Below are 57,671 nucleotides of genomic sequence, written 5' to 3'. Positions count from 1 at the left end.
GAGATCGTGGCCGTGCTGCGGTGGATGCTGGACGGCTTCAGAGCCGTCGGGGCCGTGGTCCGCAGAACCGGCCAGCCGGCCGCCGAGGACAGCTTCGAGCTGACCCCGCTCGGCCACTGGGCGGTCCGGGCCAAGCTGGAGGAGATCTGCACCGTCGCGCAGACCGCCGCCGGGCACATCGAGCAGTCCGCCTACGAGCTGCTGGCCGCCTGCGCCGGCTACTCGCCGGGGCCGGCCCGCGCCGAGTACCGGGCCTGGCTGGCGGCGCGTCAGGTGGACCGCGCCGTGGCCGACCTGCTGGACGTGGCCCGCGGGGAGGACGCCCTGCTGCGCGGCCTCGCCTTCGAGGCGCTGCGCGTCGCGGGACAGCCGGCCGAGCCGTCCGTGCGGCACGCCGTGGACGAGCCGATGCTGCGCCCGTACGCGCTGCTGTGGCTGGCCGAGCACAGCGACGAGGGCGTGCTGCCGGCGGACGTGCTGGACAAGCAGGACGCGGCCTGGCTCTGGGTCGACACGGGCGCGGCGGTGCTGGAGCACGGCGACACCGGGATGCTGGTGCGTCACGTGCAGGGGGCGGCCGACGGCGATCCCGGGCGCCTCTTCGCTCTCGCGCGCCAGGTGGGTCACCCGCGCGCCGGGCATGTCCTGGCGGCCGTGGCGTCCGCGCACCCCGATCCTGGAGTGGCGAGGGCTGCCCGGCGCAGCGCGTTCAGCGTCCACGACGGCGGCGCCTGACGACTCGCCTGACGATGATCGGGTCGCGACTCGGGAGCGGCCGGGAGCGATCCGGAGAGGGGCCGACGGTGGACCAGGGCGGAGCGTCGCGCGTGCCGGAGACGCCGCGAGCGTCCGAGGCGCAGGACCAGTCGCCAGAGGAGGCCCGCGCCGAGGCGCGGCTGACGGCCGCGCGGCTCAGCGACGAGGGGGTCGTCGCGCTCGCGTTCACCTGGGTGGACAACGCGGGCGTCGCCCGAGTCAAGGGCGTCCCGCTGCGGCGGCTGCCCGAGGCCGCGGTGGAGGGCGTCGGCATGTCGCCGGTCTTCGACGTCTTCCTGTTCGACGACGCGACCACCACCAGCCGCTATCTCGGCGGCCCGGACGGCGATCTGCGGCTCTTCCCGGCGCTGGACCGCGCCGTGCCGCTGGCGGCCCAGCCCGGCTGGGCCTTCGTGCCCGCCGACCGGTACCAGCAGGACGGCCTGCCGCACCCCGCCTGCCAGCGCCGCTTCGCCGCGCGGGCGGTCGAGCGCGCCGCCGAGCGCGGGATCGCCCTCCGGGCCGCGTTCGAGACGGAGTGGATCGTCCAGCGCGCCGAGGACGGCGGCTACCCGACCGACGGCCCCGCCTACGGCCTGCACCGGATCACCGACTGCTCCGACTACCTGCGCGACGTGCTGCTGGCGCTGGAGGCGGCGGGGCTGACCGTGCAGCAGCTCCACCCCGAGTACTCGCCAGGGCAGTTCGAGGTCTCGGTGGCGGCGAAGGACCCGCTCGGCGCGGCGGACGACGCGGTGCTGGTGCGGACCACGATCCGCGGGGTCTCCGCGCAGCACGGACTGCGCGCCTCGTTCGCCCCGGCGTTCCAGCCCGGCGGCGTGGGCAACGGCGGCCATCTGCATCTCAGTGCCTGGCGTGACGGCCGCAACCTGCTCAGCGGCGGGGAGCAGCCGTCCGGTGACGGCGCGGCGTTCCTGGCCGGCGTGCTGCGGGAGCTGCCCGCGCTGCTGGCGCTCGGCGCGCCCAGCCCCGCGAGCTACCTGCGGCTGGTTCCCTCGCGCTGGGCCGGCTGCTTCCAGTGCTGGGGTGTGGAGAACCGCGAGGCCGCGCTGCGGCTGGTCCAGGGCGGGGACGAGCAGGCCAACGTCGAGGTCAAGTGCTTCGACCTGGCCGCCAACCCGTACCTCGCGGTGGGCGGCGTCATCGCGGCGGGCCTGGCGGGCCTGACCGCGGGGGCGACGCTGCCCGAGCCGGTCCAGGGCGACCCGGCCCTGCTGCCGCCGGAGCGCAGGCCCGCCCGCCTGCCCACGACCCTCGACGAGACCCTGACGGCCTTCCGCGCCTCCGCGGTCCTGCGCGACGCCCTCGGTGACGTCCTGTTCGAGGCCGTCGCCGCCGTCCGCGCCGCCGAGAGCGCGGCCTACGGCGAAATGCCCCCGGAGGCTGTCGTCGCCGCGACGAAGTGGCGCTACTGATGGGCGAGCCGACGGTGGCGGCTGACCCACCCGTCTCGCCGACCCCGGGCGCTCCCGTCCCGGCGGAGGGTGCGGGTCAGCGGGCCTCGTCGGGTGTCGCGGGCGGGGCCGAGTCGAACGGGGCTGAGTCGGGCGGGGCGCGTTCCGGTGCGGCGGCCGTCCCGCATCGGGACCGGCCGGAGCTGCCGGGACTGCCGGGGCAGCCGCGGCTGGTCGATCAGCACTGCCACAGCGTCGTCGGGAGCGAGCTCGCCGCCGGCAGGTTCGCCTCGCTGCTGACCGAGTCGGACCGGCCGCCCGCCCTGGGAGCGTCGCCGTGGGACTCCGCCGTGGGGCTGGCGGTGCGCCGGTGGTGCGCGCCGGAGCTCGGACTGCCGCCGTTCGCGCCCGCCGAGGCGTATCTGGAGCGCAGGCGGGAGCTCGGGGTCGCCGAGGCGACGCGGGTGCTGCTGCGGGCGGCGGGGCTCGGCGCCTGCCTGGTGGACACCGGACTCACGCAGGCCGCCGGGGTGCCGCTGCTGTCCCCCGAGGAGCTCGGCGGCGTGGCGCAGGCGGACGTGCACGAGGTCGTGCGGATCGAGTACGTCGCCGAGCAGGCGGTGTCGCCCGGCACGGGTGCGCACGAGTGGGCCGCGATCGTCGGCGACGCGCTGCGGAGCGCGGCCGCGCGGGCGGTCGGGCTCAAGTCGGTCGTGGCGTACCGGTGCGGGCTGGACTTCGAGCCGAGACGGCCCGCTCCCGCCGAGGTCGCCAACGCTGCCGCGCTCCATCTGGCGTCCGGCAGCGACCGGTTGGCGCACCCCGTGCTGCTGCGGCATCTGCTGTGGGAGGCGCTGGAGCTGGGCCTGCCGCTGCAACTGCACACCGGTTTCGGCGATCCGGACCTGGTGCTGCACCGCAGCGACCCGTCGCTGCTGACCGGCTTCATCCGGGCCGCCGAGCCGTACGGAACGCCCTTGGTGCTGCTGCACGGCTGGCCCTACCACCGCCAGGCCGCCTGGCTCGCCCAGGCGTTCCCGCACGTCTACTGCGACCTCGGCCTGACGCTCACCCATGTCGGCGCCGGGGCCCGGCGCGTCCTCGCCGAGACGCTCGAACTCGCGCCGTTCCACAAGCTGTTGTTCTCCACCGACGCCTACGGGCTGCCGGAGCTCTACCTGGTGGGCGTCGCGGCCTTCGCCGACGCGCTCGACGCCTGGCTCGGCGAGGCGGTGCCGGCGGAGGCGGAGGCGGCCCGGATCGCGGCGCTCGTCGCCGGCGGGAACGCCCGTCGGCTCTACAGGCTCCCCTGAAACCCCCTGAAACCCCGATACGCATCAGAATTGACTCTGAATCACTTCCGCCTCGATAACGGTTGGATAACCCGTCGTTCCTCCCCGTAGCTGCCACCCCCCTCAGTGTGGTCGAGTCGCTGCGGCCTGTATCGCTGGGCCGTGCACAGCGCAACGAACCGGTGGACACCCACACTTCCGGGGAGGACCCGTTGAGGATCCCGCACCACGGCCGCAGGCACCTCGCCCTGCTCGCCACCGCCACCGCCGCAGCAGGCGCCTTGGCGGCGGCCACGACTCCGGCGATCGGCATGCCGGTGCACCACGTCCACCCCCTGAGCGGCGGTGTGCACGCCCAGGTGAGCACCGGCGGCGACGGCGACGGCGGGGAGGAGTCGGACGAGATCTCCGAGGGCGCCGACCAGCGCGCCGAGGAGCGCAACTCCCCCGGCGTCGTCCAACCGGGCGCCTACGGCGCCGCCTGGGCGGCGATGCAGAACCTGCCGCGCACCGGCGGCGACTGGAGCCAGGTCACCAAGCTCCCGTACAACTCGGACGACCCGCGCTACCGCGACTACAACTCCAACTCCACGGCCGGCATGGGCCTGGTGACCGGCCGGGCCGCGGCGGTCGTCGCCGACTCCCACGGCGACGTGTACGCGGGCTCGGCGGGCGGCGGCGTGTGGCGCTCCACGACCGGCGGCGGCCACTGGCAGTCCATCAGCGACCAGCTGCCCGCCCAGGCCACCGGCGCCCTGACCCTCGACGGCAAGGGCCGCCTCTGGCTCGGCACCGGCGAGGCGACGACCAACGCGGACGCCTACCTCGGCAGCGGCGTCTACCTGCTGACCGACCCCTCCCACGGGCGCTTCTCCCCGCGTGACCGCGTCGGCGGCGACGAGCTCCAGAGCACCAGCATCCACGAGCTGCGCATCTCGGGCGACACGATCTGGGCCGCCACCACCGAGGGCCTGTGGTCGCACTCGGTCACGAACCTGCGCGGGCCGTGGAAGCTCCAGTTCGCGCCGAACCCCGACTACCTGCCGGGCCACCCGCTGGCGGCCGACCCCAACGCCGCCTACGAGAACATCGTCAGCGACGTCGCGTTCGACCCGGCCGACCCCGGCCATGTGCTGGCGGCGGTCGGCTGGCGTTCGGGCGCGCTCCCCAACGGCTCCGACTCCAACGGCTACTACAGCAACACCGGCGGCACCTGGCAGCTCGTCACCTCCGGGCTCGGGGACCTGCCGACGGGCGCGGGCGACGTCGGCGCGGTCACCTTCGCGGCCTCCGCGGACCACCAGCGCTACTACGCGATCACTCAGTCCCCGGACTCGCTGAACGCGGGCGCCGGGTTCGGCGGCATCTACGTCTCCAAGTCCGGCTCGCCGTTCGGGCAGTGGACCAAGATCGCCGACGCGTCCTCGCTGGCGGGGTCCGGCTCGGTGCTGGGCAGCCCCGGCAACCAGTCCTGGTACGACGAGTCGCTGATCGTGGACCCGAAGGACCACGACCACGTCTACGCGGGCCTGGAGGAGGTCTTCGAGACCAAGGACGGCGGGACGACCTGGACCACGCCCGGCCCGTACTGGAACTTCCCGCTGGCCTGCTGGAGCCTGGACCCGAACGCGCAGAGCGGCACCTGCCCGCAGACCACCCACCCGGACCAGCACGGTCTGGCCATCGGCAGCATGAACGGCCAGAGCTACGTCGTCGCCGCCAACGACGGCGGCCTGTACCGGCGTCCGGTGGACGGCCAGGCCGACTCCCTCGGTCACGCCACCGACTGGACCTCGCTGAACGACGGCACGATCGACACCCTGCAGTTCTACTCGGTCGGCGTCGGCGCCGACCCGGCGGGCAAGGGCGTGGTCGTCACCGGCGGTCTGCAGGACAACGGCCAGTCGGTGCTGCGGGGTTACGGCTCCCGGGCCGTCGACACGGTGATGGGCTCCAACTTCGGCGGCGACGGCGGCATGACGCTGGTCGACCCGACGAACGGCTGTAACGAGGCCCAGGAGTACGTGTACCTGGAGATCAACGTCACCCAGGACTGCGCGGCCAACAACGGCCTGGGCGCGCCGACCACGTACGACGTCCCGCCGCCGGACAACGCCACCTCCGCGGCGCGCTTCATCGCGCCGTTCAGCGCGGACTTGAAGAACCCCGACCTGTGGGTCGCCGGCGGCCAGCACGTCTGGGTGCAGAACCAGGGCTTCGCGATCCGCTCCTCCTCGGCCTGGACCAGCGCGTTCGACCTGGGCGCCGGTCACGTCGCGACAGCGGTCGCCTCCTCCGGCGGCAAGGTCTACGCGGCGTGGTGCGGCCCGTGCAACAGCCAGGGCTTCACCCACGGCGTGGCGGTCGGCAACGCGGACGGCACGGGCTGGCAGCAGCTCTCCCTGCCGGCGAACCTGCCGAACCGCTACATCAGCGACATCGCCGTCGACCCGGCGGACAGCTCGCACGCCTACCTGACCTTCAGCGGGTTCTCCCGTGACTGGAACGAGGGCCCGGGCGCCGGGATCGGGCACGTCTTCGAGACCCACGACTCGGGCGCGACCTGGACGGACGTCTCCGCGAACCTGCCGGACGTCCCGGTCGACTCCATCGCGCTGACCCCGGCCGGCGGCCTGCTCGTGGGCACCGACCTCGGCGCGGTCTACCGCGCCCCGGGTCGCACCCAGTGGCGCGCGATCGCCCAACTCCCGGCGGTCTCGGTCGACCAGATCCTGCTCGGCCCCGACGGCCGCGTCTACGCGGCCACCCACGGGCGCGGCGTCTACGCGATCGACCTGCGCGACCTCGGGCGCGGCTGAGGCTCCCGCCCCCGGCGCACTCCGGTGCGCCTCCGTACGGCGCCCCCGTCCGCTGTTCGCGGACGGGGGCGCCGTCGTTTCCGGTAGCGTCGAAGCACCCTGTCGCCTGCCCCGGGAGGCCCCCCGTGCCGCAGATCCTCGTCGACCACTCCGCCGAACTCGCCTTCGACCGCCGGGCTTTCGCCAAGGAACTGCACCCGCTGATCGCCGAGGTGATCGACGCCAGGATCTCCGAGTGCAAGACCGTGTTCCGCCCGGCTCCGGAATCCTTCGTCGGCGACGGCTCCGACGGGCACCTCGTGGTCCTGCTGGAGATCAAGCTCCTCTCCGGCCGCAGCGCCGACCTCCGCGCCGACCTGTCCGCCCGCGTCCTCGCCCTGCTCCAGGCCCATGTGACCGTGCCCGCCTCACTGGCGGTCGAGATCACCGAACTCGACCGAGCCACGTACCGCTCCGTCCACCCGGCCCGCGGGTAGCGGTCCGCAGGCACCCCGAGGGCCGCACACGGAAGGAGAAGCCGACCCTTGACCGCATACGAGCTGCGCCCGGTCGGGCATGTCGAGTCCGTCCTGACCGACCGTTCGGGGGCGCCCCGGCAGCCCGATGAGGGGGCGCCCGACGCCTGGCTGGTCTTCGACGACGCGTACGCCGCCGCCGTGGACGGGCTGGCGCCGGGCATGGACGTGCTGCTGCTGACCTGGCTCGACCGCGCGGACCGCGACACGCTGACCGTGCGCCCGCGCGGGGACGCCGCGAGGCCGCTCACCGGTGTCTTCGCCACTCGGGCGCCCGACCGGCCCAACCCGATCGGTCTGCACGACGTCCACATCCTCGCCGTCGACGGCACGCGGGTCCATGTCCGCAACCTCGAGGCGATCGACAGGACGCCGATCCTGGACGTCAAGCCGCTGCTCACCAGGGACCGCTGAGGGTGTCGGTCGAGCTCGGAATTTATCTGAGTAGTCAGATGTTGTGAGAGGCGGAAGCGCGGAGAATCCGCCGCTCATGACATGGAGGCGCAGCTCATGGCCAAGATCGCCGTTCTCGGAGCCAAGGGTGCCATCGGGTCCCGGGTCGTCGCCGAGGCCCTTTCCCGGGGTCACGAAGTCACCGCCGTCGTACGTGATCCCGCCGCCTACAGTGCGGTGGACGGCGTGGCCGCCGTCCTCGCCGGTGACGCGCTCGACCCCGCGTCCGTGGCGGAGATCGCAGCCGGGCAGGACGTGCTCGTCAGCGCCGTCGGCGGCGGTGACGGCCCCGGGCACGCCGCGCTCATCGAGCCCGCCGCGCAGTCGCTGGTCCAGGGCCTGCGCGGGCTGGGCGCGGGCGCTCCGCGTCTGATCGCGGTCGGCGGGGCCGGGAGCCTCGAGACCGCGCCGGGCGTGAGGGTCTGGGACGCGCCCGGCCTGCCGGACTGGCTGCTGCAGATCATGCACGCCCACGGCGACGCGCAGGCGTACTACAACACCGTCGACGACGTCACCTGGACCGTGCTCAGCCCGGCCGCGCTCATCCAGCACGGCGAGCGCACCGGCGCGTACCGGACGGGAACCGAGCAGCTCGTCGTCGACGCCGACGGTGAGAGCCGCATCAGCACCGAGGACTACGCCGTCGCCCTCGTCGACGAGATCGAGCGGCCCGCGCACCTCGGCCGCCGGTTCACCGTCGGCCGGTAGTCGACTGCCGGAGTCGAGCCCGGGTCGGCTCGGAGTCGCCCCGGAGGGTAGTCGGCGGCGAACGGGCGGTAACGTTTGCACGATCCCCTGGGGAAGGAGCCGCATGATGACCGCTGCCAGCATCAGCATCCATACCGCCGCCGACGCCGTCGCCGACGAACGCGTCCAGGCGTTCGGGGTTCTGCTGACGGCAGCCGCACGGTTGGAGCGCTTGCTCGGGGCGGCGATGGAACGCGAGAGCGGCATCTCCCACGCGATGTTCGAGGTGCTGCTCCGGCTCGCGGCCGCTCCCGAGGGCGCGACCATGGGGGACCTGTCCCGCGACGCCGTGCTCACCAGCGGCGGGGCGACCCGCCTGGTGGACCGGATGGTCGAGGCCGGGCTGGTGCTGCGCGAGCGCTCCAGGACGGACCGCCGCATCCAGGTCGTCACCGTCACGCCGCTCGGCGAGCGCAAGCTCGCCGAGGCGGCGCGGCGGCACGCCGCCGCGATCGACGAGCACGTCTTCCAGGTGCTGAAGCCGGAGCAGCTCGCCGCGACCATCGCTGGCCTCGACGAGCTCGGCAGGCACGCCCAGGAGGCGCTGCCCCCGCTGGGCTGAGCCGTGCGATGTGGTCGGCCCCAGTGGTGTGGTCAGCCCCGGCCGTCGGTCAGACGCGGCCGTCGGCCGGGAGCGGTGCGTCGAGGGTGACCGGCTGGGCCGCGGGCTCGGCCGCATGCTGGGCCGCGTGCTCGGCCGTGGGCTCCGCCGCCGTGGGCGGCGCCAGGCGCTGCTCGCGGCGGGTGACCAGGTACAGGGCGCTGACGGCGAGCAGGCCGGCGGCGGCGTAGGCGATGTCGCGGTAGAAGACCGCGGTGATCAGCGCCGATCCGGCCGCCATCCCCAGGGCCTGGCCGGTGGTGGTCAGGAAGATGTCCGCGCCGGACACGCGGCCCAGCAGCTCCTTGGGGGTGGCGAGCTGAACCGCCGTCATGGAGCCGACGATGATGCACGGCAGTGCGAAGCCCATGCACAGCGCGCCGACCAGCACGACCGCCGTCACCGGCGCCGCGAAGGCGAGCGCTCCGGCGCCGCAGAGCGCGAGGCCGAGGGCGGTCAGCCGGCCGGGCCCGAGAGGCTTGATCAGCGAGCCGATCAGCAGCCCGCCGAGGATGCCGGAGACGCCCATCACGGTCACCAGCACGCCCATCCACGCCGGGGTGTGGTGCAGGCCGACGGTCGCCACCGCGAAGCCCAGGGTCTCGAACATGCCCGCCACGAACAGTCCGACGAAGAGCGTCGTGCTGAGCTGCCGAAGCGACGGGGTCCGCAGCAGGAAGCGGAAGCCGGCGGTGGTCTCCTGCCAGGGGCTGACGCCGCTGGGCTCCGGGCGCGGGTCGTCGACCTTGACGAACGCCCAGCAGAGCATCCCCGCCGCGAAGGAGGCGGCGTCGATCGCCGCGACCGCGCCGCCGCCGAAGGCGGACAGCAGACCGATCCCGAGCGCGGGCGTGATCAGCCGCTGGCCCTGCGTCAGCGCCTGGGACAGCCCGTTGGCGGCGCCGAGTTGCTCCGGCTCCACCATGGTCGGCAGCAGGGCCGTCATCGCGGAGTCGGTGAGCGAGACGGCCAGACCGTTGACGAACATGACGGCGTATATCAGCCACACGTCGCCGGGACCGTGCACCTGGGTGAGGGCGAGCACGAGCAGGCCGGTGACGGCGTTGGTCGCCAGCAGCAGCGGCTTGCGGCGCGTCCTGTCCACGACGTAGCCGGTGACGGGGGAGAGCAGGGTGCCCAGGATCAGGCTGAGCATGCACAGGCCCGCCTGGGCGGTCGACCCGGTGAGCTCCTTCACCCAGACGCCGGAGGCGAGCCAGAGGGCGTAGTCGCCGATGGTGCTGAGGGTGTTGCCGAGGAAGTACAGGCGCATGCGGGGTTGCGCGAGCAGGGTGCGCACGGGTGGTCCTCTCGGGTAGATCATCATGGGCATGACAGGTAGCCCCTCGGCGCAGAGCGGGGCTGGTGCTCGACGTGCGACGGTGCTCAGTCCTCCGGGGCGCGCTTCGGGGCGGGCTCCGGGGCGGGCTCGGGCTCGAGGGCGAACGGGACGTTCGAGACCACGACCTCGAACGGCACCGTGCCCTCCGGCCTGGCGGCCGGATCCTCGACCCGGTCCTGGTAGCGCAGCAGGATGGCGACGATCTCGTCCTTGACCTGCGTCATCTCCTCGGGGGTGACGAAGAGCAGCGCCTGCCCCTCGCCGGCCGCCCGGCGGACAGCCTCGGGGTACTGGTCGCGCGCCACGTGGTACCGGCGGCGCCGTTCGGCCCAGCGCTCGCTGAACACGTCGGAGAGGGCGCGCGCCGCCTCGGCGACGTTCGGGTCCTCGTCGTTCTCGTCGATGCTCATCCCGGCTGCGCCCAGCCGCCAGGGCCGTTCGCGGCCCACGCCGCCCTCGGCCTGGGCGACGTAGCCGTGCGAGCCGAGCGTCCGCAGGTGGTACGAGGCGTTCGAGGCGTTTCCGCCGATGATCTCGGCGGCCTCCGTCGCGGTGAGTGTCCCGTGCAGCGCGAGCGCCTCCAGCAGCGCGATCCGCGCGGGGTGCGCCAGGGCCCGCAGGCTCCGCGGATCGCGGACGGACCGGAGGGGAGGGTTCGGCTCGGAGCGGCTCATGGGATGAGCGTAGCGAGTCGGCGCAGCTATGGAAAGACTTCTTTCGAAAGAAGTCTTTCGATACCTCCCGCCCGGTCTCAGCCCAGGACGAAGCAGCCCCGCGCCTCAAGGCCGGTCAGCAGCTCGGGAGCGGGCTGCGCCCCGGTCCAGCGCAGGTCGAGCTTCTCCAGGGCGGGCAGCTCGGCGATCCACCCCGGCAGGGCGGTGAGGCGGCTGCCCCGCAGGTCGAGATGGCGCAGGCGCGGAAGCCCCCGCAGTGCCTCCGGCACTTCCGTCAGGCGGTTGTCCCGCAGCTCCAGCACCCGCAGCTCGTGCAGCGCGCGGAAGGAGTCCGGCAGCGTGGTCAGCGCGTTGCCGCGCAGGTGCAGCTCCCGCAGCCGCGCCAACCTGCCGACCGCGTCCGGGAGCGCCGTCAGCCCGCAGCCCTGCGCCCGCAGCTCCACCAGCCCGGCCATCGTGCCGACCGAGGCCGGCAGCGCGCCGAGCGGGTTCCCGCCGACGTTGAGGTACCGCAGCGCGGTGAGCCGGCCCAGCGACTCCGGCAGCGCGGTCAGCCGGTTGTCGTGCAGGTAGAGGCAGTCGGACAGCCCGGTGAGCTCCCCCAGCTCCTCGGGCACGGAGGCCAGGTCGTTGTGCCCCAGGTCCAGCACCTGCAGCCGCCGCAGCGCCCCGAGGCGCGGCGACACCCGGCTGATCCCGGTCTCGGCCAGGATCAGCACCTCCACCTCGGGGTCCGCCCACACCTCCTCCGGGACCTCGCCGAGCGGCTGCCGCCACAGGCTGATCACGCGTTCCATCCCGTCCTCCCGACCCGCCCCACACAAGACGCCCCACACAAGACGCCCCACACAAGACAAGGAGGGCGCCCGACCGCGGTACGGTCGGGCGCCCTCCTTGGACGAAACGCTGGACGAAACGCTCAGTGCGTCGCGCTGCGCGCCTCCGCGCGCTTGGCGCGGACGTCGCCGACCTTGCGGCGGATGACCATGAGCGGGGCCATCAGCGCCAGGGTGACCTGGAGCGAGGCGCCGATCTGCAGCAGGGTCGCGCCGCCCGGCAGGCCCGTCGCCCAGGCCGCGAGGCAGCCCATGGAGACGACGATCCACACCAGCGTGGCCGTGGCCAGCTTGCCCTGCGGCTTCGGGTACTCGACCTGGCTGACCATCAGCGCCGAGACGGCGACGATGCCGACCGCGCCCAGCACGAACTGCGGGTTCAGCAGCACGATCGAGATCACCGTCAGCGCGCCCATCGGCGAGGGCATGCCCTGGAAGACGCCCGGACGGGCGGCCGTGCAGGAGAAGCGGGCCAGCCGCAGCACGACGGCCAGCAGCACCATGATGGCGATGCCCGCGCTGACGCGCTGGTGCGCGCCGCCGGCGGTCATGCCCCAGACCACGACGAAGTAGGCCGGCGCGATGCCGAAGCTGATCAGGTCCGCCAGGTTGTCCAGCTCGGCGCCCAGCGCGGACGAGCGCAGCTTGCGCGCCACCAGCCCGTCGAACAGGTCGCACATGGAGCCGATCAGCAGCAGCGTGACGGCGGCCGCCGCGCTGCGGCGGTCGCCGCTCGTCGCCACACCGGTGAGGTGCGGGATGAGGACGCCCGTCGTGGTGCAGTAGATCGCCAGGAAGCCGCAGACGGCGTTGCCCAGCGTGAACAGGTCGGCCGTGGAGAGGTGCTGCGGCGACAGCGGGCGGCGCAGCTCGCGGTCGCGGGCCCAGCGCAGCCGGCGCGCGACGCGCTCCTGCTCCTCGTCGTCCTGGTCGTCCTGCTCGGCGTACGCCTGCTCGTACCGCTCAGGGTCAGTCACGGTCAAGGCGAGTCACCCCTGCCGTCGTCTTCTGTCCCACCTCGACGCCGGGCTCGACGCCCGCGGGGAGGTAGGTGTCCACGCGCGAGCCGAAGCGGATCAGGCCGACCCGCTCACCCCGCCCGACCTTGGTGCCGCTGGTGACGTAGGGGACGATGCGGCGGGCCACCGCGCCCGCGATCTGCACCATCTCGATGTCGCCGAGCTCGGTGTCGAAGTGCCAGACGACGCGCTCGTTGCGGTCGCTGTCCTTGTTGAACGCAGGCACGTAGCCGCCGGGGACGTGCTCGACGGAGCGCACCACGCCGTCCAGCGGGGCGCGGTTGACATGCACGTTGAGCGGGCTCATGAAGATCGCCACGCGGGTGCGGCCGTCCGGCCAGGCGTCGATGCTCTGGACCACGCCGTCGGCCGGGGAGATCACCCGGCCGGCGCCGAGCTCGCGCTCGGGGTCGCGGAAGAACCAGAGCATGCCCGCGCTCAGCGCGGAGGCCGGTACCGCCGCCAGAGCCCATCTGCCGTTGCGCCGGGTGAGGGCGGTGCACGCGGCGGCCGTGAGCACGGTCGGGACGAGCCAGGGGGACGCTCCGCGGGCCAGGGTCACGCGCGGCCGGGGGGCGTCGGTCGGAAGGGACGGACGAAGGGGCATCGAAGACCTTTGTCGCGACCGACAAGGTCGCGGTGTCGAGGGGTTCGGGGACGGCTTTGGCCTGGATGGCAGTTGGCCGTCCGAGGGGATGCTATCGGCAGCGGGTGGTGCCGAAGCAAGCTCCGGGAACCCTAGTGGGGTGCTCCCGCGTTTCTCTCGGCTTTCTCTTTGCTACGCCACGGTAAGCCGCTTGAGTGGCCAGGTCCAAGGGTTGTAGGCGAACGGTGACAAACCCCTCAGATCCGGGATCCCCGGGCGCGGCGGCCCGGGCAGGGAAATAAAAGGAAAACGGGGGCGTGGACCATTCGATCCACGCCCCCGGGGTGCCGAAGTGCGCCATGCTCCCCAGCCTGCGCTCCCGGCAAGTCCGGTCGCCGCCCCGGCCGCCGCCCGGATGTCGGGCGGCTGTGGAGCGGCTGTTTACGGAGTCGACTACTCCGCGAGCTTGTACTCCTCGAGCAGGCGGCGACCCACGATCATCTTCTGGATCTCCGCAGTACCTTCACCGATCAGCAGCATCGGGGCCTCGCGGTAGAGGCGCTCGATCTCGTACTCCTTGGAGAAGCCGTAGCCGCCGTGGATCCGGAAGGAGTCCTCGACGACCTCCTTGCAGTACTCGGAGGCCAGGTACTTGGCCATGCCGGCCTCGAGATCGTTGCGCTGGCCGGAATCCTTCTTGCGCGCGGCCATCACCATCATCTGGTGCGCGGCCTCGACCTTGGTCGCCATCTCGGCCAGCTTGAACTGGATGGCCTGGTGCTCGGCGATCTTCTTGCCGAAGGTCTGCCGCTGCTGCGCGTAGCGGATGCCCAGCTCGAACGCGCGGTGCGCGACGCCGCAGCCGCGCGCGGCGACGTTGACGCGGCCGACCTCGACGCCGTCCATCATCTGGTAGAAGCCGCGGCCCGGAACGCCGCCCAGGATCCGGTCGGCGGGCATCTTGACGTCCTGGAGCACCAGTTCGGTGGTGTCGACGCCCTTGTAACCCATCTTCTCGATCTTGCCGGGGACGGTCAGGCCCGGGACGGTCTCGTTCGGACCGAAGCCCGGCGTCTTCTCGATCAGGAAGGTGGTGAGGTTCTTGTACGGCGAGGCGTGGCCTTCGTCCGTCTTGACCAGGCAGGCGATGACGGTGGACGAGCCGCCGTTGGTCAGCCACATCTTCTGGCCGTTGATGACGTAGAACTCGCCGCTCTCGTCCTTGACCGCCTTGGTGGAGATGGCGGAGACGTCCGAGCCGAGACCGGGCTCGGACATGGAGAAGGCGCCGCGGATCTCGCCGGTGGCCATGCGCGGCAGGAAGTAGTCCTTCTGCTCCTGCGTGCCGTGGGCGTTGATCATGTAGGCCACGATGAAGTGCGTGTTCACGATGCCGGAGACGGACATCCAGCCACGCGCGATCTCCTCGACCACCAGCGCGTAGGTGAGCAGCGACTCGCCGAGACCGCCGTACTCCTCCGGGATCATGAGCCCGAACAGGCCCATCTCCTTCATGCCCTCGACGATGTCGGTGGGGTACTCGTCGCGGTGCTCCAGCTCGGTGGCGACCGGGATGATCTCCTTGTCGACAAAGCTCCGAACGGTGCTGAGGATGTCCTGCTGGATCTCGGTGAGACCTTCGGTCTGGGCGAGGCGTCCCATGGGTCGTGTCCTTCTCTTCTGTCCGGGCGCCCCACGGGCGTGGCATACACCGTGGAGCGCCCGAGCACTGTGGGGGAGGGTCAGTCCTGGAGTTCCGGGCGGCCGGGCTGCTCGCCCCCGCGCTCCTTGATGTACGTCTCGGTCGGGACCATGACCTTGCGGCGGAAGACGCAGACCAGGGTGCCGTCCTGCTTGTAGCCCTTGGTCTCGACGTAGACGATGCCGCGGTCGGGCTTCGAGGTCATGTTCTTGTCGAGGACCGTCGTCTCGCCGTAGATCGTGTCGCCGTGGAAGGTCGGCGCCACGTGCTTGAGCGACTCGATCTCCAGGTTGGCGATCGCCTTGCCGGAGACGTCCGGGACGGACATGCCGAGCAGCAGCGAGTAGATGTAGTTGCCGACCACGACGTTCTTGCCCTGCACGGTGGTGGTCGCGTAGTTCGCGTCCATGTGCAGCGGGTGGTGGTTCATGGTCAGCAGGCAGAAGAGGTGGTCGTCGTACTCGGTGACGGTCTTTCCGGGCCAGTGCTTGTAGACCGCGCCGACCTCGAACTCCTCGTAGGTGCGTCCGAACTGCATCTCGCGGGCCTCAGCTCTCAGGGATCTCGAACTTGGTGGTGCGCTGCATGCCGGCGGCCCGGCCCTTGCCCGCGATGACCAGGGCCATCTTGCGGCTGGCCTCGTCGATCATCTCGTCGCCGAGCATCGCGGAGCCCTTCTTGCCGCCCGCCTCGGAGGTGCACCAGTCGTAGGCGTCCAGGATCAGCTCGGCGTGGTCGTAGTCCTCCTGGGAGGGGGAGTAGACCTCGTTGGCGGCGTCGACCTGGCCCGGGTGCAGCACCCACTTGCCGTCGAAGCCCAGCGCGGCGGAGCGGCCGGCGACCTCGCGGTAGCCGTCGACGTTCTTGATCTGCAGGTAGGGGCCGTCGATGGCCTGCAGGTCGTTGGCGCGGGCGGCCATCAGGATGCGCATCAGGATGTAGTGGTAGGCGTCCGCCGGGTAGCCGGGCGGCTGCTCGCCGACGACCAGGGACTTCATGTTGATGGAGGCCATGAAGTCGGCCGGGCCGAAGATGATGGTCTCCAGGCGCGGGCTCGCCTGGGCGATCTCGTCGACGTTGATCAGACCACGCGCGTTCTCGATCTGCGCCTCGATGCCGATCCTGCCGACCTCGAAGCCCATGGTCTTCTCGATCTGCGTCAGCAGCAGGTCCAGCGCGACGATCTGCTGGGCGTCCTGGACCTTGGGCAGCATGATGCAGTCCAGGTTCTGGCCCGCGCCCTCGACGACGGTGACGACGTCACGGTAGGTCCAGTGCGTGGTCCAGTCGTTGACGCGCACCACGCGGGTCTTGCCGGTCCAGTCGCCGTTGTTCAGGAACTCGACGATGGTGTGGCGGGCGCCCTCCTTGGCCAGCGGCGCGCAGGCGTCCTCCAGGTCCAGGAAGACCTGGTCGGCGGGCAGGCCCTGGGCCTTCTCCAGGAAGCGCGGGTTGGAGCCCGGCACCGCCAGGCAGGAGCGGCGCGGCCGGAGACGGTTGACGTTGCTCATGAGGCGAGGGTCTCTTCCTTCTGAGTCTTCTGGGTGGTGAAGATCGGGTCCAGGCCGTGGGCCAGACGGATCTCGTCGACGATACGGCCGATGATCGCGGTGATCCCGAAGTCCTTCGGAGTGAACACCGCCGCCACGCCCTGGGCAAGCAGGGCCTGCTCGTCCGCGGCGGGGATGATCCCGCCGACCACGACCGGCACGTCTTCGACCCCCGCGCGCCGCAGCCGCCGCAGGACGTCCGGGACCAGCTCGGCGTGGGCGCCGGAGAGGATCGACAGGCCGACGCAGTGCACGTCCTCGGCGATGGCCGCCGCCGTGATCTGCTCCGGCGTCAGCCGGATGCCCTGGTAGACGACCTCGAAGCCGGCGTCGCGGGCGCGCACGGCGATCTGCTCGGCGCCGTTGGAGTGGCCGTCCAGGCCGGGCTTGCCGACCAGCAGCCTCAGCTTGCCGCTGCCCAGCTCCTCGGCCGTACGGGCGACCGCCTCGCGCACCGTCAGGAGCTCTGAGCCGGTCTCCGGGTCGATCACGCCGGTGATCGGCGCGCCGCCGACGCCCGTGGGCGCGCGGTACTCGCCGAACACGTCGCGCAGCGCCTGGGCCCACTCGCCCGTGGTGACGCCCGCGCGGACGCAGGCCAGCGTGGCGGTCATCAGGTTGGCGTCGCCCGCGGCCTGCGCCTTGAGCTCGGCCAGGGCCTCCTGCGCGGCGGCCTCGTCGCGGTCCGCGACCCACTGGGCGAACGCGTCGCTGACGGCGCGCTCGGCGTTCCCGTCCACGACCATGATCGCGGTGTCGAGGTCGGCCGTCAGCGGGCTCGGCTCGGTGGTCTCGTAGCAGTTGACGCCGACGACCTTGTCCTCGCCCGACTCGATCCGGCCGCGGCGCTCGGCGTGCGAGGCCACCAGCGCGGCCTTGAGGTAGCCGGACTCGACGGCGGCCACGGCCCCGCCCATCTCCTGCACCTTGGCGATCTCCGCCTCGGCGCCCGCGATCAGTTCGGCGACCTTGCCCTCGACGACCACGCTGCCGGTGAACAGGTCCCCGTACTCCAGCAGGTCCGACTCGAAGGCGAGCACCTGCTGGATCCGCAGCGACCACTGCTGGTCCCAGGGCCGGGGCAGGCCCAGCGCCTCGTTCCAGGCCGGCAGCTGCACGGCCCGCGCCCGCGCGTCCTTCGACAGCGTCACCGCGAGCATCTCCAGCACGATGCGCTGGACGTTGTTCTCCGGCTGCGCCTCGGTGAGGCCCAGGGAGTTGACCTGGACGCCGTAGCGGAAGCGCCGCTGCTTGGGGTCGGTGACCCCGTACCGCTCCAGCGTCAGCTTCTCCCACAGCTGCGAGAAGGCCCGCAGCTTGCACATCTCCTCGACGAAACGGACGCCCGCGTTGACGAAGAAGGAGATCCGGCCGACGACCTCGCCCATCTGGTTCGGCTTGACCTGGCCGCTGTCGCGCACCGCGTCGAGCACGGCGATGGCCGTGCACATCGCGAAGGCCAACTCCTGCACCGGCGTGGCCCCGGCCTCCTGCAGGTGGTAGCTGCAGATGTTGATCGGGTTCCACTTGGGGATGTTGGCGACCGTGTACGCGATCATGTCGGTGGTCAGCCGGATGGAGGGCCCGGGCGGGAAGACGTGCGTCCCGCGTGAGAGGTACTCCTTGATGATGTCGTTCTGGGTGGTCCCGGTCAGCTTGGCGATGTCCGCGCCCTGCTCCTCGGCGACCACCTGGTACATCGCCAGCAGCCACATGGCCGTGGCGTTGATGGTCATCGAGGTGTTGGTGCGCTCCAGCGGGATGCCCTCGAAGAGGGTCCGCATGTCGCCCACGTGGCTGACCGGGACACCGACCCGCCCGACCTCGCCGCGGGCGAGGACGTGGTCGGGGTTGTAGCCGGTCTGCGTCGGCAGGTCGAAGGCGACGGACAGGCCCGTCTGACCCTTCGCCAGGTTCTTCCGGTACAGCTCGTTCGACGCGGCCGCGGAGGAGTGCCCCGCGTAGGTCCGCATCAGCCAGGGTCGGTCCCGATGGACGGTCATCTTCGTGTGCTCCGGCTACTACTCGCCGCGGAAGCGGTTGATGGCGGTCAGGTGCTTGGCGCGCAGCTCGTGGTCGGTGACGCCGAGGCCCTCCTCGGGCGCCAGGCACAGGACGCCGACCTTGCCCTGGTGCTTGTTGTGGTGGACGTCCAGCGACGCCTGACCGGTCTCGGCGAGGGTGTAGGTCTTCGACAGCGTCGGGTGGATCTTGCCCTTGGCGATCAGGCGGTTGGCCTCCCACGCCTCGCGGTAGTTGGCGAAGTGCGAGCCGACGATGCGCTTGAGCGACATCCACAGGTAGCGGTTGTCGTACTGGTGCATGTAGCCGGAGGTGGAGGCGCAGGTGACGACCGTGCCGCCCTTGCGCGTGACGTAGACCGAGGCGCCGAAGGTCTCGCGGCCCGGGTGCTCGAAGACGATGTCGACGTCCTCACCGCCCGTCAGCTCGCGGATCTTGCCGCCGAAGCGCTTCCACTCGCGCGGGTCCTGGTTGTTCTCGTCCTTCCAGAACTTGTAGCCCTCGGCGCTGCGGTCGATGATCGCCTCGGCGCCCATCGCCTCGCAGATCTTGGCCTTGGCCTCGTTGGAGACCACGCAGATCGGGTTGGCGCCGCCGGCCAGGGCGTACTGGGTGGCGTAGGAGCCGAGGCCGCCGCTGGCGCCCCAGATCAGCACGTTGTCGCCCTGCTTCATGCCGGCGCCGTTGCGGGAGACCAGCTGGCGGTAGGCGGTGGAGTTGACCAGGCCCGGCGACGCCGCCTCCTCCCAGGTGAGGTGCTTCGGCTTCGGCATCAGCTGGTTGGACTTGACCAGCGCGATCTCGGCGAGGCCGCCGTAGTTGGTCTCGAAGCCCCAGATGCGCTGCTCAGGGTCCAGCATCGTGTCGTTGTGGCCGTCGGCGCTCTCCAGCTCGACGCTGAGACAGTGGGCGACCACCTGGTCGCCGGGCTTCCAGGCGTGCACGCCCGGCCCGGTCCGCAGCACGACACCGGCCAGGTCGGAGCCCAGGACGTGGAACGGCTGGTCGTGGCGGGCGGCTTCGGGGCTGAGGCGGCCATAGCGCTCCAGGAAGGAGAAGGTGGAGACCGGCTCGTAGATGGAGCTCCACACGGTGTTGTAGTTGACCGCGCTGGCCATGACGGCGACCAGGGCCTCGCCGGGGCCGAGCTCCGGCAGGGCGATCTCGTCCAGGTGCAGGGACTTGCGCGGGTCCTTGTCGCGGCTCTCCAGGCCGGCGAACATCTCCTGCTCGTCCTTGTGGAGCGTGATCGCGCGGTAGGACTCCGGGAGCTCCAGCGCCGCGTATTCGGCGGCGGTGGTGTCCGGGTTCTGGATCGCGGCGAGGATTTCCTTGATGGCTGCCATGGCTGCCTCCGGCGGCGTACCTGCGTGAGGGATGCAGGGTGCGTCAATGGGACGGGGGGCTGTCTTCGGTGCTTTGGGTCGCCGGGAGCGGACGCCGGCTACGTCAGTCGCTGAAGCTGGTGCTGTCGTGCAGAAGCTGTTCGAGCTGGGGCCTGCGCAGGGGTGGCGCGCGGGCGGTAGGTCGAGGCGCGCCGGGTGGGGAGCCGCGGCGCCGCGACCAGTGGGTAACAACGTACTGGCACCCTGTGCCACTCGTAAAGACACTGCGTGCCATCAATTGCATCCAGTGTCACGTGAGTGACATCACCTTGCAACACGGCACAGGGGCCCCTCGCCGGGTGTGGCGAGGGGCCCCTGTCAGTGATGTGTGTGCGACCGGTGTGACCTGCGGTTACGCCTCGTTCTGGCCGGTCAGGGCGGCGCGGATGCCGGCCATCACCTCGTCCAGCGGCGCATCCGTGCGGGCGACGGTGATGACGTAGTCGCCGCCGTTGCTGGCACCGGGTGCCAGCTGGAGTGCCGGGCGGTCGCCGCGACGGGTGGACAGGTCGCCCCAGAAGGTCCGCCGGATCGCCTCGAAGGCGTGGTCCAGCTGGGCCTCCACCTCACCCCGGCCACCGGCCCGCAGCCAGCGGCGCAGCACGTGGTTGTGGGCCGCGACGACGGCCGCCGCCGAGACCTCGGCCAGCATCGCGTCGTCGCCCTGGTCCGTGTCGAACCGGCCGAGCAGGTAGCGGGTGAACAGCCGCTCGTAGCGGGCGACCACGGCGATCTCCCGCTCGCGCAGCGTCGGCACCTGGCGGATCAGCCGGTAGCGGGCCACCGAGACCGAGGGGGTCGCCGCGTACATCCGCAGCACCTCCTTGATGCCCCGGCAGACCACGTCCAGCGGATGCTCGCTCGGGTCGGCGCTGGCCAGCAGGTCGGCCACCCGGACCAGGGTGTCGTCGTGGTCCGGGAAGATCGCCTCCTCCTTGGACCGGAAGTACCGGAAGAAGGTGCGCCGGGCCACGCCCGCCGCCGCGGCGATCTGGTCGACCGTCGTCTCCTCGTAGCCCTGGGAGGCGAACAGCTCCATGGCCGCGGCGGCCAGCTCCTGGCGCATCAGCTGGCGCTGGGCCGTCGCCCGGCGGCCGGGGCCGCCGTTCGAACCCGGCGTCCCCGCGTCGCTCGCGGCGCCGTCCAGGCCCGCCTGCTCCAGCAGCTGCTCTTCCGTGGTCATGACCGGAAGGCTACCTGGCCTCATCGACGCGCGTGGTCGCGGAAGCCGCGGCCGGTCTTGCGGCCCAGGCAGCCCGCGGTCACCAGGTGCTCCAGCAGCGGCGAGGGCGCCAGGCCCGGCTCGCGGAACTCGGCGTGCAGCACCTTCTCGATCGTCAGCGAGACGTCCAGGCCGACCACGTCCAGCAGCTCGAACGGACCCATCGGGTAGCCGCAGCCGAGCTTCATGGCGGTGTCGACGTCGTCCACCGAGGCGTAGTGCTCCTCGATCATCCGCACGGCGTCGTTCAGGTACGGGAAGAGAAGCGCGTTCACGATGAAGCCGGCCCGGTCGCCGCACTCCACCGGGTGCTTGCGGACCTTGGCGCACAGGTCGAGCACGGTCGCGGTGACGTCCTCGGCGGTCAGCACCGTGGAGACCACCTCGACCAGCTTCATGGCCGGGGCCGGGTTGAAGAAGTGCATGCCGATGACGTCCTGCGGACGGCTGGTGGCCGTCGCGCACTGGATCACCGGCAGCGAGGAGGTGGTCGTCGCCAGCACCGCGCCCGGCTTGCAGATCTTGTCGAGCGCCGCGAACAGCTCGCGCTTGACGTTCAGGTCCTCGGCGACGGCCTCCATCGCCAGGTCGACGCTGTGCAGGTCCTCGTAGCTGCCGCTCGGGGTGACCCGGGCCAGCGCCGCGTCGCGGTCCTCCTCGGACAGGCGGCCCTTGGCCACCATGCGGTCCAGCGACTTCTGGATCGCGGCCTTGGCCTTGTCGGCCTTCTCCTGGCTCCGGGCGACGATCGTGACGTCGTAACCCGCCTTGGCGAAGACCTCGGCGATGCCGGTCGCCATCGTGCCCGAGCCGCAGACGCCGACGCTGCGCACCTCGCGCCCGGCGACGCGCAGCGTGGCGGTCGCGCCCGGGTCGGCGACGACCTCGGAGGAGCCGGGAGCGGCGTACGTGTAGAAGCCGCGGCCGGACTTGCGGCCCAGCAGCCCGGCGGCCGACAGCTGGCCCAGGATAGGCGCGGGCGCGTGCAGCCGGTCGTGCGACTGCGCGTACATCGCCTCCAGCACGGTCTTCGCGGTGTCGATGCCGATCAGGTCGAGCAGGGCCAGCGGGCCCATCGGCAGGCCGCAGCCGAAGCGCATGGCGGCGTCGATGTCCTCGCGGCTGGCGTAGCGCGACTCGAACATCGCGGCGGCCTGGTTCAGATAGGCGAAGAGCAGGCCGTTGACGATGAACCCGGCCCGGTCGCCGGCCGCCACCGGCGACTTGCCGAGCGAGCGGGCGAACTCCGCCGCGTCCTCGGCGGCCTGCGGGCTGGTCAGCACCGTGCGGACCACCTCGACGAGCTGCATCACCGGCGCGGGGTTGAAGAAGTGCAGGCCGAGGATGCGCTCCGGGCGGCCGGTCGCGGCCGCGATGCGGGTGACGGACAGGGCGGTGGTGCCGGTCGCCAGGACCGTCTCCGGCGGGCAGATCTTGTCCAGCTCGGCGAAGAGCTCACGCTTGAGCTCCAGTTGCTCCGGGACCTCTTCGATCACCAGCTGCGCCTCGGCGGCGGAGGCCAGCTCGTCGGTCACCCGGATGCGGGCGAGCAGCGCGGTGCGCTCCTCCTCGGTGAGCCGGCCGCGTCGCACGGAGTGCGCGGTGGCCTCCTCGATCCGGGCGCGGGCGGCATGCGCGTCGGCGGCGGTGGCCTCGATCCCGATCACCTGGCGGCCGCTGCGGGCGACGATCTCGGCGATCCCGGCGCCCATGGTGCCGAGGCCGACGACGGCGACGACAGGAAAGACGGAACTGTTCTCGGACATGGCGTGACTCCTGGAAGCAGGGAGTACGCCGCGGTCGTTCCGCTCCGACGCGGCGGCGAAGAAAAAGGTGACGAGAGACCCACGGCGCGACTGAGGACCGTGGTGAAAGACGTGAGATCAAAGGTGCGAAAGGACGCCGAGGGCGCAGGCTCAGCGTGACGCGCTACCCGAACCTTCCGTCGCGGCGGCTCCCAACGCCGACGGAGGTGGTTCAGTCACCATACCCCGCTTACCGTCCGGTAGGAAGAGCGTGCCGCCGCACGTGGTCGGTCGCCGCGCGGGCGAAGGCCTCGACGAAGGGGTGCGGGCGGGTGCCGTCGCCGGCGAGCTCCGGCTGGAAGAGGGTGGCCAGGAAGAACGGGTGCGTCGACCGCGGCAGCTCGGCGATGCGCGGGTCGCCGGCGGCGTCGTGGCCGCTGAACACGATGCCGTGCCGCTCCAGGCGCGCGGGGAAGTCCGGGTGGAGGCCGTAGCCGCAGTGGTAGCGCTCGACGCTGCGCTCCGCGCCGAGGACGCCCTCCGCCAGGCTGCCGGGGACCAGCGAGATCGGCAGCTCGTGGCCGACGAGGCTGCACGCCAACGGGGCGATCAGGAGCTGCTCCGCGTCGGCGTCCGGGTCGTTCTCGGCGTGGGCGGCGTCCGTCAGGCCGCAGACGTCCTGGGCGAACTCCAGCAGGGCGTGCTGGAAACCCGCGCAGGTGCCGAGGAAGGGCGTGCCGCTCTCGCGGGCCGCGCGGGCCGCCGCGAGGGCTCCCGCCTCGGAGCGGTAGGGGCTGCCGGGCAGCAGCCACACCCCGTCGAAGCCCCGCAGCGCCTCGGGGGAGTCGATCTCGTCCGTGCCGACCCAGTACAGGTCGAGGGCGACGGCGTCGCGTTCCAGCAGGGCGGCGGCGAGCTGCGGGATGCGCTGGTGGGAGCGGACCTTGGGATCGCGGTCGCCGACCAGGGCGATACGGGCAGCGGCTGTGCTGTTCGTCGTCATGCGTCCATCCTGGGCGTGGCGGGGTGTTCAGGTCCAACGATGATCAGTGGTCCGTCCATCAGCGATACTGATCGGCGTGGACCCCCAGCAGCTGCGCACCTTCGTCACCGTCGTCCGCCTCGCGTCCTTCTCCGCCGCCGCGCGCGAGCTCGGCTACACGCAGTCGGCGGTCTCGCAGCAGATCGCCGCGCTCGAACAGGAGCTGCGCGCCCCGCTGCTGCAACGGCGCCCGGTCGCCCCGACCGAGGCCGGCGCACGCCTGCTGGAGCACGCGCCGGGCATCCTGCTGCGTCTCGACGCGGCTCGCGCGGACGTCGCCCGGGTCGGCGGCTCCGCGCGCGGACTGCTGCGGGTGGCGGTCACCGCACTGGCCGCGCCCCGGCCGCTGGCCCAGGCCCTTGCGGCCACGCGACACGCCTTTCCGCGCGCGGAGTTGGCGGTGTCCCTGGTCGGGCGGGAGGCGGCCGTGACGGCGGTGGCGGCGGGCGAGGCCGACGTGGCGGTCGTCGACGGCGTGGCCGCCCCGAGCGACCCGCTCGCCCTCCCGGCGGCGGCGCCGGTCTCCGCCGTGCCCGTGGCGCAGCGGCGGCTCGCGGTGCTGCTCCCGGTCGGTCACCCGCTGGAAGGGCGGCGGCGGATCCGGCTCGCCTCCCTTCAGGACGCCTTCTGGCTCGACGCTCCGGACGCGGCCGTCCCGCTGGCGGAGCTGCGCGGGGCGACGGGATCGGACGCGTTTCCGCCCTCGTTGGCCCTGGCCGGCCCGTCGGTCGGCGCCGTCACGGCGTGCGTGGCGGCGCGGTTGGGGCTGGCCGTGGTTCCCGTCCCAGGTCCGTTCGGCGGCGAGGGCCCGCCGGGGGAGGGGGTCGTCGCCGTTCCGCTGGCGGACGGAGGGCTGCTGCACCGGACGGAGGCGGTCTGGAGCGGGGCGCGGACGGGGGTGGTCGAACACTTTGTCGCGGGGCTGGAGGACACGGGGTCAAACCAGCTCTGAGCTGCGGGTTTTCACTCTTGTGAGTGATGGTGGGCGGGGTGGCGGGCTGTCATAATCGTTCTATGGACGCTCTCCTGTTCGGGGGCGGGTGTGAGGGCAGTGATGACGCGTCCAGGGGAGAGGTGTACTCCTCCCTGGGGGATGTCTTCCGGGCCGACCCGTTGACCCCTTCCGCTTCTCGCCAGGCCGGTGGCCTGGTCGATCCGCTGCGTACGCTTCCGGCATCGGCCGGGGAGCTGGTGCGTGCTCTGGGCGCGCGTGACGACGACGACCTCGTCGTCTCCGGCTCCGCGCACCAGGCGGAGGAGATTCTGGCGCTGGTCCGGTTCCGGGAGATGGTCGACGCCGAGCTGCTGCGCCGGATCGCGGTGTTCGACCGCACGAACGGCTTCGGCGCGGTGCGCTGCCGTTCGACGCACGGATTCCTGCGGGTCCACGCGCAGTTGGCGGCCGGGCACGCGAAGCACCTCGTGAGCACGGCCGAGAGGCTGGACCGGCTGGTCACGGTGCGCGCCGCGCAGGCGGCCGGTGAGCTGTCCTCGGACCAGGCGGAGATCCTGGCGAAGGAGCTCGCGCCGATCGAGGACGCGGAGGCGCGGCAGGCCGCCGAGGAGTTGATGGTCGCTCAGGCTCCCAATCTGCACCTGACGCAGCTGCGGCAGGCTGCGCGACAGATCCACGCCCATCTCGTCCCCGAGGACGGCCCGGAGGTCGGCGAAGCGCCGCCCGCGTTCCAGTCCTGGGTCAAGCTGTCCCCGACGGGCACGAGTGACGACCCGTTCTGGGTCCTCTCCGGTGAGCTCTCCCCGGTGGCAGGCGAGAAGCTCCGCACGGCGCTGGAGGCGGCCATGGGCCGCCCGGCCGAGGGTGACCAGCGCAACGCGTCGGAGCGCATGGGCGACGCCCTGGAGGTCGTGACCGACCTGGCGCTCGCTTCGGACGAGCTGCCCACCACGGGCTGTCAGCGCCCGCACCTGACGATCACCGCCGACCTGGACGCGCTGCGCGCGTCCTGCCCCGCCCACCCCATGCTGTTCGGTGTCGGCGGGGAGCGCGGTGAGGGCGGTGAGGGCGACGAGCTGGCCGGTCTGGTGCGGCCGAGGGCCGTGGCGACCACCGCCCGGGGCTACCAGCTCCCGCGCTGGGAGGCGCGGAAGGAGTCCTGCGACTGCGCCCTGCGCGTCATCCTGACCAGGGGACAGGACAAGGTCGTGTCGATCGGTCGGACCACCCGCACCGTTCCGGCGCACCTGCGCGACGCGGTGGTCGCGCGAGACCGCCACTGCGTCTGGCCCGGCTGCGACCGGCCGCCGACCTGGTGCGAGGCACACCATCTGGTCCACTGGGCCGACGGCGGCGAGACCAGCCTCGCCAACCTCGCCCTGCTCTGCGGCGAACACCACCGCGATCTCCATGCGACCGGTTGGGAACTCCGGATGATCGACGGGAGGCCGAGGCCCGTCCTCCCCGCCGACGCCCTTCCACCCAACAGCCGCTACGCGGCCTGAGAGCCGAGGCGGCCCGACGGCGCGCCTCGTGTCCCAGTTGCCTCGTGTCCCAGTCACCTCATGTCTCAGTCGCGCCCCTGCCAGGTGGTCACACACGCCTCGTTGCCCTCGGCGTCCGCCAGGACCCAGAACGCCGGAGCCGCGTCATCGGACAGCAGCCTGCCACCTGCGGCCAACGTCGCCGCGATCCGCTGTGCGGCTTCGTCATGGGGCACGCAGACGTCGAAGTGGATGCGGTTGCGCTGCGGACGGGGTGCGTCCATGTGCTGGAACCAGACGGACGGGCCGTGGCCGAGCGGGTCCACCAGGGCGTCCGTCGGACCGTCGCGGCCGGGCTCGTCGGTGTAGCCGAGGACCGCCTTCCAGAACGGCCGGATCGACGCGATGTCGAGCGCGTCGATGGCCAGTTCCACCAGTTGCAGCGAGCGGGCCGCGGCGTCCACGGCCTCCGCGTCGCCCCCCTCGCCCCCCTCGCCCCTCTCGCCCGTGCGCGGCTGCGTCGGCAGCGCCGCCGACAGCCGTCGCGCCAGGTCGACGTCGCGGCCCGTCACGTCCGCCGCTGCGGCGGACTGGAGGCTCAGCAGCGCCCGGTCGTGCCGCAGCTCGACGCGCAGGTGGCCGTCCGCGTCGCGGCCGCACACCCGCGTCGCCCGTACGGCGACCGCCGCCGCCTCCGCCAGCGACCCGACCGGGACCGCCGTGCGCAGCGTGCCCAGCAGGAGGCGCCACCCCAGCTCGCTCACCGCCGCCGAGGCCTCCGGCCGGGAGAGCCGGCGGGCCGTCGACGCCTGCCACTCCTCCAGCCGCCGCCACGCCTCCTGGCCGTCAGGGACGACGTCCCATCCGGGGAGCGCGGCCTCCAGTTCCGCCTCCGTCAGGAAGGCGTGCCAGGCGACCTCCTCGGCCTGCGGGGCGACCTCGACCGGGGTGGTCGCGCGGTAGACGGCGGAGAACCACTCGTGGTCGGCGCTGCTGTAGAGGAAGGTGAAGAGGTGCTCCGCCTCGATGCCGGTGACGCCCAGTTCCTCCTCCGCCTCGCGCTTCGCCGCTTCGTCGTAGGACTCGCCCGTGCCGACGACACCGCCGACGAAGACGTCGTACATGGACGGGAAGACGATCTTCTGCGGGGTGCGGCGGTGGACGAAGACGCGGCCTTCGGCGTCCGTGGCGAGGACGAACACGCAGCGGTGGCGCAGCCGCTTCGCCATCACCTCGGCGCGCGGGGCCTGGCCGACGACGCGGTCCTCGGCGTCGACCACGTCGAGGATCTCGTCGGCATTGAGGGGCCGGGCATCGGCAGGCACGGTGGGTTCGGTCACGGGAGCAAGGATGCCGCAGCCTCCCGCAGATGGGCGTGCAGGCCCCGGTAGGGGTCGCGGCCGCGCGGGAGGTAGTCCTTGCGGACCTTGGCCACGGCGGTGTAGTTGGTGTCGCAGACGTTGGCCAGCGGCGACTCGACCGCCTGGGAGAGGAACTGGTAGGCGTCCATCGCGGAGAAGCCGTAGTCGGCCACCAGCCACTGCACCAGGTCCAGTTGGGCGATCCGGAAGGCGTCCTCCAGCGGGCGGGCCGAGCCCGTCGAGATCAGGTGCGTGTCCGACTCGATGCGGGGCCAGGGCGTGGCGACGCCCTTGAGCAGGTCCACGATGACGACCGTCTCCATCGCGCACTCCACCGCGACGCCGCAGGTCTCGCCCTCGCCCTGGCGGGCGTGTCCGTCGCCGAGGCTGAACAGGGCGCCCTCGACGTTGACGCCGAGGAAGCAGGTGACGCCCGCGCGCATCTCCGGGGTGTCCAGGTTGCCGCCGTGGGCGTCGGGCACCAGGGCGGAGCGGACCTCCAGATTGGCCGGGGCGACGCCGACGGTGCCGTGCATGGGATCCATCGGCAGGTCCAGCACCAGCTCGCTGTCGTGCGCGGAGAAGCGGCACAGCCGCTTCGCGCGGTCGAGCTCCCAGATCCAGACGCGCTCGGGCAGCGGGTCCTGGAGCGTGGCGGTGGTGTGCGTGGAGGTCAGCGCGCCGAAGAGCGGGACGGTGGTCGACGCCGCCCAGTCGCGGGCGGGTTCGACGGAGACGAAGTGGACGGCGAGGGTGTCGCCCGGCTCCGCGCCCTCGATCCAGAACGGGCCCGTCTGGGGGTTCAGGAACGGGAACTCGCACACCTCGGAGACGAGGGTGCGCTCGGACGTCACCCGCCCGGCGAAGCAGTCCTCCGTCGTCAGGTCGAGCACCGTCCCCGGCGCGACGCGGGCCACGGGCGCGGCGCCGCCGAAGGTCCAGGCGTACTCGTCGGACTTGGGACGTACGGTCAGCCGGGCGCGTTCGGTCGTCATGCCGTCACCTTGGCAGCGGAGGCGCCGAAGCCGCCAGGGGGCCGGTGTGGTTGGCTTGCTCCAGAACCTCCCCCTCCACATCCCGCATCTCTCTCTTTCGAGCAAGGAGCACGTCATGGGCCAGGTCTACGCCGTCACCGAGCGGGTCATCGAGGCCGCCCCCGAGCAGGTCTTCGACGCGGTCGCCGACTACGAGAAGGTCCGTCCGACCCTGCTGCCGTCCCAGTACAGCGAGTACCAGGTCCGCGAGGGCGGCCGCGGCGCGGGCACCGTCGTGCACTGGAAGCTTCAGGCCACCGAGAAGCGCGTGCGCGACTGCCTGTTCACCGTGACCGAGCCGACCCCGGGCCGCCTCGTGGAGTCGGACGCCAACTCCTCGATGGTGATCACCTGGACGGTCACCCCGGCGGGCGACGGCACGTCCAAGGTCGTCGTCGAGACCACCTGGCAGGGCGCGGGCGGCATCGGCGGCTTCTTCGAGCGCACCTTCGCGCCCAAGGGCCTCAACCGCATCCACGACGAGGTGCTGGGCCGCCTGGCGAACGCCGTCGCCTGACGGCCCGAACCGGGGCGCAGGAGTCCGGACACTCCGGACGGGTGAATCTGGCAACCGATCACCCGAGCGGCAATGTCGACATGGCGTCACATCTCCGCAGGTGGAACTCGATCGGTCGGTTCGGTGCGATGATCGCACCGGTCCGGCCGATCGGATGCAGGCTGCAAGGATCGCGGCATGCCAGTGATCGACGACGCCGTGCACGACACAGCCGCGGTCGACGCAGCCCCAGCCCCAGCCGTAGCCCCAACCCCAGCCGTAGCGGGGGCCCCGCCCGTCGAGTCGGCGGCCGCGCCCCCGCCCCCGGCCGCTCCCGCGGCGGAGCGGGAATCCCCCACGCGGATCCGGCTGATCTTCGTGGGGCTGATGCTGGCGCTGCTGCTCGCCGCGCTCGACCAGACCATCGTCGCCACCGCGCTGCCCCGGATCGTCGGCGACCTCGACGGCCTCAGCCGGATGAGCTGGGTCGTCACCGCCTACCTGCTCGCCTCCACGGTCGGCCTGCCCGTCTACGGCCGGCTCGGCGACATGATCGGGCGCAAGCCCGTCTTCCAGTTCGCCATCGTCGTCTTCCTGGTGGGCTCCGCGCTGTCGGGCGTCTCGCACAGCATGAACGAGCTGATCGCCTACCGCGCCCTCCAGGGCATCGGCGGCGGGGGGCTGATGATCGGCGTGCAGGCGATCATGGCGGACGTGGTCTCGCCGCGGGAGCGCGGCCGCTACATGGGCCTGATCGGCGCCGTCTTCGGGCTCTCCTCGGTCGCCGGGCCGCTGCTGGGCGGCTGGCTCACCGACGGGCCCGGCTGGCGCTGGTGCTTCTGGGTCAACCTGCCGGTCGGCGTCATCGCCCTGCTGGTGGTCACTCTCGTGCTCCCGCGCCGCACCCGGCGCGCGCCCCGGGAGGCGGGCCGGCTGGACTGGCTCGGCGCGCTGCTGCTCGCCGCCGTCGGCACCTGCCTGGTGCTGGCCACGAGTTGGGGCGGCAGCCAGTACGCCTGGCACTCCCCGGTCATCCTCGCCCTGATCGGCGGCGCGGTGCTGGCGATCGCGCTCTTCGTGCCCGTCGAACTGCTGGCCGAGCGGCACGGCTACGCGCCTGCGATCCCGCTGCGGCTCTTCCGCGACAGCGTCTTCACCGTCTCCGGGCTGATCGGCCTGGTCGTCGGCGTCGGCCTGTTCGGCGCGGCCAGCTACCTGCCGAGCTTCCTGCAGATGGTCGACGGCGCGAGCGCCACCGGCTCCGGTCTGAAGATGCTGCCGCTCATGGGCGGCGTCGTGGTCGGCTCCATCGGCACCGGCCAGCTGATCAGCCGGACCGGCCGCTACAGGATCTATCCCCTGCTGGGCGGCGCGCTCAGCACGGCCGGCATGGTCCTGCTCGGCCTGCTGGACGCCCGCAGCTCCTACACCGCGCAGAGCGTGGCCATGGCCGTGCTCGGTCTGGGAGTCGGCCTCGCCCTGCCGGTGCTGGTCCTCGCGGTGCAGAACTCCGTCTCCCCGGGTGACATCGGCGCGGCCACCTCGGCCAACAACTACATGCGGCAGATCGGCGGTTCGGTCGGCGCGGCGGTCTTCGGCACGATCTTCTCCTCCCGCTTCGCGCACCAGCTCGCGCAGCGCGGCCTGCGGGCGGACAACGCGATCACCCCGGAGCTGGTCCACCACCTCCCGCCGCCGCTGCGCGACGCGTACGTGCAGGCCTTCGCGGCCGCGATGCCGCGCGTCTTCCTCTACCTGGCGCCCGTGCTGGCGCTGGGCTTCCTACTGGGCTTCCTGTTGAAGGAGAAACCGTTGGTGACCCACGCCGGGCCGGAGGACTTCACCTCGGAATCCGCCCCCTCCGCCTCGCCCGCCTCCTCGTCGACGTCCTCGTCCGTGCCCTCGGCCGTTCCGCCGCAGGCGCCGTCGACCGGCACACCGGTCACCGGAGCCGTGCTGCAGACCGACCGGACGGGCGTGCCGCGTGCCGTGCTGACGCTCGTCGACCTCGACGGCCGACAGATCGCCCGCACCGGCAGCGGCGGCGACGGCCGCTGGGCGCTGGCCGCTCCGCGCAACGGCAACTACGTGCTCATCGCTGCGGCCCCCGGCCACCAGCCGCAGGCGGTCACCGTCACGGTGGGCGGCCGCCCGGTCGAGGTCGACGTCGTCCTCGGCGGCACCGGCCGCCTGGCGGGCGCGATCCGCAGCGCGGAGGGCGCGCCCGTCGCGGGCGCGTCGGTCACCCTGACGGACGGTCACGGCGAGGTCGTGGCCAGCGCCCACGCGGACTCCGACGGCGCGTACGCGTTCCGCGACCTGGTCTCCGGCGTCTACACGCTGACCGTCAGCGCGCGGGCGTACCGCCCGGCGGCGATGGCGGTGGACGTCGCGCCGAACATCGAGACGCGCCAGGACGTCGCCCTGGCAGGCAGCGGCACCCTGCGCGGCACGGTCCGCACCACGGCCGGGCGACCGGTGGCGGACGCCCGGGTCACCCTCCTCGACGCGGCCGGCGTGGTGGTCGCGGCGGCGCTCACGGGTGAGGACGGGGCCTTCCGCTTCACCGATCTGGAGCCGGGCGAGTACACCGTGATCGCGGCGGGCTACCCGCCGGTGGCCACCGCCCTGCGCCTCGAGGACGGCCACACGGAACGGGACCTGCACCTGTCCCATCGCTTGGACGACTGATGGCCTGGACGACTGACCCGGCCCGCATCCCCGGGATTAACGACACAAGTCCCTCACAAGTGACGCCCTCTCACCCGTCGAGGTAGAAGTATCCACCGCCCGGGTGAGCGCGAGCGTTCCTTTCCCGCCCACCGGCATAGGTTGCGCGACGTGCCCAGTTGTGAACCCTTGACCATCCTCCATGTCTCTCAGCCCGTCGACGGCGGTGTCGCCCAGGTCGTCGCCGATCTGGTGCGCGGTCAGGTCGCCGACGGGCACACCGTGGTGGTCGCCTGCCCCTGCCCGGAGGGCGGGCGGCTGTCGCGGGAGGTGACCGCCGCGGGGGCGCGGCTCGTGCCGTGGGGCGCGGAACGCGCCCCGGGCGCGGGGCTGCCGCAGGAGCTCGCCTCGCTGCGGCGCATCGTCGCGGACGCGCGGCCGGATCTGGTGCACCTGCACAGCAGCAAGGCGGGGCTGGTCGGGCGGATGGCGATCCGCTCCCGCGTGGCGACGGTGTTCCAGCCGCACGCGTGGTCGTTCGAGGCGGTCACGGGGCCGGCCGGCAAGGCGATCGCACGGTGGGAGCGCTGGGCGACGCGCTGGAGCGACCGGCTGGTCTGCGTCAGCGAGACGGAGCGGGCCCACGGGCAGGCCGCGGGGCTGCGGGCCCGCTGGGCGCTGGTGCCGAACGGCGTGGACCTGGCCCACTACGACCCGGCGGCGCTGCCGTCCAAACAGCGTGCCCGCCGCGCCCTCGGGCTGTCCCAGCACGCGCCGCTCGCGGTGTGCGTGGCGCGGCTGTGCCGGCAGAAGGGGCAGGACCTGCTGCTCCGAGCCTGGGGCGAGGTGCTGGCGGAGCTGCCGCACGCGCGGCTGGCCCTGGTCGGCGACGGGCCGGACCGGGGTGCGCTGGAGGAGCAGGCGGCGCAGCTGGCCGTGCCGGAGAGCGTCGTCTTCGCGGGGCGGGTCGAGGATCCGAGGCCGTGGTACGCGGCCTCGGACATGTCGGTGCTGCCGTCCCGGTGGGAGGGGATGGCCCTGGCTCCGCTGGAGGCGATGGCCTGTTCGCGTCCGGTGGTGTTGTCGGACGTCGCGGGGGCCCGGGAGATTCTGGGCGACCAGCAGTTTCCGGTGCCGGTGGGCGATACCAGGACGCTCGCGACGTCACTCGTCCGGTTGATGTCCGATCTGGAGCTGGCCGCGGAGCTGGGACACCGTTCCCGCGCCCGTGCCCTGGAACGCCACGACCTGCGCGCCACAAGGATGTTGATGGGTGAGGTGTACGCGGCGGTGCTGCAGTCGCGGCGCGTTCCCGCGCCCGCCGCGCCGAGCGCGGCCCTCGGCCATCGGGTCGGAAAGTCTGACTAATGGTCAATGGTGTGAAACCACTTGCTGCCCCCGGGATTCTGAGTAGAAATTCTGTAATGTCCTATTTGCCTGCATCATTCCTTTCCCCGTGAGACGGCGTCGATGCCGACCACGGCGGCAGGTGCTACCTCCGGCAGGGGAGTACGTGCGCGGATGACCACGATCGACAACGAGGAACTGCCTGCGGGCGTCGGAGCGGTGGGCTTCGCACCCGTGCGCCGGCCCGGCTCCGGCCTCTCCTCCTCGGCCGGCGCCCCCGCGGTGCGCGGCGGCACCGGCGTCCCGGTCACGCTGCTCGCGGTCGACATGCTGGCCACCGTCGGTGCCCTCGCGCTGGTGCTTCCCGGTGGCGCGGTGGCCACCCTGCGCGCCGCCTGCGGACTGCTGCCGGTGCTGGTGCTCATGTACTCCACGGGCGGGCAGTACCGGCTGCGTCTCGCGCCCTCGGTGCTGGACGAACTGCCGGGACTGGCCGGACGCGCCGCCATCGCCCTCGCCTTCGCGCTCACCCTGGAACGCTGCCTGCAGACCCTGCTGCTGCCCTTCGACCTGCCCGCCGTCATCCCGGCCGACATCCGCGTGCTGTCGCTGCTGCTCCTCGCCCATATGGCGCTGGACGCGGCCGGACGCGCCGCCGTCTACCGGTCGCTGCGTGCGCGACGCCGCCGCGCGCCCCGGCCGACCCTGATCGCGGGCGCGGGCCACGTGGGCCAGCGGGTCGCCGCCGCGCTGCTGGAGCACCCGGAGTACGGGCTGCGCCCGGTCGGCTTCGTCGACGCCGACCCGCTCTTCCTGCCCGCCGACTTCCCCGTGCCGGTGGTGGGCGGACCGGAGGCGCTGCTCCGCGAGCTGCCGCGCGGCGACATCCGCGACGTGATCCTCACCGGCGGCGGCGCCGACGAGGACTGGGCCCCGCAGATGCTGCGCACCAGCACCGACTTCGGCTGCGACGTCTGGTTCGTGCCGTCCTTCCCGGACTACGCCGCCTTCGAGCACGCCGGCCGGCGCACCGCCGTCGGGGACCACCTGTGGGGCTTCCCCTGTCTGCGCCTGGGCAGTGCCCCGATGCAGCGGCCCAGCTGGGCGGTCAAACGGGCCTTCGACGCCTGCTGCGCGGGCCTCGGCCTGCTGCTGCTCTCCCCGGTGCTGCTGCTCTGCGCGGTCGCCGTGCGGCTGGAGAGCGGCCCCGGGGTGATTTTCCGTCAGGAGCGGATCGGCCTGGACGGGCGCCCGTTCACGGTGCTGAAGTTCCGCACCCTGCGACCGGTCGACGAACACGAGTCGGCCACCCGCTGGAACATCGCCGACGACCAGCGCCTCGGCCCGGTCGGGCGGTTCCTGCGCCGCGCCTCGCTGGACGAGCTGCCGCAGCTGTGGAACGTGCTGCGCGGCGAGATGAGCCTGGTCGGCCCGCGGCCGGAGCGCCCGTACTTCGTGATGCGCTTCACCCAGGCCTACCCGCGCTATCGCGAGCGCCACCGCGTCCCGGTCGGGCTGACCGGCTTCGCCCAGGTCAACGGCCTGCGCGGGGACACCTCCATCGAGGACCGGGCGCGGTTCGACAACTATTACATCGACAGCTGGAGCCTGTGGCAGGACGTCAAGATCCTCCTCCGCACGGTGCTCACTGTTCTGCGGACGGACGGGAGTTGACGTCGGTGTCCCCACAACTGGGACAGCAGGCCCGACCGGGAGGTCCGGGCCGGGGGCCTGTCCGGGGCGGCCCGGCGGCGGCGCTGCTGCCGCGTGTGCGCGCGGCGCTCAGCCCGGCGCAGCTGGTCGCGCTGACGATCCTGCTGGTCTGCGTGCCGACGGGCGACCAGGACGTCACGGCGGCCGTGCACGTGACCCCGGCGGACGTCGGGTCGCTGGCGCTGGTCGCGCTCACGCTGCCGTTCGCGCTGTGGCGGCGGACGCGTTTCCTCTCCGGCTCGACGGCGCTGCTGCTGGGCGGTGTGCTGCTGGCCGTGGGCCTGGCGACGGCCGCCTCGCAGGACCCGCACGAGAGCCTGTCGGGCTTCGTGCGCTTCGTGCAGATCTTCGTGATCGTGCCGGTGGCCGTCGTCCAGGCGGTTCGCGACCGCCGCGACCTGCGGCTGGCGTTGACGGCCTTCGCGGTGGCGGCGCTGGTCGAGGGCGCGGTCGGCGTGGAACAGTACCTGACCGGCACCGGCGCCTCCTACGCGGGCGGCGACTCCCGCGCCGTCGGCACCTTCGGCGCGCAGGACGTGATGGCGATGTCCGTGGTCGTCAGCTTCGGTGTGCTGGCCTCCCTCGGGCTGTCGCTGGAGGCGCGGCGCGAGCGGCGGCGCAAGGCTGCGGCCTGGTGGGCCCTGGCGGCCGCGGCCCTGGTCGTGCCGCTCGCGCTCTCCTTCAGCCGCGGCAGCTGGATCGCCACGGCGGTCGCCGTGACGCTGATGCTGGCCCTCGCCGACGTCCGGCTGCTGGTGCGCGGCGGCGTCGTCCTCGCGGCGGTCGGCGTGGTGGTGCTCGGCGGCCTCACCGCCGCGGGCGTGGTCGGCCAGGGCAACGGCGGCGACGGCACGGTGGCGGCCCGGCTCAGCAGCATCGGCGCCGTCACCGGCGAGGCCGACCAGTCCGTGACGGACCGCTACGACCTGTGGACGACCGCCGGACGGATCTGGCGCGAGCACCCGCTGACCGGTGTCGGCCCCAAGGAGTTCCCCGCCTTCCGCGACGCCCACGCGCCGCTGCGGCTCTCCTCCGGCAGTGACACCGCGGGCGCGGGCGCGGGCTTCTCCCGCGAGCCGCTGCTCTCGCCCCACAACATGTACATGCTGGTCCTCAGCGAGCAGGGCCTGATCGGCATCACCGCCTTCGGCGCGCTGCTGATCGGGACCCTGATCGGAGCACGCCGCACGCCCGTCGTGGTCGGACTGCTCGTCTGGCAGCTGGTCGACTTCCTCTACGGCGACATCGGCGGCACCACCACCGTGCTGGTCTCGGTCGTGCTGGGCCTGTGCGCGTCGGCCGTGGCGCGTGGCGGGCTGCCCGCCATCCCCGGCCCGCGCACCGCGCCCACCGACTGGGAGGCGACGCGGTGAGCGTCACGGCCGCGGCGGACGCGGCACCCGGGCCGGCCCCGGGGCAGGCGTCGGGGGAGGCTGCGGGGGAGGCGACGGCACCCGTCGCCGCGCCGGGCGGACGCGGCTTCGTGGCCAAGGCGTTCGGCGTCACCGCGCTGTTCAGCGCGGCCGGTTCGGTCCTCGGCCTGGTGCGGGACCTGCTGCTGGCCCGCTTCTACGGCGCGGGCTCCGCGACCGACGCCTTCCTGGTCTCCTGGACCGTCCCCGAGACGGCGGCGCCGCTGCTGATCGAGGACGGCATGGCGTTCCTGACCGTCCCCGCCTTCAGCGCCGCGCTCGCCGCGCGCGGGCAGGCGCGGGCGCAGGAGGAGGGGGCGGAGGCGGCGGAGGATGCCGAGGAGGCGGGCGCGGGTGGCCCCGACCCGGTCCGTGCCCTGGTCGCCGCGACCCTGCCGCCGCTGGCCCTGGTGCTGACGCTGCTGTCCGCGCTGGTCGCGCTCGGCGCGCCGGTCGTGGTGCGCGTCCTCGCGCCGGGACTGGCCGACCCGGGTCTGGCGGTCGTCTGCACCCGGCTCGCGGCCGTGACGGTGCTGCCCTTCGGCCTCGTCGGCTACCTGGGCGCGGGCCTGCGCTCGCACCACCGGTTCACGCTCCCCGGCGCGGTCTACATCGCGTACAACGCCGGGATCCTGACGGTGATGCTGCTGCTCCACGCGCGCCTCGGCGTGCGGGCGGCGGCGGGCGGCGTCGCGCTGGGCAGCGTGCTGATGGTGGCCGTGCTGCTGCCCTCGTTCGCGCGCCACGTCAGCCGGGTGACCGTGCGTCGGACGCGCGGCACGGCGCGCGGCACGGCGCGCGGCCCGGGCGCGGGCACGCCGGAGCCGGTGATCAACCCGATGGCGGTGCTGCCGGTGGTGCTGTTCACGCTGACCCGGCAGGCGCAGATCTTCGTCGAGCGGTTCATCGGCTCCTCCCTGCCGCCCGGCACCATCTCGGAGCTCAACTACGCCGAGAAGGTCGCCCAGAACGTGATGATCATCGGGATCCTGGTCTGCACGGTGACCTTTCCGCTGATCGCCCGCGCGCTCGCCGAGGGCGACGTCCAGGGCGCGCGGAGGCGCGTCGAGAAGGACCTCGGCGTCGTCGGCGCGGTCGTGCTGGCCGGGACGGTCGTCGTCTTCGCGTGCGCGCCGCAGCTGGTCGCCGTCCTGTTCGAGCGCGGCGCGTTCACCGCCGCCGACACCGCCGCCACGGCCGAGCTGATGCGCGTCTACTGCCTCGGCCTGCTGGCCCAGGGCCTCGTCGGCGCACTGATCCGTCCCTACCTGGCGGCGCGCCCGGCGGTCGGCTTCGGTGGCGCGGGACGCACGCGACCCCTGGACCGCACGGACTGGCTGCCGATCCGGGCGATGGGCGCGGGCCTGCTCGTCACGGTCGCCGTCGCGGCCGGTCTGACGCCGCACGTGGGCGCGGCCGGGCTGGCGGCGGGCAACGCGACCGGCATCAGCGTCACCGCCGTCCTGCTGCTCAGGGCGTTGCGGGTGCGCGGCATCCCGGTGCGGGTGCGCGCCGTGCTCGGCGGTCAGCTGCGGCTGCTGGTCGCCGCGGCGGGCGCGGCGGGCCCCACCTGGCTCGCCGCCAACGTTCCCGGCCTGGACGCCCTCGGGCCGATCCCGCCGCTGGTGCTCGGCGCGGCCGTGGGACTGCTCTGCTTCCTCGCTCTGGCCGGCGCCCTGCGCGCCCCCGGGGTCACCGGCGCGCTCGCCGCGCTCACCGCGCTGCGGGACCGACACAGCACGGACCGACACAGGACAGGCCGCTACATGACGGGCCGACACACCACAGGGATCGAACGCGCGACAGGAGAGGTCGATGGTCGCTGAACCGCTTCGGGGTGGGCTGCAGGCGGCGGGCGACACGCCCCCGCCCGTGGATGCGGAAGGGACGGCCAGGCCGGACGTCGTCGCCCAGCCGCGGCCGGAGGGGAGCGCCTCGCCGCGCCCCGCGCTGCTCGGCCGCCCGCCGTGGACGCTGATGTACCACTCCGTCGACTCCGGCCCGCAGGACCCGTACCTGCTCACCGTCTCGCCGCAGCGCTTCGCCGCGCAGCTGGCCTGGCTGCACCGGCAGGGGCTGCGCGGGGTGTCCATGTGCGAACTGGTCCGGGCCTACGAGCAGCGGGCCACGGACGGGCTGGTCGGACTGACCTTCGACGACGGCTACGCCGACTTCCCGCGCCAGGTGCTGCCGGTGCTGCGGGTCCACGGCTTCACGGCGACGCTGTACGTCGTCGCCGGACGCATGGGCGGCCACAACGTCTGGGACGCCGACGCGCCGCGCAAGCCGCTGGTGACCATCGAGCAGGTGCGCCAACTGGCCGAAGCCGGAGTGGAGATCGGCTCGCACGGGCTCAGCCACCGCCGGATGACGGGCCTCGGCGAGGAGGAGCTGGCCACCGAGGCGCGGCGCAGCCGCGAGGTGCTGGAGAGCGTCGTCCAGCGGCCCGTCACCGGCTTCTGCTACCCCTACGGCGCGGTCGACGACGCCGCCGAGCGGGCCGTCGCCGCCGCGGGCTACGACTACGGCGCGGGCATCAGCCACCAGAGCGCCACCAGCCGCTGGGCGCTGCCGCGGTGCTACGTCGGCGAGCGCGACGGCGGCCTGCGGCTGCGTGCCAAGCGCGCCCGGCACGCGCTGCGGGGGTGGACCGCGTGAGCGGCCCCGGGCTGCGGGTGCTGCACGTCGTCACCGGCCTGCACGCGGGCGGCGCGGAGCAGCAGCTGCGGCTGCTGCTGCGGCATCTGCCCGCCGGGATCGACTGCGAGGTCGTCGCCCTGTGCGAGGCGGGCACCGTGGCCGACGGGCTGCGCGCCGACGGCGTGACCGTGCACGAGCTCGGCATGCGCGGCAACCGCGACCTGGCCGCGCTGCCGCGCCTGGTCCGGCTGATCCGCGAGGGCCGCTACGACCTGGTGCACTGCCACCTCTACCGCGCCTGCGTCTACGGCCGGGTGGCCGCCCGGCTGGCGGGCGTGCGGGCCGTGCTGGCCACCGAGCACTCGCTCCAGCCCGGCGTGCTGGAGGGCCGCCGCACCGGCGCGGCCGTGCGGCGGCTCTACCTGGCCACCGAGCGGCTCGGCCGGGTCACCATCGCCGTCTCCGAGGCGACGGCCCGTCAACTGCGCACCTGGGACGTGCCGGAGGAGCGGATCAGGGTCGTGCCCAACGGCGTCGACCCCGCCGCCTACCGCGTCGACGCGGCGCCGCGCGCGTCGCTCGGGCTGCCCGCCGACGCGTTCGTCGTCGGCGCGGTCGGACGCCTGGTGCCCGGCAAGCGCTTCGACGTCCTGGTCGACGCGCTCGCACTGCTTCCGCCCGAGGCGCACCTGCTGGTCGTGGGCGCCGGTCCCGAGCACGCCGCGCTGCTCGCGCAGGCCCGCGAGCGCGGCGTCGCGGACCGGGTCGTGCTGACCGGCGAGCGGGACGACGTGCCGGCGCTGCTGGCCGCGATGGACGCGCTCGCGGCGCCCTCGGCGGGGGAGACCTTCGGTCTGGTCCTCGTCGAGGGTCTCGCCTCCGGCCTCCCGGTCTTCTGGTCCTCCGGCCCGGCGCTGTCCGAGCTCCCGGTCCAGGAGCAGCTGGCCCTGGGCCGCGGCGGCAGTGCCCGCACCGAGCCCACCCCCTCCGCCTACGCGGCCGCCCTGCGCCCGCTGCTGACCCGCCGTCCGCCGCGCGCGGTCGGCCCGGTCCCGGGCCGCTACGACATCACCCGCCTCGCCCCCCGCGTCGCGGCGGTCTACGCGGAGCTCGCGGGCTTCGGGGAGTCCGCGCCGGCCGAACGCGTCGAACGTCACCGCATCGCACACCAGAAGGAGATGACCCGTGCCCGATAGCGAGAAGCAGAGCGCGTCCGCACCGTCAGCACCCGCGTCGCACGCCGGCGAGCGCCGGTCCGCGCCGCTGCTGCGGTCGGCGCTGCGCAGGTGGTGGCCGCTGCTGGTGGCGGTGCCGGCGGGAGCCGTGGCGGGCGGCGCGTACGCGCTGGTGGCCGCCCCGCAGTACCAGTCCGACGCCTACGTGATGGCGGTCGCGGACCAGGGCGCGGACAGCGCCTCCGCCGTCAGCTTCGCCCAGGCCTACGGCCGGGTCGTCGCGCAGCCGGAGATCCTGGCGGACGCCGCCGCGGAGACCGGTGTGCCGATGCGTCAGCTGGCGAAGGACGTCCAGGCGCAGACCTCCCCGGACGCGCCGATGATCCAGATCACGGGCAGCGCGGGCTCGGCCCGGCTGGCCGCCGACGAGGCGAACGCGGTCGCGCGTTCCATGGTGGCCTTCGGCCAGACCACCGCGCAGCAGACGCATGTGCGCCTGATCGCCCTCGCGCAGGCGGCCGCGCCCGCGTCGCCCTCCTCGCCCTCGGGCAGCCTCGACGTGGCCGTCGGCGGCGCGGCGGGCGTGCTGCTGGGCAGCCTGGCGCTGCTGGCCCGCCCGGGCGCGGGCGGTGCGGGCGGCACGAGCGGTGCGGGCGGTGCGGGCGGCGCGGGCTCGCGTGGGGGCGGGACAGCGGCCGGGACGGCGGACCCCGCGACCGTGCCGGAGCAGCAGCGCGAGCCCGCGGGGACGGGCGCATGACCACGGTCGTCCGCTCCGACGCGGCCGGCGGCGTCCCCGCCGAGGCCGCACCGTGCTACGAGACCGCCGTGGTGCGCGACGGGCGCGCGCTGGACGCGCTCGCGGGGGAGTGGAACGAGCTCCAGGAGCGCAGCCCCGGAGCGACGCCGTTCCAGTCCCACGCCTGGCTCGCCTCCTGGTGGCACAGCTACGGCCGACCGGGCCGCCTGCGCGTGGTGACGGTCCGTCGGGACGGACGACTGGTCGCGCTCGCCCCCCTGTATCGCGACGGCAGGGTCCTGCGGCCGCTCGGCGCGGAGATCACCGACTTCCACGACGTGCTGCTGGACGGCGCGTGCGCGGACGAGGCGGCACGACGGCTCGCCGCGGCGCTCGCGGCGGAGCTGCCCGGACCCTTCGCCCGCGTCGACCTCCCCGAGGTCCGCGCGGACGCCGCGGTCCACACCCTGGCCACCCACTGGCCCCGATCGGCGCGCAAGCTGCCCGCGTCCCTGGTCCAGCACCTGCCCAGCATGCCCATGGACCAGTTGCTGACGAGGCTGCCGGGCCGGACCGCCCAGCGCACCAGGGTGAAACTCCGCAAGCTGGCCGCCGCCGGTGTCGAGGTCCGCCTCGTGCCCGCCTGGGAGGTGCCGGAGTCGGTCGACCGTATGCTCGCGCTGCACGCCCTGCAGTGGCGCGACCGCGGCGCCACCCCCGAGCACATGCGCGAGCGCTTCGCCTCCCACCTCCGCGCCGCGGCTGCCGGCATGGCCGCGACCGAACGCGCGCAACTGCGCGAGTACCGGCTCGACGGCCGCCTCATCGCCTGCGACCTGATGCTCCAGAGCAGCGCGATGGTCGCCCTCTACGTCTACGGCGTCCACCCGGAGGCGCGTGAGCGGGTCGACATCGCCGGGATGCTGTTCGGGGAGTCCCTCAACCACGCGGTCGACACCGGCCGCACGGAGGTGAGCCTGCTGCGCGGCGACGAGCCGTACAAGCAGCGCTGGCGCCCGGACCCGGCGCACAACGAGCGCCTGCTCCTCGGCTCCGCTCCGACCGTCGCGGTCACGGCCGGCCTGGTCTGCGCGCAGGACCGCGCGAAGGACTTCGTCCGCCGCCGCATGCCCTGGCTGAAGGAGGTCAGGAACCGCCTGCGCGTGCTCAAGGGCCGGCTCGTGCCCCACGTCACTTAACCTCGCCGTGTGGCTGTCACCCGTTCCGTCCTGCTCTTCGTCCTCGCCGCCGTCGCCGAGATCGGCGGCTGCTGGCTGATCTGGCAGGCGGTGCGGGAGCACCGCAGTTGGCTGCTGGCCGTCGGCGGCGTCGTCGCCCTCGGCGCGTACGGGTTCGTCGCCGCCGCGCAGCCCGACTCGCACTTCGGGCGGGTCCTCGCCGCCTACGGCGGCGTCTTCGTCGCCGGGTCGCTCGCCTGGGGCGTGCTGGTCGACGGCTTCCGTCCGAGCGTGTGGGACCTGGTGGGCGCCGCCGTCTGCCTCGTCGGGGCGGGGATCATCATCTACCAGCCGCGCGCCTAGCCACGGTTCGTCACACGGTTCGTCGCACGGTTCGTCGCGAGGCCGGTGACGACACGAGAGCGGACTGTCACCGTGCGCCGGTGACCAGCCCTTACGGTGACCTTCATGCGTTCCCGGGTGTCCCTTCGGGGTGTGATCACGGCGGTGCTGCTGGCGGGCCTCGCGCTCGTGGGGGCGGCCGCCCGGGAGGCGCGGCCCGCGCCGTTCGGGGACGACGTGGTGGGGGCGGCCCGGGCGCAGTCCGGTGGGGCGGACGCGTTGCGGGTGGGGTCCGGCGGGGAGGTGCAGGGGTACGAGGCGGGCAGCGGGCGTCTGGTGTGGAGCTACCGCCGGGGCGGGCACGCGCCGGTGCGGCTGGTCTCGCTGGGCGCGACGACGGTCGCCCTGTGGGACGACGGGATGCTGACCGGGATGCAGCCGGAGCCCGCCGTGGTGCGGTGGCACCGGTACGTGCCCGGGGTGGGGGCGCGGACCCCCCTGACGCTCGTGCCGCTGGGCGCGGGAGAAACGTTCCTGGCGCTGACCCACGACGTGGTGGTGACGTACAACACCGGCGACGGCACGTTGCGCACCTCGACCCTCCCCTCGGTCGGCTGCTTCTTCCGCGACACGGGCCCGGCCGGGCCCGTGCACGTCGGCGCGTGGGTGCTGGCGCGACGCGACTGCGCCGCCGGCGCCGGGCGCACGGAGCTGGAGGGGTTCGACCTGGACGGCCGCCGCTGGCAGCGGCCCGCCGTCGCCCCGGTGCGGATGACCGCGGCGGCGGACGGCGACGTCGACGTGCTCGTCGTGCCCCGCCGCGAGCCGTACGCGGTGGACCCGACCACCGGCCGTCCGGCCACGGAATGCGTTTGCGCAGCCCGGTAGACTGGAGGCTTGTTGCCTCCTGCTGCATAGGCCCGTTCGGACGGTCCTGGCCGCATTCCGACCGCGAGGGCGCTGCCGCGCCCCTTTGCGCACCGTCCCCGGGAGTGGTTCCGCCATGATCGTCGCCAACGAGATCGAGCTGCGCGCAGGCGCTCGCATCCTGATCGAGTCGGCGACCTTCCGTGTCGCCGCCGGTGACCGGATCGGGCTGGTCGGCCGCAACGGCGCGGGCAAGACGACGCTGACCAAGGTGCTCGCGGGCGAGGGCCAGCAGGCCGGCGGCACGGTGACCCGCAGTGGCGAGATCGGCTACCTGCCGCAGGACCCGCGCACCGGCGACCTCGACGTGCTCGCCCGCGACCGCGTGCTGTCGGCCCGCGGCCTGGACGAGGTGCTGCGCAAGATGCGCCTCAACGAGGACAAGATGGCCAACGGCAAGGGCGCCACCCGCGAGCAGGCCATGAAGAAGTACTCCCGGCTGGAGACCGAGTTCCTCACCAAGGGCGGTTATGCCGCCGAGGCCGAGGCGGCGACCATCGCCGCCAGCCTCGGCCTGCCGGACCGCGTGCTGGGCCAGCCGCTGCACACCCTCTCCGGCGGTCAGCGCCGCCGCGTCGAGCTCGCGCGCATCCTCTTCTCGGACTCCGACGTGCTGCTGCTGGACGAGCCGACCAACCACCTCGACGCCGACTCGATCCTGTGGCTGCGCGACTACCTGAAGTCCTACAAGGGCGGCTTCATCGTCATCTCGCACGACATCAACCTGGTCGACGAGGTCGTCAACAAGGTCTTCTACCTGGACGCCAACCGCACCTGCATCGACGTCTACAACATGGGCTGGCGGCTCTACCTCCAGCAGCGCGAGGCCGACGAGAAGCGCCGCAAGCGCGAGCGCGCCAACGCGGAGAAGAAGGCGCACCAGCTCAACTCGCAGGCCGACAAGATGCGCGCCAAGGCCACCAAGACCGTCGCCGCGCAGAACATGGCCCGCCGCGCGGAGAAGCTGCTCTCCGGCCTGGAGGCGGTGCGCCAGAGCGACCGCGTCGCCAAGCTGCGCTTCCCGACCCCGGCGGCCTGCGGCAAGACGCCGCTGACGGCCGAGGGCCTGTCGAAGTCCTACGGCTCGCTGGAGATCTTCACCGACGTCGACCTGGCCATCGACAAGGGCTCCCGCGTCGTCGTCCTGGGGCTGAACGGCGCCGGCAAGACCACGCTGCTGCGCATGCTCGCCGGCGTGGAGCAGCCGGACACCGGCGAGGTCGTCCCCGGCCACGGCCTGAAGATCGGGTACTACGCCCAGGAGCACGAGACCCTGGACGCGGACCGCACCATCCTGGAGAACATGCGCTCCGCGGCCCCGGACATGGACCTGGTCGAGATCCGCAAGATCCTCGGCTCCTTCCTGTTCACCGGCGACGACGTGGACAAGCCCGCGGGCGTGCTCTCCGGCGGCGAGAAGACCCGCCTCGCGCTCGCGACGCTGGTCGTCTCCAGCGCGAACGTGCTGCTGCTCGACGAGCCCACCAACAACCTCGACCCGGCCAGCCGCGAGGAGATCCTGGGCGCGCTGCGCTCCTTCGAGGGCGCGGTCGTGCTCGTCACCCACGACGAGGGCGCCGTCGACGCGCTCCAGCCCGAGCGGATCATTCTGCTGCCGGACGGTGTCGAGGACCTCTGGAACGAGGGTTACGCGGACCTCGTGTCGCTCGCGTGAATTATCAGTAGCAAAACGCCTCGTCGGAACTGTTCGACTAGGCGAGGGATCATGCATCTGGCCCAGAAGACCTCATATCGGCTCTTGCGTGTTCCGCTGCTGTGCGCGGCTCTGAATCAGTGGAATCCGCAATCTTCTGCAATGCCCAATTACCGCTGCTGATCAGCAATTTCGGCGATCAGGCCTGCTGTAGTCGGGGGCGTGAGGGTTGATCCTGTGCGCTCCCCGTGCGCGCGGCGACACCACTTCGGTCCGGGAATCCCGGTATCGACCTTGTCGAATGGGTGGCCATGGAGCCCCCCATGGGTGATCATGGGATTCCGACAGAGCACTGCTACGAGGAGGCACGGGTGGCCGAGACTCTGAAAAAGGGCAGCCGGGTGACTGGTGCCGCACGGGAGAAGCTCGCGACCGAGCTCAAGAAGAAGTACGACTCCGGTGCGAGTATCCGCGCGCTCGCGGAGGAGACGGGTCGTTCCTACGGCTTCGTCCACCGCATGCTCAGCGAGTCCGGGGTGTCCTTGCGCGGTCGCGGCGGAGCCACGCGCGGCAAGGCGAAGGCCGCCGCGGCAGCCGGTTCCTGACACCGGATCCCGACGCGACACCTGCTTGTGACGCAACGGCGGTCCGGGTCTCCTCCCCCTGACCGTCGTTCGTCGTGCCCGCGGTTCGTCGTGCCCGTCGTTCGTCGTGCCGGTCCTGGATGCGAGTCTGGATGCGAGCGCGGCTCTGTGGTTACTCTTCGGTAGCAACGTTCTGCGACTGCCGGAGGGTCCTGTGTCTGATCAAGCTGCCGAGTGGGGCGAAGCGGGCGTCCGCCTGGAGGTCGAGGGCGAGCTCGCCACCGTGACGCTGTGCCGTCCCGAGCGGCGGAACGCGCAGTCGCCCGCGATGTGGCGCGCGCTGGCCGCGATCGGCCGCGAGCTGCCCGGCACCGTCCGGGTCGTGCTGCTGCGCGCCGAGGGCGTCTCCTTCTCCGCGGGCCTCAACCGGCAGGCGTTCACCCCCGAGGGCATCCCCGGCGAGCTCTCCTTCATCGAGATCGCCAAGAGCGGCGACGGCGACGCGGTCATCGCCGAGTACCAGGAGGGCTTCCTCTGGTGGCGCCGCCCCGACCTGGTCAGCGTCGCCGCCGTCCAGGGCCACGCCGTCGGCGCCGGCTTCCAGCTCGCCCTCTCCTGCGACCTGCGCGTCGTCGCCGAGGACGTCCAGTTCGCCATGAAGGAGACCGCGCTCGGCCTGGTCCCCGACCTCACCGGCACCAAGCCGCTGGTGGACCTGGTCGGCCCGGCCCGTGCGCTGGAGATCTGCGCGACGGGCCGCTGGGTCCACGCGGACGAGGCAGCCCGTATCGGCCTCGCGAACCTGGTCGTCCCCGCCGAGCAGCTGGACGCCGCCGCCGCCGACCTCGCCGCGGCACTCCTGGCGTCCCCGCGCGACGCGGTCATCGAGACCAAGGCCCTCCTGGCCGGCGCCGCCGGCCGCACGCTCGACGAGCAGCGCGCCGCCGAACGCGCCGCCCAGCTCCGCCGCCTGCGCGACCTGGCGGGCGTGGGGGAGTGACCGCCCCGTCCGGGGCCGCCGCCGCAGGCGGCTCCGGACAGGCCCGCTACGCCTGGGTGTCGTGGTGGTCCGGCCAGACGGAGACGTGGTCGGCGTCCAGGGTGAGGCCGACGCGGTGTTCCATGCCGAGGGCCTCCAGGAACTGGCGCGGGAGCTGGACCCGGCCGGCGCGGTCGAGCATGGCGTACTCGCGTTCCTCCAGGGACTCCTGGCCGTCGGCGTCGGTGGCGACGCGGCGCAGCACCTCAGAGGCGGCGCGGCCGTCGCGGATGGCGACGGTGCGGCGGACCTCGCCGGCGACCATGGGGTCGTGGGTGACGATGACGACCGTGGTGGACAGCTCGGAGTTGACCGTGCGGAACGCCTCGAAGATCTGCGCGGCGGTCTCGGAGTCCAGCTCGCCGGTCGGTTCGTCGGCGAGCAGCACCGAGGGCTCGTTGGCCAGGGCCGCCGCGATGGCGACGCGCTGCTGCTGGCCGCCGGACATCTGGTCCGGTCGGCGGCCCTGGCAGTCGGCGACGCCGAGCAGCTCCAGCAGCGCTTCGGCGCGTTCGGCGCGCGCCCTGCGGGCCGGGGAGCCCGCCAGCTGCATGGGCAGCAGCACGTTCTGGCGCGCCGTCAGGAACGGCAGCAGGTTGCGCGCGGTCTGCTGCCAGACGAAGCCGACCACCTCCCGCCGGTAGCGCAGGCGGGCCTTCGCGGTCATGGTCAGCAGATCGTTCCCGGCCACCACCGCGCGGCCCGCGGTGGGGACGTCGAGGCCGGCCAGGATCTGGAGCAGCGTCGACTTGCCGGAGCCGGACGCGCCGACGACCGCCATCAGCTCGCCTCGGGCGACGGTCAGGTCCAGGCCCTGGAGGGCCTGCACCTCGACCCCCTCGGCGGAGAAGATCCGGACCAGCCGGTCGCAGGCGATGACGGCGCCGTCCCCGTAGGCGGGACGGTCGCGCGCGGCGGTCGAGCGGGCCTGAAGCTCCGCCAGCGTCGGCATTGCGGAGGACGAGGTCACGTCGCATCTCCAACCCTCAACTGGGCGCCGATCTGGCGCCGTCCGATCAGCGCCGCCTCGGCGGCGACCACGGCCGCGGCGAGGACCAGCAGGAGCAGCCCGGGGCCGAGCAGCGGCAGCGCCTCCACGCGCAGCCCCTTGCTGATGCCGACGCCGGTCAGCGACGTCGTCCCGGCCAGGGCGCCGAGGTCGACGGCGGAGCCGAGCACGGGCACGGTCAGCAGCCCGAGCAGGGTGCCCGCCAGCGCTGCGAGCAGGACCAGCGGCAGCGACTCGGCCAGGATCAGGGCGTAGCCCTGGCGGGCGGTCAGGCCCATCGTGCGCAGCCGGGCCAGCAGCCGGGAGCGCTCCGGGGAGGCCTCCAGCAGTGACAGCAGCACCGCCAGCAGGCACAGCAGGCCGGTGGCCAGCACCGAGGCCAGGTAGACCTCGGTGGCGCCCGCCTGGAGGGGGGAGTCGGCGAGCCGGGCCCGCTGTTCGGTGAGCACCTCGGTGTCGACTTCCGCGTCGCCGGGTGTGCGGGCGACCGCGGCGCGCAGCGCGGCGGCGTCGACGGGGCCGCTCAGCAGCAGCACGTTCGGGCCGTCCGCGACGCCGTAGTGGGCCTTCTCGGCGGCGAGCAGTGGAGCGGACGGCAGCACCAGGAAGTCGTTCGCGCCCTGCGCGGGCGTGGCGTCGACGGTCGCGACGACCTTCACCTGGAGTTGCCCGAAGTCGCTGTCCACGCTCTGCGGGGCGCTCCCGAAGGAGGCGGCCACGGCGGGCGAGGCGAGTGCCGGCAGCGGGCCGTGGCCGTCCCAGCGCAGCAGCGCGGCGTCGAACCCGCCGCGGCCGACGCGCCGGGCCAGGGCGGCGTAGGAGTCCGGCCGGACGCCGAGGATGTCGAAGCGCGCGGTCGCTCCCAGCGCGAGATCGCGTTGCACCACGACCGGCTCGACCGCCCGCACACCGGGCACCTGACCCGCGGCCCGGACCAGGGCGGGGCTCAGCTCGGTGCTGTCGGTGCCGATCCGCGCGTCCGCGCCGACCAGGCTGAGCGCGCCCGTCTCGCGGGCCTGCCCGACGCCGGTCAGCACCGAGGAGCCGAAGGCGCCGACGGTGAGCGCGAGCAGCATGGCCAGCAGCGGCAGCAGCGATCCGGTGGCGGACCTGCGTCCGGCGCGGGCGAGGCCGAGGAAGGCGACCGCGCCGTCGCGGCGGCGGCTCGCCAGCAGGAGCAGCCGGACCGGCAGCGGGTACAGACGCACCAGCAGGATCGCTCCGGACAGGCCGAGCAGCGGCGGCGCCAGGGTGACCAGCCAGTCGACGCCGCCGGAGGAGGCGATCCCGCGACCGCGCAGCGAGACCACGGCGGCGAGGGTGCCGGCCAGCACGGCGAGTTCGGCCACGGTGCGGCGGCGCGAGGCGCGGGCGTGCAGGACGTCCTCGGCGCGGCCCCGGGGCTGCACCCGGCGGTGGCCGACGAGCAGCCGCACCGGGTAGGCGACGGTGGCCGACAGCCAGACCAGGGCCGCCGCCGCCAGGGCGGCACCGTGCCGTTGGGTGGGGAGCAGCAGCAGTGCGGCGCCGCCGCCGACCAGCACGCCGGCGCCCGCGTACAGGGCCGCCTCGGCCAGGAGCCGTGACCACAGCACGGGCAGCGAGGCGCCGCGTCCGCGCAGCAGCCGCAGCTCCTCGCGGCGGTGTTCGGCGGTGAGCCCGAGTGCCATCAGCAGCACGACCAGGCCGACTCCGGCCGCGCCCGCGACACCGACGGTGGTCAGCGGGGCCAGGGCCTGACGCTCGGCGGCGTAGGCGGCGAGCAACTGGTCGAGGCCGGTGGTGACGGTGATACCACCGGCCTGGCCGATGGCGTCGGCCTTGTCGCCGTTGGTCAGGGAGGCCAGCTCCTGCCGGGCGGCGTCCACCTGGGAGGCGTTCAGACTGCCCTGGCGCAGCGGCAGCCACCAGTAGACCTCGGTGGGCGCGAGCTGGCCCATCACCTGGGCGCCGCCCACGGAGGTGAGGACGTCGGCGTAGCGGTAGTCGACGCTGTCGGCGGAGTGCGACGGCGTGTAGCTGAGCGTCGCGGCGCCGGCCAGGTGCCCGACGCTGTTCCAGTAGGCGTCCTGCGGCCGGTCGACGTGGTAGACGCCGACGAGCTTGACCTGGGCGGTCTGACCCAGCTGGTAGACCTCGCCGACCCGCAGCCCGAGCTGGGCGGCGGCGGTGTCGCTGACCGCGATCTCGACCGGTCCGCTCAGCGGTCCCGGAGTGCCGTCGGCGCCGTCGGCCCCGCGCGTCGGTGCGTCGTCGGCGGGCATCCGCCCGCGGACCAGCCGCACGTCGTGGTGCTGGTCGGGCTGCCAGACCAGGTTGATCCGCGGCGGCTGCGGCTGGGCGCTGACACCCGGGCCGGTCAGCGGGAGGCCGCTCAGCGGCAGGGTGCTGCCGACGGCGACGGTGTGGAGACCCGCGGTCTCGGCCCCGGCGTCCACCGTCAGCGGCGACTGGATCTGGGAGCGCAGCCAGGTCTGCGCCTGCGTCAGGGTGGCCGCGTCGGCGAACTGCCAGACCTTGCCGCTCTGGATCGCGTCGGTCGCGGTGCTGCCGATCCGGAGGCTGCGCCCGGTCAGGTCAGCCCGCCCGAGCTCGGTGGACAGGGCCCGGTCCTGGTAGCGGTCCAGTTGCAAGGGCAGCGCGGACGCGAGGAATCCGGTGACCAGGGTCAGCAGCACCAGGGCGGCCGCCGTGCCGGGCCGGTGGGCGAGCCGGGTGCGCACCCAGGGGACGTGGGTCCGACGGGACATCAGCTCTCCTCGGGCGTGCGCAGACGGCGGGCGGGGTCGCCGCCGCGGAACCCCAGGAGGGCCGCGCACAGCAGCGGGACGGCGGCGACGGCGGCGAGCAGCCCTGCCAGCGGCAGCACCGGGATCTCCACCAGCACCGCGGGGACCGGGACGCCGGCCTGCGGGGTGAGCACCAGCAGCGGCACCACCAGCCGGGTGATCACCTCTCCCAGCAGCAGGCCGACCCCGACGCCGAGCACGATGGGCAGGGCGAGCTCGGCGGCGGTGGCGCGGGCCATCCGCCGTCGGCTCATGCCGAGCGCGCGCAGCACCGCGAACTCGGTCGCGCGTGCCCGGACGGCGCCGGAGGCGTTCGCGGCGAAACCGACGGAGGCGAGCACGACGGCGAGGACCATCCCGGCGAGCAGCGCGGACTGCGGGCCGCTGCCGATCGGGTCGTGCGCGGCGGCCGAGGCGACGGCGACGCGGTCGTAGAAGACGGCGACGTCGCCGTCGGCGGCCAGGGCCGCGTCGGCGCGGGCGCGCCCGCCCGCGCTGGTGGCGAGCCACCACTCGACGGGCGGGGCGGAGGCGCTGGCGTTGGCCGTGTCGGGGCCGTTGAGTCGTCGGATGTAGGAGGGCAGGTCGACCAGGACCGTGCCGCCGCCGGCCTGGGTCTGCCCGTTCAGGCCCTGCTCGGCCGCCGCGCCGGTGCCGGGGAGCTGGGTGACCACGCCGGTGATCCGCACCCGCAGGCCGCCGCCCGCGTCGCCCACGGTCAGCACCGAGCCGAGGTGGGCGTGGTCGCTGTCGAGGAAGCGCTGGTCGGCCACGGCGGCCAGCGGCGTGGTGGGCGCGGACCGGGCTGACGTGAAGGAGGTGTCCACGTCGGGCGTCTGCGGGGTGTCGAAGGGGCCGCCGCTGGACTGGTCCCAGAAGGTGCCGAGCTCGAGCTGGGCCGTCAGGGCCGTCGTCCCGGCGGGCCGCGCGAAGTCCGTCCGGCCCGGCTGGTAGGGCGGGCCGGAGCGGCCGCCGCTGCTGTCGCCAGTGCGGGCGTTCCAGCCGAAGCCGGACGGGGCGGACGCCGCAGCGCCGTCCGCGGACAGGGAGAACGCGGCGGTGAGCCGTGGGTGCGGCTGGCCGGTGGCGTCGCGGCGGGCGAGGGCCACGGGCTGGCCGAGGTCGATCCGGCTGACCGTCAGCGGGTAGCCGGGGGTGCCCGATCCGGCCGCGGCCCGCAGGTCGAACTCCAGCCGGTGCGGTCGGCCGTCCACGGCGACGGATCGGCTGTCCAGGGAGTAGGCGAGCCCGAAGCGGTCCATCACCTGGACGGTGACCGGGACCTGCTGCTCCGACAGGGTCTGGTCGGCCGCCAGCCCGGAGACGGTGAGCTGCGCCGAGAGGTCCAGCTCGGCGGGCCGGCCGGGCAGTGGAACGCCCAGCCCCGCGGGCTGCGGGGCCGGGTCGGCGAGGCCGCCGAGGAGCCGGGCGGCGGAGCGGTCGGCGAGGTCGGCCCGCAGCGGCAGCCGTCCGGCCTCGGCCCGGGTGTCGTAGGCGAGCAGTTCGCCGATGCCGCCGCCCGCGATGCTGATCTGCTGCCGGTTGACCGGGACGGCCGCGGCCACTCCGGGCAGCGCGGCCAGCATCCCGCCCTGTCCCAGGGCGGGGACGTCGATCGAGGCCACCCGGATGTCGCCGCCCGTGTCGAAGGCCGCCTGGTCCCGCTGCGACCCCTCCCAGCTGGCGTTCTGACCGATCGCCAGGGTGCCGATCGCGGCCGCCAGCGCGAGGGCCAGCACCGGCCCGGCGCTGCGATGGGCGCGTCGGGACAGCTGCCAGGCCGCCAGCGCGACGGGAAGCGACCGCCCGCGGGTCGCCAGACGCTCCCCGATCCTGGCCACCAGCGGCAGCAGCCGCAGCGTCAGCGCCGTGCCGGCGGCGAGCGCGAGGGCGGGCGCGGCGACCAGCACCGGGTCGACCCCCGCCGTGCCGCCTGCCGTGGTGCCCGTCGCTCCGCCTGTCGTGTCCAGCGTTCCGGTGCCCGCGTAGTGCCGCAGTTGGAGGTAGGCGGCGATGGCGAGGGCGACCAGGGCGAGGTCGGCGCCGCCCCGCAGCACCGACGGCAGTGCCGCCCGTCGGCCGCGCTTCGGCTCCGACTCGCCTGCGCCGCGCGCCCGGAGGACCGTCGGCGCGACCACCACGACGGCGCAGCCGAGCGCCGTCGCCAGCGCCGTCCACCAGCCGGAGGCCGGCAGCGGTCCGTCCAGGCGGATCCCGGCCGCGGAGAGCGGCCCGAACGCGGCCAGCAGCTGGATCAACGGCCGCGCCAGCAGCGGCGCGAGCACGGCGGCGGGCACGGCGAGCAGCAGCGCCTCCATGGTCGCCAGCCGTACGATCCGCCCCGGCGCGGCCCCGCGGGCGCGGAGCAGGGCGTTCTCCCCCTCGCGCTCCTCGCTGAGCAGCCGGGCCGTGAGCAGCAGCGTCATGGCGGTGAGCAGCACCAGTTGCAGCACCACGACCAGCAGCGTCGACCGGGCGACGAGGATGCTCAGCCGCAGCTGGTCGAGGACGGTCGGCAGGTTGCCGACGGCCTGGTAGACGCCCTGCTGGTTGATCCGCGCGGTCGCGGCCCGGTCGGCGGCGGCGAGCGCGCCGAGGTCCGCCGCGTGCAGCTGGTCGGTGTCCGGGACGGCCTGCCAGCTGAGCTGTGACTGCGGGACCGCGCCGCTCGCGAACGCGGCGTCGGTGGTGAGCATCGGCCCGTAGCTGGTCCCGCCGACAGAGCCGCCGCCGCTGCCGGCGGTGCCGGTGCCGGCGCGCTGGATGCCGCGTCCGCCGAGGGAGTCCAGCTGCCAGTACGGGTCGGCCGGGTTCGCGGCCCGGTACACCCCGGCGACCAGGACCGTGACCGGCGCCTTGCTGATCTGGTCGGTGAGCGTGAGCCGCTCCCCGACCGGGCTCCCGCCTGCCCCGACCGGGCTGCCGCCGCGGCCTTGCAGCAGCCGCTGCGCCGCGGCCTCCGGCACGGCGATCGGGACCACGCCGCCCGGCGCGGCGTCGGTGGGCCAACTGCCCTGAAGCAGGCGGAGCCTGGTCCTGTCGAGGGTGGCCAGGCTGGTCACGTCGGGGTCGCCGGGCGGGCCGCCGGGCAGTGCGAAGCCGTCGGAGACGGCCAGCGTGCGGATCTCCAGCGGCAGCCCCGGCAGCACGGTCGCGGCGAGACGCCGGGCCTCCTTGTCGCTCACGGCCCGGTCCGGGTAGCCGGCGTGACGGGTCAGCAGCAGCGGCGTGGCGGCGACGTCCGCGCCGTTCAGCTGGCGCCGCACCCCGGCGTCGGCGACACCGGAGGTGAAGCCCGCCAGCGCGGCCAGCACGGTGGTGGTGACCAGGATGCTGACCAGCGCCCCGGCCACGAGGAGGCGGTGAGCCCGCAGCCGCAGCAGCACGAAACCCGCGAAACCACCCACTACCAGCCCCCGGCCCCCGGCCCGTGTCGCTGCCGGGCACTCCAGTTCGCCGACGATCCTGTCACGCACCCCGGTGGTGACGGAAGGGGGGCTGTGCCTGGAGCGGTTTCCCTCGTCGGGTCACAGCCCCTGCATCGCCCCGCCGTCGACCGGGATCATGACGCCGGTGAGGTAGCCCGCCGCGGGCGAGAGGGCGAAGGCGGCGACCTTGCCGAACTCCTCCGGGCGGCCGTAGCGGCGCAGCGGGATGGCGGCTTCGTAGGCGGCGCGCGTCGCGGACGGGTCGGGGGCCAGGGAGTCGAGGTGCTGGACGCGCTCGGTGTCGATGCGGGCCGGGAGCAGACCGAAGACGCGGATGCCCTCCGGGCCCAGCTCGTCGGCCAGGGTCTTGGCCGCCATCGCCAGGCCCGGGCGCAGGCCGTTGGAGACGGCGAGGCCGGCGATCGGCTGCCGGACCGAGCTGGACAGGACGAAGCCGATCGCGCCGCCCTCCTGAAGGACGTCCGCCGCCGCGCGGGCGATCCGCAGCGCGCCGAGGAAGACCGACTCGAACGCCTCGCGCCAGGCCGACTCCGGGGTGCCGAGCACCGAGCCGGCCGCCGGTCCGCCGACGCTGATCAGGACGCCGTCGAGGCGGCCGAAGCGGGCCAGTGCCGCGCCCACCAGCCGCTCCGCGGTGTCCGGCGCGGCGTTGTCGGCGACGACGCCCTCCGCGGCCTCCGGGCCGCCGAGGGCGTCGACGGCCGCCGCGACGGACTCCTTCTCCCGGCCGGTGACCACGACGCGCGCGCCGTCGGCGACCAGCTCCCGTGCGCTTGCGAATCCGAGGCCGCGGGAGGCGGCGGTGACGAGGTAGACGCGTCCGGATAGTCCGAGATCCATGGGCGTGCGGTTCAGCCTTCCGTGTGCGCGAGTTGGAACGCGGTGTTGACGAGGGCGACGTGGGTGAACGCCTGCGGGGTGTTGCCGAGCTGACGGCCCGCCACCGTGTCCCACTCCTCCGAGATCAGGCCGAGGTCGTTGGCGAGGTAGCGCAGGCGGTCGAAGAGGGCGCGGGCCTCGTCGGCCCGGCCGATCAGGATCAGCGCGTCGCACAGCCAGTAGGAGCAGGCCAGGAAGGCCCCCTCGGAGCCGGCGAGGCCGTCCACCGCGTCGGTGGCCGCGGCGTCGGTCGGGGTGGAGTAGCGCAGGATGAACCCGTCGTGGTGCAGCTCGCGCTGGATCGCCTCCACGGTGGCGACGACGCGCGGGTCCTCGGGCGGCAGGAAGCCGGTCTTGACCGCGAAGAGGGTGGACGCGTCCAGCGCCGCTCCGCCGTAGTACTGGGTGAACACGCCGCGCTTCTTGTCGACGCCGCGCGAGCAGACGTCGGCGTGGATGACGTCGCGCAACTCGCGCCAGCGCTCGACCGGTCCGCCCATCTTGGTCTCCTCCGCGAGCTTGACCGCCCGGTCGAAGGCCACCCAGCACATGATCTTGGAGTGGACGAAGTGGCGGCGCGGGCCGCGCACCTCCCACAGTCCCTCGTCCGGGTCGGACCAGTGCTCCTCGAGGAACTCCAGCAGCTTGAGCAGGAGCCGCCACACATGGAGCTCTATCTTGATCCCGCGCTGGTGGCCGAGGTAAAGGGTGTCCACCACCTCGCCGTAGACGTCCAGCTGGAGCTGGCCCACGGCCGCGTTGCCGAACCGGACGGGGTGGGAGCCCTCGTAGCCGGGGAGCCAGTCGGCCAGCTGTTCGGGCAGCCGGCGTTCGCCGCCGACCCCGTACATGGTCTGCAGGTCCGCCGGGTCGCCGGCGATCGCGCGCAGCAGCCACTGGTACCAGGCCACGGCCTCGCGCCGGTAGCCGGCGTTCAGCAGCGCGGACAGCGCCATGGTGGAGTCGCGCAGCCAGCAGAAGCGGTAGTCCCAGTTGCGCGCGCCGCCGACCTGCTCGGGCAGGCCCGCCGTCGCGGCGGCGACGATGCCGCCGGTGGGATCGTAGGTGAGGGCCTTCAGGGTGATCAGTGAGCGCAGCACCGCGGGCTTGTCCTGCTCGCGCAGGCCGGGCGCGCAGTGCGCGGCCCAGCGCTCCCAGTCCTCGAGCGTGGTCTGGAGTGACTTCTCCGCGTCCTGCCGGGGGGCCGCCGAGTGGTGCGAGGGGGTCCAGCTGAGCACGAACGGGATCCGCTCACCCGCGTGGACGGTGAACTCGGAGTACGTCGCGAAGTCACGGCCGTAGGTGCGGACGCCCGGGCCGCAGCGCAGCCAGACCGCGTCCGGGCCGGCGATGGCGACCCGGTGGTGGTCGGTGCGGCGCATCCACGGGATGATCCGCGCGTAGTCGAAGCGCAGCCGCAGCTCGCCGATCATCTTGACGGAGCCGCTGATGCCCTCGACGATCCGCATCACGTCGGGCGTGCGGTCGCGCTGCGGCATGAAGTCGATCACCCGGACGCTGCCGGTGGACGTGGTCCACTCGGTCTGCAGCACCAGGCTGTCGCCGACGTAGGAGCGGAACGGCGCCTCGCCGTCCGAGGCGGGGGCGAGCCGCCAGTGTCCGTGTTCGTCGCCGCCGAGCAGCGCGGCGAAGCAGCTGGGGGAGTCGAAGCGGGGCAGGCAGAGCCAGTCGATCGATCCGTCCCTGCCCACCAGCGCGGCGGTCTGCAGGTCACCGATCAGCGCGTAGTCCTCGATGCGTCCGGGCATGGTGTCCATCCTGCCCGTCCGCCCGCGCGAAATCAGGCCTTTCGGGCCATCTTGATCTCGCGTCGGAACAGGAACCACCACGCGACCGGGACCAGGGCGGCGAAGACCCACCACTGGATGGCGTAGGGCAGGTGCACGCCCTTGCCCACGACCGCCATGCTGTCGGACTGGTCGTCGTTCGGGTTCGGCACCTGCTCGGCCTGCGCGGACGAGGGCAGCGCGGGGGAGGAACCGGTCAGCTCCAGGTAGCCGGCCAGCAGCGGCTCGCTGACGTGCTTCCGCTGCTCACCGCTGTTGATCAGCATGAACTGCCGGTCGGGCATGCCGCCGGGGTTCCGGATGCCGGTCAGCGCCGTGGTCTCGTCCGGGCGCAGCCGCCCGGTGACGGTGATCTCGCCGCTCGGCGTGGACGGCACGGCCGGGAACTGGGCGCCCATGGTGTTGCCCGCGGAGATCCAGCCGCGGTTGACCAGCACCGCCTTGCCGTCGTCCTGGATCAGCGGGGTGACCAGGTAGAAGCCGATGTTGTCGCCGGAGGCGTCGGTGCGGTGCCGCACCACGAACTGGTGGGCCGGGTCGAAGTGCCCGTGTGCGGTGACGGTGCGGTACATCTGGCTCAGCGGGATCGTCGCGCCCGGCTTCGACAGCGACTCGAAAGGCACCGCCGCCGCGTCCAGATTGGCGTTGATCATGGCGTTGTTGCGGTTGGTCTGCTGGTAGCGGTGGTACTGCCACTGGCCCAGCCAGATCATCGCGGGGATGAGGGCCAGGAACACCAGGGTGAGCGCCACCCAGCGCCGGGTGAGCAGGATGCGGAACACCGAAGAACGGTACCTCCGCTCCTCAGCGCTCCCGCGCCGGGGGTCCGTCCTGCGGCCGGACGTCCTGGGCGACCACGTCCTGGAGCAGCTGGAGGAACGCCGCCTCGTCCACGGTCGGCGTGCCGACCTCGCGCGCCTTGCGGGCCTTGGTGGACCAGCCGTCCGGGTCGTTGGTGACGAGCAGGCTGGTGAGCCTGCTCACAGCGGAGGCGACGTGGAGGCCGGCCTCGGTGAGGCGGTCCTCCAGCACCTCGCGGTCGGTCGCGGTGTCCCCGGTGATCGCCACCCGCATGCCCTGGACCAGCGGACCGTCCTCCCGCCAGCGCCCCGGGTTCGGGTACGGACAGGCGGGCCGCCGCTTGGCCGGGCGGTAGCCGCCCCACACGCCGGCGCGGCGGGCCGTGTGCGAGGGGCCCGCCTGCCCGGGGATGTGCGCGCGGGCCGCGGCGCGGGCCTCCTCGGCGAGACCCAGATCGCTTATC

At 73.4% G+C, this 57,671-nt stretch carries 47 protein-coding genes and 1 pseudogene (2 of these 48 only partly in view); 25 read left to right on the top strand and 23 right to left on the bottom strand.

What is annotated here, in order from left to right; all coding sequences use genetic code 11:
* The 8 genes from TR50_RS03320 to TR50_RS03285 form a co-directional block, all read left to right on the top strand.
* A protein-coding gene (locus TR50_RS03320; protein ID WP_042413708.1) for a hypothetical protein crosses the window boundary here: on the top strand, positions 1–735 show its 3' portion. 606 nt of this gene lie to the left of the window's left edge; 735 of the gene's 1,341 nt are visible here — the last part of the coding sequence; its start codon lies beyond the left edge, outside the window; it ends in the stop codon at positions 733–735.
* Between the two features lie 92 nt (positions 736–827).
* Positions 828–2,192: a type I glutamate--ammonia ligase gene (locus tag TR50_RS03315; protein ID WP_236654240.1), complete on the top strand. Its 1,365-nt coding sequence runs from the start codon at positions 828–830 to the stop codon at positions 2,190–2,192.
* Entirely contained in the window at positions 2,192–3,484 is a 1,293-nt protein-coding gene (locus TR50_RS03310) for an amidohydrolase family protein (protein WP_084699696.1), read from the top strand. Before TR50_RS03315 ends, TR50_RS03310 begins: the two co-directional genes overlap by 1 nt.
* Before the next feature lie 191 nt (positions 3,485–3,675).
* Positions 3,676–6,282 carry a beta propeller repeat protein gene (locus tag TR50_RS03305; RefSeq protein WP_042414469.1) on the top strand — a complete coding sequence of 869 codons (2,607 nt, stop codon included), beginning with the start codon at positions 3,676–3,678 and terminating at the stop codon, positions 6,280–6,282.
* Positions 6,283–6,407: 125 nt separating this feature from the next.
* A complete protein-coding gene (locus TR50_RS03300) occupies positions 6,408–6,758 on the top strand; it encodes a 5-carboxymethyl-2-hydroxymuconate Delta-isomerase (protein ID WP_042413704.1) in 351 nt (116 codons plus the stop codon).
* 48 nt (positions 6,759–6,806) lie between these two features.
* Positions 6,807–7,211: a tRNA (N6-threonylcarbamoyladenosine(37)-N6)-methyltransferase TrmO gene (gene tsaA, locus TR50_RS03295; RefSeq protein WP_042413699.1), complete on the top strand. Its 405-nt coding sequence runs from the start codon at positions 6,807–6,809 to the stop codon at positions 7,209–7,211.
* 96 nt (positions 7,212–7,307) lie between these two features.
* Positions 7,308–7,958, top strand: a complete 651-nt coding sequence (locus tag TR50_RS03290) for an NAD(P)-dependent oxidoreductase (RefSeq protein WP_042414465.1) — start codon at positions 7,308–7,310, stop codon at positions 7,956–7,958.
* A 106-nt stretch (positions 7,959–8,064) separates the two neighbouring features.
* On the top strand, positions 8,065–8,559 hold the full coding sequence (locus tag TR50_RS03285; RefSeq protein WP_052440651.1) for a MarR family winged helix-turn-helix transcriptional regulator: 495 nt from the start codon (positions 8,065–8,067) through the stop codon (positions 8,557–8,559).
* Between the two features lie 49 nt (positions 8,560–8,608).
* Here TR50_RS03285 and TR50_RS03280 read toward each other — a convergent pair whose 3' ends face one another.
* From TR50_RS03280 to TR50_RS03220, 13 genes are all read right to left on the bottom strand, one after another.
* Positions 8,609–9,898, bottom strand: coding sequence for an MFS transporter (locus tag TR50_RS03280; RefSeq protein WP_052440649.1), 1,290 nt, complete (start codon positions 9,896–9,898; stop codon positions 8,609–8,611).
* Positions 9,899–9,984: 86 nt separating this feature from the next.
* Complete coding sequence (locus tag TR50_RS03275) at positions 9,985–10,614, bottom strand: ArsR/SmtB family transcription factor (protein WP_042413696.1); 630 nt, start codon at positions 10,612–10,614, stop codon at positions 9,985–9,987.
* 77 nt (positions 10,615–10,691) lie between these two features.
* Complete coding sequence (locus tag TR50_RS03270) at positions 10,692–11,411, bottom strand: leucine-rich repeat domain-containing protein (protein WP_042413694.1); 720 nt, start codon at positions 11,409–11,411, stop codon at positions 10,692–10,694.
* Between the two features lie 122 nt (positions 11,412–11,533).
* Positions 11,534–12,433, bottom strand: coding sequence for a CDP-diacylglycerol--serine O-phosphatidyltransferase (gene pssA, locus TR50_RS03265; RefSeq protein ID WP_042413691.1), 900 nt, complete (start codon positions 12,431–12,433; stop codon positions 11,534–11,536).
* Positions 12,420–13,076: a phosphatidylserine decarboxylase gene (locus tag TR50_RS03260; protein ID WP_042413687.1), complete on the bottom strand. Its 657-nt coding sequence runs from the start codon at positions 13,074–13,076 to the stop codon at positions 12,420–12,422. Before TR50_RS03260 ends, pssA begins: the two co-directional genes overlap by 14 nt.
* A gap of 432 nt (positions 13,077–13,508) precedes the next feature.
* The gene (locus TR50_RS03255) at positions 13,509–14,717 is read right to left on the bottom strand and encodes an acyl-CoA dehydrogenase family protein (RefSeq protein WP_042413685.1); all 1,209 of its coding nucleotides are present in this window, start codon (positions 14,715–14,717) and stop codon (positions 13,509–13,511) included.
* Between the two features lie 80 nt (positions 14,718–14,797).
* On the bottom strand, positions 14,798–15,295 hold the full coding sequence (locus TR50_RS03250) for a MaoC family dehydratase (RefSeq protein WP_042413683.1): 498 nt from the start codon (positions 15,293–15,295) through the stop codon (positions 14,798–14,800).
* A 10-nt stretch (positions 15,296–15,305) separates the two neighbouring features.
* Positions 15,306–16,268, bottom strand: a complete 963-nt coding sequence (locus tag TR50_RS03245) for an HpcH/HpaI aldolase/citrate lyase family protein (RefSeq protein ID WP_042413680.1) — start codon at positions 16,266–16,268, stop codon at positions 15,306–15,308.
* Complete coding sequence (locus tag TR50_RS03240) at positions 16,265–18,310, bottom strand: protein meaA (RefSeq protein WP_042413677.1); 2,046 nt, start codon at positions 18,308–18,310, stop codon at positions 16,265–16,267. Before TR50_RS03240 ends, TR50_RS03245 begins: the two co-directional genes overlap by 4 nt.
* A gap of 18 nt (positions 18,311–18,328) precedes the next feature.
* Positions 18,329–19,675 (bottom strand): crotonyl-CoA carboxylase/reductase, encoded by a 1,347-nt coding sequence (ccrA, locus tag TR50_RS03235; RefSeq protein WP_042413674.1) that lies wholly within the window; start codon positions 19,673–19,675, stop codon positions 18,329–18,331.
* 391 nt (positions 19,676–20,066) lie between these two features.
* A complete protein-coding gene (locus TR50_RS03230; protein WP_084699694.1) occupies positions 20,067–20,897 on the bottom strand; it encodes a TetR family transcriptional regulator in 831 nt (276 codons plus the stop codon).
* A gap of 20 nt (positions 20,898–20,917) precedes the next feature.
* Positions 20,918–22,702 (bottom strand): 3-hydroxyacyl-CoA dehydrogenase family protein, encoded by a 1,785-nt coding sequence (locus TR50_RS03225; protein WP_042413671.1) that lies wholly within the window; start codon positions 22,700–22,702, stop codon positions 20,918–20,920.
* Positions 22,703–22,931: 229 nt separating this feature from the next.
* On the bottom strand, positions 22,932–23,684 hold the full coding sequence (locus TR50_RS03220) for a CTP synthase C-terminal region-related (seleno)protein (protein WP_042413668.1): 753 nt from the start codon (positions 23,682–23,684) through the stop codon (positions 22,932–22,934).
* A gap of 76 nt (positions 23,685–23,760) precedes the next feature.
* Between TR50_RS03220 and TR50_RS03215 the strand changes: the two genes are divergently transcribed.
* A complete protein-coding gene (locus TR50_RS03215; RefSeq protein WP_042413664.1) occupies positions 23,761–24,675 on the top strand; it encodes a LysR family transcriptional regulator in 915 nt (304 codons plus the stop codon).
* Positions 24,676–24,914: 239 nt separating this feature from the next.
* Positions 24,915–26,183 carry an HNH endonuclease signature motif containing protein gene (locus TR50_RS42255; protein ID WP_052440647.1) on the top strand — a complete coding sequence of 423 codons (1,269 nt, stop codon included), beginning with the start codon at positions 24,915–24,917 and terminating at the stop codon, positions 26,181–26,183.
* 65 nt (positions 26,184–26,248) lie between these two features.
* Here TR50_RS42255 and TR50_RS50315 read toward each other — a convergent pair whose 3' ends face one another.
* From TR50_RS50315 to TR50_RS03200, 3 genes and pseudogenes are all read right to left on the bottom strand, one after another.
* Entirely contained in the window at positions 26,249–26,596 is a 348-nt protein-coding gene (locus tag TR50_RS50315) for a VOC family protein (RefSeq protein WP_236654266.1), read from the bottom strand.
* Positions 26,597–26,965: 369 nt separating this feature from the next.
* Positions 26,966–27,487: pseudogene (locus tag TR50_RS50310) on the bottom strand (NUDIX domain-containing protein); the annotation flags it as partial.
* A gap of 11 nt (positions 27,488–27,498) precedes the next feature.
* Positions 27,499–28,518: an acetamidase/formamidase family protein gene (locus TR50_RS03200; protein ID WP_042413661.1), complete on the bottom strand. Its 1,020-nt coding sequence runs from the start codon at positions 28,516–28,518 to the stop codon at positions 27,499–27,501.
* 115 nt (positions 28,519–28,633) lie between these two features.
* On the opposite strand from TR50_RS03200, the gene TR50_RS03195 reads away from it, so the two are divergent.
* The 15 genes from TR50_RS03195 (at position 28,634) to TR50_RS03125 (ending at position 46,434) form a co-directional block, all read left to right on the top strand.
* Positions 28,634–29,074, top strand: a complete 441-nt coding sequence (locus tag TR50_RS03195) for an SRPBCC family protein (protein ID WP_042413658.1) — start codon at positions 28,634–28,636, stop codon at positions 29,072–29,074.
* A 177-nt stretch (positions 29,075–29,251) separates the two neighbouring features.
* A complete protein-coding gene (locus TR50_RS03190) occupies positions 29,252–31,744 on the top strand; it encodes an MFS transporter (protein ID WP_084699693.1) in 2,493 nt (830 codons plus the stop codon).
* Between the two features lie 168 nt (positions 31,745–31,912).
* Positions 31,913–33,091, top strand: coding sequence for a glycosyltransferase family 4 protein (locus TR50_RS03185; RefSeq protein WP_063774980.1), 1,179 nt, complete (start codon positions 31,913–31,915; stop codon positions 33,089–33,091).
* A 153-nt stretch (positions 33,092–33,244) separates the two neighbouring features.
* On the top strand, positions 33,245–34,744 hold the full coding sequence (locus tag TR50_RS03180) for a sugar transferase (protein ID WP_042413654.1): 1,500 nt from the start codon (positions 33,245–33,247) through the stop codon (positions 34,742–34,744).
* A 5-nt stretch (positions 34,745–34,749) separates the two neighbouring features.
* Positions 34,750–36,156: an O-antigen ligase family protein gene (locus TR50_RS03175; RefSeq protein WP_236654239.1), complete on the top strand. Its 1,407-nt coding sequence runs from the start codon at positions 34,750–34,752 to the stop codon at positions 36,154–36,156.
* On the top strand, positions 36,153–38,021 hold the full coding sequence (murJ, locus tag TR50_RS03170; protein ID WP_084699737.1) for a murein biosynthesis integral membrane protein MurJ: 1,869 nt from the start codon (positions 36,153–36,155) through the stop codon (positions 38,019–38,021). Before TR50_RS03175 ends, murJ begins: the two co-directional genes overlap by 4 nt.
* Positions 38,011–38,853 (top strand): polysaccharide deacetylase family protein, encoded by an 843-nt coding sequence (locus TR50_RS03165; RefSeq protein WP_084699692.1) that lies wholly within the window; start codon positions 38,011–38,013, stop codon positions 38,851–38,853. Before murJ ends, TR50_RS03165 begins: the two co-directional genes overlap by 11 nt.
* Positions 38,850–40,031 carry a glycosyltransferase gene (locus TR50_RS03160; RefSeq protein ID WP_236654238.1) on the top strand — a complete coding sequence of 394 codons (1,182 nt, stop codon included), beginning with the start codon at positions 38,850–38,852 and terminating at the stop codon, positions 40,029–40,031. The genes TR50_RS03165 and TR50_RS03160 overlap by 4 nt, the downstream gene beginning before the upstream one ends.
* Positions 40,021–40,770, top strand: coding sequence for a Wzz/FepE/Etk N-terminal domain-containing protein (locus tag TR50_RS03155; RefSeq protein WP_052440642.1), 750 nt, complete (start codon positions 40,021–40,023; stop codon positions 40,768–40,770). Before TR50_RS03160 ends, TR50_RS03155 begins: the two co-directional genes overlap by 11 nt.
* A complete protein-coding gene (locus TR50_RS03150) occupies positions 40,767–41,948 on the top strand; it encodes a GNAT family N-acetyltransferase (protein WP_052440640.1) in 1,182 nt (393 codons plus the stop codon). Before TR50_RS03155 ends, TR50_RS03150 begins: the two co-directional genes overlap by 4 nt.
* A 9-nt stretch (positions 41,949–41,957) precedes the next feature.
* On the top strand, positions 41,958–42,290 hold the full coding sequence (locus TR50_RS03145) for a YnfA family protein (RefSeq protein WP_042413651.1): 333 nt from the start codon (positions 41,958–41,960) through the stop codon (positions 42,288–42,290).
* A 105-nt stretch (positions 42,291–42,395) separates the two neighbouring features.
* The gene (locus TR50_RS03140) at positions 42,396–43,157 is read left to right on the top strand and encodes a hypothetical protein (protein WP_152648227.1); all 762 of its coding nucleotides are present in this window, start codon (positions 42,396–42,398) and stop codon (positions 43,155–43,157) included.
* A gap of 115 nt (positions 43,158–43,272) precedes the next feature.
* Entirely contained in the window at positions 43,273–44,871 is a 1,599-nt protein-coding gene (locus tag TR50_RS03135) for an ABC-F family ATP-binding cassette domain-containing protein (RefSeq protein WP_042413645.1), read from the top strand.
* A gap of 350 nt (positions 44,872–45,221) precedes the next feature.
* Entirely contained in the window at positions 45,222–45,455 is a 234-nt protein-coding gene (locus TR50_RS03130; RefSeq protein WP_042413643.1) for a helix-turn-helix domain-containing protein, read from the top strand.
* 193 nt (positions 45,456–45,648) lie between these two features.
* Entirely contained in the window at positions 45,649–46,434 is a 786-nt protein-coding gene (locus tag TR50_RS03125; RefSeq protein WP_042413640.1) for an enoyl-CoA hydratase/isomerase family protein, read from the top strand.
* 46 nt (positions 46,435–46,480) lie between these two features.
* Here the strand turns inward: TR50_RS03125 and TR50_RS03120 are convergent, their stop codons facing one another.
* The 7 genes from TR50_RS03120 to TR50_RS03090 all read right to left on the bottom strand — a co-directional run.
* Positions 46,481–47,425 (bottom strand): ABC transporter ATP-binding protein, encoded by a 945-nt coding sequence (locus TR50_RS03120; RefSeq protein WP_042413638.1) that lies wholly within the window; start codon positions 47,423–47,425, stop codon positions 46,481–46,483.
* Between the two features lie 14 nt (positions 47,426–47,439).
* Positions 47,440–50,232: an FtsX-like permease family protein gene (locus tag TR50_RS03115; protein WP_052440638.1), complete on the bottom strand. Its 2,793-nt coding sequence runs from the start codon at positions 50,230–50,232 to the stop codon at positions 47,440–47,442.
* Complete coding sequence (locus TR50_RS03110) at positions 50,232–53,678, bottom strand: ABC transporter permease (protein WP_042413633.1); 3,447 nt, start codon at positions 53,676–53,678, stop codon at positions 50,232–50,234. The genes TR50_RS03115 and TR50_RS03110 overlap by 1 nt, the downstream gene beginning before the upstream one ends.
* Before the next feature lie 120 nt (positions 53,679–53,798).
* Entirely contained in the window at positions 53,799–54,560 is a 762-nt protein-coding gene (locus TR50_RS03105) for an SDR family oxidoreductase (protein ID WP_042413630.1), read from the bottom strand.
* An 11-nt stretch (positions 54,561–54,571) separates the two neighbouring features.
* The gene (locus TR50_RS03100) at positions 54,572–56,368 is read right to left on the bottom strand and encodes a glycoside hydrolase family 15 protein (RefSeq protein ID WP_042414421.1); all 1,797 of its coding nucleotides are present in this window, start codon (positions 56,366–56,368) and stop codon (positions 54,572–54,574) included.
* Positions 56,369–56,400: 32 nt separating this feature from the next.
* Positions 56,401–57,189 (bottom strand): SURF1 family cytochrome oxidase biogenesis protein, encoded by a 789-nt coding sequence (locus tag TR50_RS03095; RefSeq protein ID WP_042413627.1) that lies wholly within the window; start codon positions 57,187–57,189, stop codon positions 56,401–56,403.
* Between the two features lie 22 nt (positions 57,190–57,211).
* A protein-coding gene (locus TR50_RS03090) for a DEDDh family exonuclease (RefSeq protein WP_042413624.1) crosses the window boundary here: on the bottom strand, positions 57,212–57,671 show its end. The gene runs 581 nt beyond the window's last position; only the last 460 of its 1,041 coding nucleotides appear in the window; its start codon lies beyond the right edge, outside the window; the stop codon is at positions 57,212–57,214.

Origin of the sequence: Streptacidiphilus anmyonensis (assembly GCF_000787855.1) — a bacterium.
Taxonomy (GTDB): domain Bacteria; phylum Actinomycetota; class Actinomycetes; order Streptomycetales; family Streptomycetaceae; genus Streptacidiphilus; species Streptacidiphilus anmyonensis.
The sequence above is the reverse complement of the archived record's forward strand: the minus strand, read 5'-3'. Positions and strand labels throughout refer to the sequence as shown.

Bases quoted from the DNA above. Each gene is read 5' to 3' on its own strand.
- TR50_RS03310 (WP_084699696.1), top strand. From the start codon at position 2,192: ATGGGCGAGCCGACGGTGGCGGCTGACCCACCCGTCTCGCCGACCCCG.
- TR50_RS03290 (WP_042414465.1), top strand. From the start codon at position 7,308: ATGGCCAAGATCGCCGTTCTCGGAGCCAAGGGTGCCATCGGGTCCCGG.
- TR50_RS03285 (WP_052440651.1), top strand. From the start codon at position 8,065: ATGACCGCTGCCAGCATCAGCATCCATACCGCCGCCGACGCCGTCGCC.
- TR50_RS03275 (WP_042413696.1), bottom strand. From the start codon at position 10,614: ATGAGCCGCTCCGAGCCGAACCCTCCCCTCCGGTCCGTCCGCGATCCG.
- TR50_RS03270 (WP_042413694.1), bottom strand. From the start codon at position 11,411: ATGGAACGCGTGATCAGCCTGTGGCGGCAGCCGCTCGGCGAGGTCCCG.
- TR50_RS03260 (WP_042413687.1), bottom strand. From the start codon at position 13,076: ATGCCCCTTCGTCCGTCCCTTCCGACCGACGCCCCCCGGCCGCGCGTG.
- TR50_RS03255 (WP_042413685.1), bottom strand. From the start codon at position 14,717: ATGGGACGCCTCGCCCAGACCGAAGGTCTCACCGAGATCCAGCAGGAC.
- TR50_RS03250 (WP_042413683.1), bottom strand. From the start codon at position 15,295: ATGCAGTTCGGACGCACCTACGAGGAGTTCGAGGTCGGCGCGGTCTAC.
- TR50_RS03245 (WP_042413680.1), bottom strand. From the start codon at position 16,268: ATGAGCAACGTCAACCGTCTCCGGCCGCGCCGCTCCTGCCTGGCGGTG.
- TR50_RS03240 (WP_042413677.1), bottom strand. From the start codon at position 18,310: ATGACCGTCCATCGGGACCGACCCTGGCTGATGCGGACCTACGCGGGG.
- ccrA (WP_042413674.1), bottom strand. From the start codon at position 19,675: ATGGCAGCCATCAAGGAAATCCTCGCCGCGATCCAGAACCCGGACACC.
- TR50_RS03230 (WP_084699694.1), bottom strand. From the start codon at position 20,897: ATGACCACGGAAGAGCAGCTGCTGGAGCAGGCGGGCCTGGACGGCGCC.
- TR50_RS03225 (WP_042413671.1), bottom strand. From the start codon at position 22,702: ATGTCCGAGAACAGTTCCGTCTTTCCTGTCGTCGCCGTCGTCGGCCTC.
- TR50_RS03220 (WP_042413668.1), bottom strand. From the start codon at position 23,684: ATGACGACGAACAGCACAGCCGCTGCCCGTATCGCCCTGGTCGGCGAC.
- TR50_RS03200 (WP_042413661.1), bottom strand. From the start codon at position 28,518: ATGACGACCGAACGCGCCCGGCTGACCGTACGTCCCAAGTCCGACGAG.
- TR50_RS03195 (WP_042413658.1), top strand. From the start codon at position 28,634: ATGGGCCAGGTCTACGCCGTCACCGAGCGGGTCATCGAGGCCGCCCCC.
- TR50_RS03190 (WP_084699693.1), top strand. From the start codon at position 29,252: ATGCCAGTGATCGACGACGCCGTGCACGACACAGCCGCGGTCGACGCA.
- TR50_RS03180 (WP_042413654.1), top strand. From the start codon at position 33,245: ATGACCACGATCGACAACGAGGAACTGCCTGCGGGCGTCGGAGCGGTG.
- TR50_RS03165 (WP_084699692.1), top strand. From the start codon at position 38,011: ATGGTCGCTGAACCGCTTCGGGGTGGGCTGCAGGCGGCGGGCGACACG.
- TR50_RS03150 (WP_052440640.1), top strand. From the start codon at position 40,767: ATGACCACGGTCGTCCGCTCCGACGCGGCCGGCGGCGTCCCCGCCGAG.
- TR50_RS03140 (WP_152648227.1), top strand. From the start codon at position 42,396: ATGCGTTCCCGGGTGTCCCTTCGGGGTGTGATCACGGCGGTGCTGCTG.
- TR50_RS03135 (WP_042413645.1), top strand. From the start codon at position 43,273: ATGATCGTCGCCAACGAGATCGAGCTGCGCGCAGGCGCTCGCATCCTG.
- TR50_RS03120 (WP_042413638.1), bottom strand. From the start codon at position 47,425: ATGCCGACGCTGGCGGAGCTTCAGGCCCGCTCGACCGCCGCGCGCGAC.
- TR50_RS03115 (WP_052440638.1), bottom strand. From the start codon at position 50,232: ATGTCCCGTCGGACCCACGTCCCCTGGGTGCGCACCCGGCTCGCCCAC.
- TR50_RS03105 (WP_042413630.1), bottom strand. From the start codon at position 54,560: ATGGATCTCGGACTATCCGGACGCGTCTACCTCGTCACCGCCGCCTCC.
- TR50_RS03100 (WP_042414421.1), bottom strand. From the start codon at position 56,368: ATGCCCGGACGCATCGAGGACTACGCGCTGATCGGTGACCTGCAGACC.